Source organism: Brevundimonas sp. AAP58 (assembly GCF_001295975.1).
GTDB lineage: Bacteria > Pseudomonadota > Alphaproteobacteria > Caulobacterales > Caulobacteraceae > Brevundimonas.
The window spans coordinates 55,618-100,185 of the sequence record NZ_LJHU01000058.1 but is presented as its reverse complement, the minus strand read 5'-3'; the positions used below and the strand labels follow the sequence as shown (position 1 = coordinate 100,185).

Here is a 44,568-nt window from a genome sequence, read left to right as displayed (position 1 = left end):
GGCGGGTCTGGCGTATCGCCCAGGCTGCCGAGCCCGCCGAGGCGTCGCGGTCATGAGTGACTTGCGCGAAACGCTGGTCAGCCTCACAGCCATGGACGTCGATGCGCTTCGCGCGGTGTGGAGGGAGCGGCTCGGTGAGCCGCCCCCGGTCCGCTCCCCGGACATCCTGCGCCGCGCGGTGGCCGAGGCGCTGCAGATGAATGCTTCCGGCCAAGGCACCGTCAGTCCCGACCGCCGCCTGACCAGCGCGGCCTCCAGGCATCGCATGGGCCATAAGCCCAAGGTGCGCACCGCCGCATTCAAGCCCGGCTCCACGCTCATCCGGGAGTGGCAGGGACGACGCCACGAGGTCGAGGTGGTCCATGACGGCTTCATCTGGAATGGCGAAAAGCACGCCAGCCTCTCCAAGGTGGCCAGGCTGATCACTGGCGTCCGATGGAACGGACCTCGGTTCTTCGGCCTCAGGGAAACGGAAGCCGCATGAAGCCCGCCGGCCGTCCCATTCGCTGCGCCATCTATACCCGCAAGAGCACCGAAGAGGGCCTGGAGCAGGACTACAACTCGCTCCACGCGCAGCGCGACGCCTGCGCCGCCTATGTCCTCTCCCAGGCTGGCGAGGGCTGGACGCTGCTTCCCGAGGTCTATGACGATGGCGGGTTCAGCGGCGGCAACATGGAGCGACCAGCGTTGAAGCGGCTGATGGCGGATGTAGCCTCAGGCCTGATTGATGTGGTGGTGGTCTACAAGGTCGACCGCCTGACCCGCGCCCTGACCGACTTCTCCAGGATCGTCGATGTCCTGGATAAGGCTGGTGCCAGCTTCGTCAGCGTGACCCAGGCCTTCAACACCACGACCTCCATGGGCCGGCTGACCCTGAACGTCCTTCTGTCCTTCGCCCAGTTCGAGCGCGAGGTGACCGGTGAGCGGATTCGAGACAAGATCGCTGCCTCCAAGAAGCTCGGTATGTGGATGGGGGGTGGAGTGCCCCTCGGATACGAGGCGTCGGGGCGAACCCTGGTCATCAATCCGACAGAGGCTGAGACGGTGCGCGGGATTTTCCGCCGCTACCTCGAGACCGGCTCGGTTCATCAGGTACACCAGGAACTGACCATGGCTGGGGTTGTGTCAAAACGCCGGACGACCAAGGCCGGAGTTGAGACCGGCGGCCGGCCGATGGACCGCGGCGCGCTGTTCCATATGCTGCGCAACCGCACCTACGTCGGAGAGATCCCCCACAAGACCAGGAGCTATCCTGGCCAGCATCCGGCTATCATCGACCGCGAGACCTTCGATGCCGTCCAGGCTCGCCTCGACGAGAACGATCGCAAAACGCGCCTGCCCGGAGAAGCCCGCCGTCCCCACAAGGGCGCGCCGCTGATGGGATTGCTGTTCGATTCCGCTGGCAACCCGATGTCTCCGGTCAAGGCGACCAAGCCGAACAAGCCCAGCTACCACTACTATGTCTCTACAGCGCTCACGACCGGGCGGCCCGACAAGGCCGGCGCAGTCTCGCGCGTCTCGGCACCGCTGCTCGAAGACCTCGTTGCGCGGCGTCTGGGCGAGCTGCGGATCATCGACAGCGCATCAGTCACGCCCGACTGGACCACTGTCCGTGACGTCATCGAACGCATCGAGGTGGCTGCGGACGCCGTGATCATCAGGTTCGACGAGGAGCGCCTCAAGATCGCCGCGCGCGATCTGATCCCGGAGAGCCGCGTTGGCATCGATCGCCTGGAGCGACGCGGCGACGTGCCCATGACGGAGATCAAGGTCCGTCTCGTTCGCCGGGGTGGAACCATGGTCGCTGTCGGGCCGGAGGGCTCACCGGCTATCGCTTCGACCCGGATCGATCAGGTCATGGCCGCAGCATTGATCCGTGCCGAAGCGTGGAAGCGTCGACTGTTCGCCGGCGAGATCGACAGCATCAACCAGATCGCCGAGGCCGAGGGCGTGTCCGGCGCTTTTGTCCGACGCATGATCAGGCCCGCCTTCCTCGCCCCCGATCTGAAGGCCGCCATCCTCGATGGCCGGCAGCCGGTGGGTCTGACGCTGGAAGCGGTCACGCGGGCCGAGTTGCCGCTCGACTGGACTGAGCAGCGGCGTCTCTACGCCGCCTAAAGGGTTGCCTGTTCCAGGCGAACCCGTTCCCTGATCACCCAAGGATATTCCCTGCAAGCGCGGGGAGTATTCCCTGTTCGGTTTACGGGAAATCCAATGCGCCAGGAACGCTGAACCCAGCAGGGGCGGGGGTTTGCGGGTCGCGGCGTCATGTCGAAATCGATCAACGATGGAAGTTTTCCCAGTACTTCCCTGTTATCAGGGATCGCGGCCGGTCACGGGAAAGGGACCCGTCTCGCGCTCAGCAGAGACGAAGCCAGGGTATTGGCTGGATCAGGGACGGACGAGCGACCGCAGAGACCGCGAATGCGTCTCCGGTTCCGGGCATGTCGCGGTAATGTCGAGGGTATTTCGCTGGTATCAGGGACCCGCCAGCTTCGGGTAAGAACGGTGGCGGACAGGGTGGGATTCGAACCCACGGTAGGCTTCCACCTACGGCGGTTTTCAAGACCGCTGCCTTAAACCACTCGGCCACCTGTCCGGCGGGGCAGGGGATAGCAGCGGATGCGGCGTTAACCAAAAGGGAAATCGCGGCGGCGATCTTGGCGACATGTTTTCGCTGCCCATGTTCGCCAGGCGCGCCTTCAGGATCGTTGCCGTCGCTGGTCTGTTGGCGGGTGTAGCCGCGTGCGCCACAGGCCCGTCGGCCGCACGCCGGGGGGATAGGGCGGCTGTTCCAGAAGTGACCGATCCCGCGCCGATCGTTTCGGGAACGATGCGGCCCTATCAGATCCGCGGACGTTGGTATCGGCCTGAGGAGCAGCCGAACTACGACGAGACGGGCCTGGCGTCCTGGTATGGCGAGCAGTTCCACGGCCGGCCAACGGCGACCGGCGAGCGGTTCGACATGCATGCCCTCACGGCGGCCCACAAGACGCTGCCCCTGCCAGGGCTGGTGGAGGTCACGAACCTGGCCAATGGTCGGCGTGTGGTCCTGCGCGTCAACGACCGGGGGCCGTTCGTGGATGGGCGAATCATTGACCTGTCGCGCGGGGCAGCCGAGGCGCTGGATCTGCTCGGTCGCGGCGTGGGCGAGGTGCGCGTGCGCTATCTGGGTCGCGCGCCGCGTCTGGGCGGTGGCCAGAGACTGCAGGTCGCCGAGGCGTCCGCGCCAGTGGTCCTTCCTTCGGCTTCTGCGCTTGACCCTCGCCAGACCTACTGGATCGAGGTTGCGGCGTTTACGGACCCACAGTTGGCGCGGGCGACGGCTGACCGTCTGGGTCAGCCGGCCCAAGTGCAGGCGGCGACGAATGGCGCGATGTTTCGCGTGATCACCGGGCCCTGGCCCGACGTTAACGCGGCCGAGCGGGCCAGACAGGAGACTCTGGCGCAAGGGTTTGCCGCCGCTCGACTGATTCCCTCGGGCTGATCCCCACTTTCCGAGCGGCGCGGCCTTGGCCCCGTGGCCTGGCCCCGCCATTGTGCCGGCGTGACTCGCGGCAGGTTCATCACATTCGAAGGCGGGGAGGGGACCGGCAAATCCACCCAGGCGGCGCGGCTGGTCGCGCGGCTGCAGGCGCGCGGGCTGGACGTCGTGCGAACGCGAGAGCCCGGCGGATCCCCCGGGGCCGAGGACATCCGGGCTCTGGTGGTTTCCGGCGCGGCGGAGCGCTGGTCGGCACGGACGGAGCTGCTGCTGATGTACGCCGCGCGATCCGATCATCTGGAGCGGACCATCACGCCGGCGCTCCAGGCCGGTCGGTGGGTCGTGTGTGACCGCTTCGCCGACTCCAGCCGGGTCTATCAGGGACTGGCGGGCGGGGCGGACCTAGATCTCGTCGCGGCGATGGAGCGGGGGGTGGTCGGGGGCCATCAGCCGGACCTGACGCTGGTGTTCGACCTGCCGTTCGAGGTCGGGCTGGAGCGGGCGCTGGGGCGTGGGGCGGCCGAGACGCGGTTCGAATCCAAGGGCGCGGCCTTCCACGCCCGGCTGCGCGACGGGTTCCGCGCGGTGGCTGACGCCAACCCGGACCGTTGCCGGCTGATCGACGCGAGCGGTGATCCAGACGTCGTCGCCGAACGGGTGTGGGCGGCGGTGGAGCCGTTGCTGTGACCCATCCGCGCGACCGCTTTGACCTCGTTCCGTCCGAGGCCGCCGAGCGGGCCTTCGTCGACGCGCGCGAGCGGGGACGGCTGCATCACGCCTGGCTGCTGTGCGGGCCGGAGGGCATCGGCAAGGCCACCTTCGCCTATCGCGCGGCGCGGACGCTGCTGGGGGCGCGGCATGACGCCTCGCGCGGCCCGCTCGGAGCGGCACCGGGTGATCCGGTCAGCCAGCTGGTCTCGGCGCAGTCTCATCCGGACCTTCTGGTGCTGGAGCGGCTGGTCGAGGGCGGAAAGACCAAGAAGTCGATCTCGGTCGATCAGGCGCGCGACCTGCCGGAGTTCTTCTCCAAGAGCCCGTCGCAGGCACCGTATCGCGTCGCCATCATTGACGCTGCCGACGACCTGAACATCAATGCCGCCAACGCCTTGCTCAAGGTTCTTGAAGAGCCGCCGGAGCGGGGCGTGCTGTTGCTGGTCACACATGGACCAGGCCGGCTGCTGGCCACCATCCGCTCGCGGTGCCGGCGGCTGACGTTTCCGGCGCTGGAGCGAGGGGAGATCGCCCGTCTGGTCGCGCGCCAGACCGAACTGGACACCGCCGAGGCTGAGCGGATCGCGGACATGGCGCGCGGGTCGCCGGGCGCGGCGCTGGCCTTGGCGTCAAGCACCAGCCTGGCGCTGGACGCCTTGGCCCGCCGCTGGGTGGATGAGGGCCAGATCGACGCCGCCGAGGCGCTGTCCGTCGCCGACGGCTTTCGGGGCGCTGAGGGGCAGGTGCGGTTCGAGGCGCTGATGGACCGCCTGGCCGCGGCCATACGCGACCGGGCGCTGGCGGCCGGGGGCAGGGGAGAAGCCTGGTCCGAGCTCTGGGGCCGGTTGACCGACCTGCCGGAGCGGGCGGCGGCCGTGAACCTTGATCGCGCCGACCTGCTGGCCGCCGCGCTTGCCGACCTGAAGCGAACGCGCAACAGGGCCGCCCGATGCTGATCGATAGCCACGTGAACCTGCACGCGCCGCAATTCGACGACGACCGCGACGCCGTCATTACCCGGGCACGCGAGGCCGGCGTCGGGATGTTGGTGGAGATCTCCGACAAGCTGTCGACCTTCGAGGCGACGCACGGGCTGGCCCTGAGCCATCCGGACATCTGGTGCACGGTCGGAGTCCATCCGCATGAGGCCAAGGACCATCTTCATGTGACGCCTGAGGTACTGATCGACCTAGCCCAGCGGCCGCGCGTGGTCGGCATCGGGGAGTGCGGTCTGGATTTCCACTACGACCTCAGTCCGCGTGACCAGCAGGAGACGGTGTTCCGGACCCACATCGCCGCCGCTCGCCGCACGGGGCTGCCGCTGGTGGTGCACACGCGCGAAGCCGACGACCGCATGGGGGCGATCCTGAGGGAAGAAGCGGTGGAGGGCCCGTTCCGTTTCCTGATGCACTGCTACACAAGCGGGGCAGAACTCGCTGAACAAGCTGCTGAAATGGGTGCCTGGTTCTCCGTGTCCGGCATCGCCACCTTCAAGGCTGCGGAAGACGTACGGACCGTGATCCGCGCCATGCCCGCCGACCGGATCATCGTCGAGACGGACTGCCCGTATCTGGCACCCGTGCCGCATCGGGGGCGTCGGAATGAGCCAGCCTACATCGGCCATGTGCTGCAGGCCCTGGCCGACATCCGGGGCTGGAGCCGGAAGGAGGCGGAGGCGAGGACGACGGACGCCTTCTTCGCCCTGTTCGATCGCATTCCGCGACCGGAGGGAGCGTGAGCAGGGACCTGGAGGTCACCATCCTGGGATGCGGCTCATCAGGCGGGGTCCCGCGAGGGGACGGCGACTGGGGCGCGTGCGATCCGGACGAATCGAAGAACCGGCGCACCCGGTGCTCCATGCTGGCGCGACGGCACGGCCCCGAGGGCGAGACGGCGGTCTTGATCGATACCTCGCCGGACCTGCGTGAGCAGATGCTGGCGGCAAAGGCGACGCGGGTGGACGCCGTTCTCTACACCCACGACCACGCCGACCAGACCCACGGTATCGACGATCTGCGGACGTTCGCGTTGCGCAGACGAAAACGCGTGCCAGCCTGGATGGATTGGACGACAAAGTCAGCGCTTACAACGCGTTTTGACTACATCTTCGAGTCCAAGGAGGGCTATCCGGCCATCGTCGAGGCGCACGATCTGCCGCCACATGGCGTGGCCTGGGCGATCGAGGGTCCGGGCGGCGCGATCCCGGTCGTGACCTTCGATCAAGCGCACGGGCCGATCCGCTCCGTCGGCTATCGTCTGGGGCCGGTCAGCTATTCGAGCGACATCTCCGATCTGGATGAGGCGGCGATCGCGGCCGTGCGGGGTTCGGCGCTCTGGATCATCGACGCCTTGCGCTGGACCCGGCATCCGACGCACGCCAACGTCGATCAGGCGCTGGCGTGGATCGCGGCGGCTGGCGTGGAGCGAGCCGTGCTGACCAATCTGCACATCGATCTGGACTACAACGCGCTGGCGGCCCTGACTCCGGCGGGCGTCGAGGTCGCCTACGACGGCTGGTCGGCCACGCTGGCGCTGGAGCCAGCATGAGCGCCTTGCAGATCGAAGAGATCGACGACGGCGGCCTGGCGCAGACCTGGCCGGTGATGGCGCAGTTGAGACCTCATCTGAGCGAAGCCGACTATATCGCCATGGTCGGGCGGATGCGTATGACCGACGGCTTCAGAGTTTTCGCGGCCATGCGTGACGGGGCCGTGGTCGGTGTCGCAGGCGTGCGGCCCATGGAGCTGCTGTACTGCGGCCGTATCCTGCAGATCGACGATCTGGTCGTCATGGAGGCCGAGCGATCCGCAGGGTTCGGCAAAGCTTTGGTGGATCATGTGAAGGCACAAGCTCGAGCCGAAGGCCGAACGGAAGTTCATCTGGATTCCGGGCTGGCGCGCACCGAGGCCCATCGCTTCTATGATCGGGAAGGATTTGAGCGGCTTGGCTATCATTTCCGCATCAGACTGTGAGCCGGGTCATAGCCCGCATTTCTCATAATATATCTTAGGCGAAATGTCTGACCGAACCAGAGTCAGGTCGCTTCGGACCTTTTCTCCCCCACGGTCGACATCGCGTCGGTGCCGCAGACGCGATCCCAGAACCGAAAGTACAGGCCGAAGTTGGTCTTCATGTGCGTGTGGTGACGACTGTGGTGGGTCGCTGTGATGAACTGTGAGCCCACGCGCCCGCGCACCCAGCTCTGGGGCCACATCTCCCAGCCACAGTGATTCATGACGGCCGTCGCAGTCATGACGGCCAGCAGCAGCGCCAGCATCCAGATGTTGAGCGGCATGACGAAGGCCAGCATCGGCAGAAGCCAGGCCGTCATCGCGGCCTCGGCCGGGTCGAAGGCGAAGCTGGCGAAGGGGCTGGGATCCCTCGCCCGGTGATGCGCCGCATGCGCCCAGCCGAACAGCCGCCGATCGTGCAGCAGCCGATGGGTCCAGTAGTAATGGGTGTCCTGAATGATCAGCAGCACGAGGAAGCTGACCGGCAGCCACCACAGCGGATACGCGAGCGGATCGACGTAGATCATGGTGCCGCCCGCTTTCCAGGCCTCAAGCGCAATCGCTGTTGGAAAGGCGTAGATCGGCGTCGACAGCAGGGAAAACTTGATCTCGTGCAGCACCAGCCGACGCGAGGGTCGCTCCCGGTTCAGGCGCGTGCCGACGCCCGCTGCCCTGCCCCATACGGCCCACCAGACACCGCCCGCGATCACCAGATAGCGCGCGCCGATGATCAGGCTGAGCCAGAAGGTGGAAAGGAGAACGCCCGTGACGGTCATGTGGCCACTCTAGTGCGTCGGCTGGCGCGGCACGAGGTGCGTGATCGCCGCGTCAATGCCAACGCGCTCAGTGCAGGACCGCCATGTCGCCCCGCGAGAAGGCCTTCAGTTCATTCTGGCGGCCCTCCTTGATCTTCAGGACCCAATTTGGATCGGACAGAAGCGCGCGGCCGACGGCGATCAGGTCGAACTCCTCGCGCTCCATGCGGGCGATCAGGCCGTCGAGCGAGGCGGGCTGCGACCCCGCCCCGCCGAACGCGGCGATGAACTCTCCATCCAGGCCGACGGAGCCGACGCTGATGGTCGGCTTGCCCGTGATCGTCTTGGCCCAGCCGGCGAAGTTCAGGTCCGAGCCTTCGAACTCCGGCTCCCAGAAGCGGCGCTGCGAGCAATGGAAGACGTCCACGCCCGCGTCCGACAGGGGCATGAGCCACTCCGCCATTTCGTCGGGGTTGAGGGCGATCTTCGCGGTGAAATCCTGCTGCTTCCACTGGGACAGGCGGATGATCAGCGGCAGGTCGGGACCCAGGCCCTCACGCACCGCCTTGACCACCTCGACGCCGAAGCGGGCGCGCTCCGCGATCGTGGGGCCGCCCCAGCGGTCGTCTCGCGCGTTCAGCCCGGCCCAGTAGAACTGGTCGATCAGATAGCCGTGGGCGGAATGGATCTCTGCCGCGTCGAAGCCCAGGTCGCGCGCCGCCCGGGCGGACTTGCCGAAGGCGGCGAGGGTGTCGGCGATGTCCTCCTCGGTCATCGGCTCGTACTTCTGCTTGCCGGGCGCGACGAGGCCCGACGGGCTGTCAACCTGCCCCAGAGGCTGCCATTCGGCTCCCTGCCCGCGCGCAGCGCCGACGTGCCAGATCTGGGGCGCGATCAGGCCGCCGGCGGCGTGAACCTCGTCCACCACCGTCTTCCATTGCGGCAGGGCTTCGCCGTGGAAGACGGGCACATTGGCGTCGTTGCGGGCGGCGGGGCGTTCGACGACCGTGCCCTCGGTGATGATCAGACCCACCTGCCCCTCGGCGCGGCGACGATAATAGGCCGCGACGTCGGAGGTCGGGATGCCGCCCGGGCTGAACGATCGGGTCATGGGGGCCATGACGATGCGATTGGGCAAGGTCAGGCCCTTGATCGTGAAGGGGCGGAAAAGGGTCTCGACGCTCATGGAAATCCTCGGGGCGGAAAGTACGGCGAAGGTGGCCCATCACGTTGCGTTTGAAAACCCGCCACAGCGCGAGTTTTTCCGCGCGATCCGCGAACGACGACGAGGCTGCGGTGGCTAGAGCCCCAGCTTCGTCCTTAGCGTGCCGGCGATCCGGTCGAACCGGGCCGCGATCTCGCCGGTCCGCAAGGGCGCGCCCGCGTCGCAAGCCTGACGCACCGAGGCGTCCAGCGGCAGATCGCCGAGGTCGTCGACACCGAGCCGTCCGGCCTCAGCCGCCCCCCCTCCCCGGCCGAAGACGTCGCCGGACATGTTCTCGATCAGGCCGAGCGTGGGCACGTTGACGCGCTGGAACAGGGTGTGGGCGCGCCGCGCGTCGGCCAAAGCGACCTCCTGCGGGGTCGAGACGATGACCGCGCCATCCAGAGGCGTCTTCTGGATCAGGGTCAGTTGCACGTCGCCGGTGCCGGGCGGCAGGTCGACGACGAGGATGTCGAGCGGCGCGTCTGCCGTCCCCCAGCGTGTCTGGGTCAGCATCTGGGTCAGGGCCTGGGACGCCATCGGGCCGCGCCAGACCATGGCGTCCTCGGCCCTGGTCAGCAGACCGACGGACATGGCCTTCAGGCCGTGGGCGAGATGCGGCTCCATCATGCCGTCGCGATAGTCGGGCTTGCCGGATAGGCTCAGCATGGTCGGCAGGCTGGGGCCATGGACATCGGCGTCGAGGACTCCGGTCGACAGGCCCGCGCGAGCGAAGGCGGCGGCGAGGTTCACCGACACCGTCGACTTGCCCACTCCACCCTTGCCGCTGGCGATGGCCAGCACGCGGCGGACGTGGGCCGGGCGTTCGGTGGGGACCGGGGCGCGGGGGCGGGTCTGGTCGACGGCTTCCTTCGACAGGGAGGCCTTGCGGGCGGGCGGCGCGGCCTCGGCCGTCAGGACGACAGAAACGCGAGCCATGCCGGGCATGGCCTTCAGCGCGGCCTCGGCGGCGTCGCGGACGGGGGCGTAGGCGGCGACGGCGGCGGCGGGCACCTCGATGACGAAGCCCGCGCGGTCGGTGGCCACTGTCAGGCCCTTGGCGACGCCGGCCTCGATCAGCCCGTGGCCAGTCGCGGGATCAGGAATGGCGTCCAGGACGGCTTCGACGGCGGCGCGGTCGATCAAGCGGAGACTCCGGCGTAGTTGCGAGGCGGGGACGCGCGTTCTATCCGCAGAGCCAGCCGCAAGCGAGCGTTCCGTGCCCCGCACCGCCCCCATCACGTTGATCGCCGGCCCGACCGCCTCCGGCAAGTCGCGGCGCGCGCTGGAGATGGCCGAGGCGACCGGGGCCGCCATCATCAACGCGGACAGCCAGCAGCTGTACGCGGATCTGCGCATCCTGTCGGCGCGGCCGTCGGCGGAGGAGGAGGCGCGGGCGCCGCATTACCTGTATGGCGTCGCCGATGCGGCGGAGGCCTGGTCGGTCGGGCGGTGGACGCGGGCGGTGATGCCGCTGCTGGCCGAGCTGAAGACCATGGGGCAGCCGGCGTTGCTGGTCGGCGGGACGGGGCTCTATTTCTCAGCCCTGACGAAGGGGTTGGCGGACATACCTGATGTCCCGCCGGAAGCGCGCGAAGAGGCGCTGGCGCTTTACGACACCGAGGGAGAGACGGCCTTCCGGCTGCGTCTGGCGACGTTCGATCCCCCAGCCGAGGCCGCCATCGAGAGCGGCGACCGCCAGCGCCTGACCCGCGCCTATGCCGTCGCACGCGCTACGGGGCGCTCATTGTCGGACTGGCGCGCCGCGACCCGGCCATTGCTGGCGCCGGGGACCTATGAGCGGCTGGTGATCGAGCCGGAGCGGGCGGCGCTCTATGCGGCCTGCGACGCGCGGGTGGATGCGATGATCGCGGCGGGGGCGCTGGACGAGGTTCGGGCTCTGATGGCGCGTGGACTGGACCCGGCTCTGCCCGCCATGAAGGCCGTGGGGGTGCGGGAGCTCGCGGCCTATCTGGCGGGCGAGACGACGCTGGCGGACGCCACGGAGTCGATGAAGCAGGCCACGCGCAACTACGCCAAACGCCAGCTGACCTGGTTCAGGAATCAGTGCGGGGATTGGGAGCGAGCGGCCCAGAGAGCGGACTAGGTCGAGGTCTGCGATGGGTGGGGAGCGGATTTTCCCTGAGATCGCGAAGATTGGCTTTAGAAGTCCGCCAATCGCGGAAACCAATCGGTTATGGCAGCCATTTGAACTCCGTGCGAACCAGTCCACCACTGGACGGGGTAGGGCCAATCATCCTTGTGCCACGGCGTTTGCTCGCGCTCTTCACAAGGTACGAATCGCTGTCGGAAATCAGATCGTGTGGGATCGGTGATAATCCCGGCGTAACCTAGGATTCCGATCAGAACCCTGCGCTCCGCGCTGTTTGATGGCAGGACTTTCGCCAACGCTTTATCCAAGTCACTCAGCCGCGCAGCAGGCGGCATGGACGCGGCTACATGGAGGATCAATTTGAGCATGGCGAAATCGCGTGCGCTAGGCGACGGTCGCGGGGTCTTTCGAAGAGTGTCGAGATCGAAAGCAATGTAACTGGGTTGGGAGTGGCGGACTCCGCCCCACTTGATCCGTTCGAAACTCAGGACGTTGAGGTCGAGAGCGGCTTTGTCATGATCATACTCCCCGCAATAATCACAGCCTGGACCGTTGCGAGCAGACATCCTGTGTTCTCGCAAATGGCGGACTACAGCATAGCTTCCGAGGCAGGACCGAAGGTCGAGACGCCTTGATCCAAGACTTGCAATAAATGCGTTGGCAACGTCCTCCTGTCCCACCGCGCTAGCCGCATTCAGGGCAGCCAGGATAGCTTGATCGTGCGAAAGCCGGACAGGATCAAACATCAGGCCCTTTGACTTCGCATAGTTGAAGTCATCAGGCGCAACGGTCGGGTCTCGCCGCCAGCCGTTCGACGACCAGTATGTGTTCAACAGAATGTCAGAGGCGCGCTTGTCCAAATGCATTCTCGCTTTTCCTGTGCGAGCCAGCCGAACACAAGTTTCGCGAGGGGTCGGTTTGCGACAAAGACAACCGATCAAAAACGGACTCAACCGCCAACATCACCGCAGCATCCAGCTCAGCAGCAGCAGCACAAACAGCCCCGCGCTGACCGCCTGCCAGAAGCGGACGGGCTCGCGCTCCATCAGGGACAGGTCGCGGCGGGGTGGGACGGCGGCGGCGCTGCCGGCTTCCAGGACGTGGATCAGCTCCTCGACGCTGTCGAAGCGGTCGGCGGGGTCTACCGAAAGGGCGCGCAGGATGGCGGCCTCCAACCAGGCCGGCATGTCGGGGCGGTGCTGGGTCGGGCGGGTCGGGCGGTCGAAGCGGATGCGGCTGAACTCCGTCTCCTGACCGGACGGATAGTCGCCGGTGAAGATGCGGTACAGGGTGACGCCGAGCGCGTACTGGTCGGTCAGGGCGTCGCCGGGGTTGCCCGCGAACATCTCCGGCGCCCTGTAGCCGGGGGTGCCGGGGGCCTCGGCCTCGGCGAACTCCTCGACGCGCGGCAGGCGGGCGACGCCGAGGTCGATCAGTTTCAGACCGCCGTCGGCTTCCAGAATGACATTGTCCGGCTTGATGTCGCGGTGGGCGACGCCGAGGCGATGTAGCGCCGCGACGCCTTTCGACAGGCGGATGGCGACGTCGAGGCCCGACGCAATATCATACGGTTCGTCCGCGATCTTCGCATGCAGGGTGCGGCCGACGTAGAGCGGCTGGGCGATGTAGAGACCGCTCTGGCGCCCGGGCTCCAGGCTCAGGGTCTTGCCGACGAAGGGGCTGTCGATGCGGCGGCCAATGAAGCTCTCGCGCAGGAAGGCGCCGCGCGCGCCGCTCTCGGACAAGAGGGCGGGCTTGGGGAACTTCAGGACCAGGCGGTCGCCGCCCTCCCCGTCCCGAGCGGCGAAGACGCGGGTGTATTTGCCGTCCGACAGCACCCGCTCCAGCGTGAAGCCGTCGATGCGGTCGCCGGCGTCCGGGACCGGCAGGATGGGCAGTCCGGCGGCCTCGGCGCCGATGGCGTCCTGATCGACCGCGCCCGGCCGGATGACGTCGATGACGATGGCGGTGGCGTTGTCGCGGGTCTCGGCCGCCCCCGCCGCCGCGACGATGGCCTGGGCGTCGGCCTGGGGCGAGGCGCGGCGGGCGAGCAGGCGGGTCAGGTCGGCTTCGGGCACCACGCCGTGGACGCCGTCGGTGGTCAGGAGCAGCCGGTCGTGCGCCTTCAGCGTCACGGCGCGGGTGTCGAGCCTCAGGTCCGGCTCGATGCCGACGGCGCGATAGAGGACGTGGCTGAGGCCGGGCTGGGCCAGCACATGATCCTCTGTCAGCGGCGTCAGGACGCCGTCGCGAAAATGCCAGGCGCGGCTGTCGCCGACGTGCAGCACCGTCGCCTCGCGGCCCCGCATGACCAGCGCCGTGAACGTCGTGGCCGCCCCCGCCATCTCCGGATCGGACCGGCCCTTGGCGTGGAGCCAGCGATTGTAGCCCGACAGCGCCGCCACGCCCGCCGCCGCCACACCCTTAAGCGGGTTCTGGTCGACATAGGCGTCGATGAAGGTGCGGCCGGCAAGTTCCGAGGCGATGCGCCCGGCCTTCGATCCGCTGACCCCGTCGGCGACCAGGGCGACCATGCCGTGAAGCGCCTGTTCCGAGGGCGGGCCGATGTGGACCGCGCCGAAATCCTGATTGTCCGCGCGCGGGCCCTTCGCCGTGGCGAACCCCGCCGCGATCTGAAGCCGTGCGTCCGCGCTCATCGCCGATCCCCCTGCTGACGAGGAGACGTCGTTTCGTAACTTGGAAGCAAGGGCCTTGGCGCCTATATTGGTTCGGTCGGGGCTTCGGTCCCGACTATGGCGATAAACGCGCCTGTAATAAGCGGACCGGACCCGGGTGCGATTCCCGGCGGCTCCACCAATCTCTTCCGCGTTATCGGCGGGACTGTGCGGGGCCGACTAGCATCGACGGACGTGTAAAGAGGATTGCCTTCGCCCGTCCTGGCCCACCGCATCGGGCCATTTTCTAACTGCGAACGATAACTTCGCTGGAGAAGTCCGCCTCGCCGCGTAATGCGGTTCGGTTGATTTCGAACACTTAAGTCCTGGGGGTTCAGATCCCCAGGCGGGGCCCGGGGGCGCCTGGCAACAGAAGCCCCCACTTCCAGTCAGGGGGCCTGGCAACAGAACCCCGGCACTTTCACGCAAAATGCCATCTTTCGCCCATCGTGCTTGGCCGCTATCAGTCGCGTCCAGTGAGGGTTTCATGGCCGACGACGTCCAGCCGATCGACGAAATGCAGTACGAGAAGCTCGCGCAGGACGCCCTGCGCGGGGTCATCCGCGCCGCCCTGGAACGCGCCGCCAGCCCGCAGGGCATCCCGGGGGCGCATCACTTCTACATCACCTTCAAGACCCGCGCGCCGGGCGTGTCGGTGCCTCCGGATGTCGTGGCCAAGTATCCCGACGAGATGACCGTGGTCCTCCAGCACCAGTACTGGGACCTGGCGGTGGAGCATGATCTGTTCTCGGTCATGTTGAAGTTCGGCGGCATGCCCAAGGTGCTGACGGTGCCCTACAACGCCGTCACCCGCTTCTACGACCCGAGCGTGCAGTTCCTGCTGCAGTTCGAGGCCCCCGAGCCCGTGGCCCCAACCGTCGCCGAGCTGCCCGCGCCGCCGAAGCGGCCAGAACCCGCGCCCACAGGCGACGATGGCCCCAAGGTCGTTTCGCTGGATCAGTTCCGCAAGAAGTAGGCTTCACGTCGTCCCCGGCCGCGCTAACCTCCGGGCATCGATTTCGGAGACGCCTTTGGTCAGAGCCGTCGTCATCGTTCTTGTCTTGCTGGCGGCCGGCCCTGTTCAGGCCAAGAGTCGCTTCGACGGCTGGGCCTCGGCCATCATCGCCGCAGACTGGAGAACCAGCGCAGGCGAGCCGATCCAGGCCTTCGACAATGCGCGTCGCGACCTGACGGCCGGGTTCCTCGCTGCCGGCTTCAGTCGAGCCGACATGGTGGACGTGACGCTGAGGCCTGACGCCCGACCGGTCACGGCGGCCGAAGGTGCCGTGCGACGCATCGCAGAGGCGACCTCGCGGGCCCAGCGCGGCTGCTTCCTCTACATCACCTCCCACGGCCTGCCTGAGCAGATCGTCTTTGGGCCGGACGTCACCCTGACCCCGACCCTCCTTGCGACCCTCCTGCGAAACTGGTGCGGCGAGCGGCCGACGGTGCTGGTGCTGTCGGCCTGCTTCTCGGGCTCGTTCATCGATGCGCTGGCGGGTCCCAACCGCATGATCCTGACGGCGGCGCGGCGCGACCGGGCCTCGTTCGGATGCAGTGAGGACGCGGTCTATCCCTATTTCGACGGCTGCGTGATCCAGGAGCTCCCGGCGGCGACGGACTTCATCGCCCTGGGCAACGCGGTGCGGTCGTGCGTCAAGGATCGCGAGGAGGCGGAGGGGCTGACCCCGGCCTCGGAGCCGCAGGTCTTCATCGGAGCCAACATGCAGTTGCTGGTGCCGACCCTGAGATTCAGCCGCCCCTCATCCTGACACCAGGGTGGCAGCAGCCTCGCGCCATAGTCGATGCCCATCGACAAGGAGAACACGATGCTGACCGGAGGCTGCCACTGCGGCGCGATCCGCTACGAGACCGCCGACGAGGCGATCCATCACGCCCTGTGCCACTGTATCGATTGCAGGAAGGCCGCCGGAGCACCCGCCGTCGCCTGGGCTCTGGCACCGGCCGATCGGGTCAAGATCACCGGCGATCCGGTCTGGTACGCCTCCTCCGAGCACGGGCGGCGGGGGTTCTGCGGCGTCTGCGGGACCGGCCTGTTCTACACCAACGACGTCATCTTCCCCGGCCAGATCGACATCCAGAGCGCCACGCTGGACGATCCCGACGCCATTCCGTTGCAGGGGCAAATCCAGACGGCGGAGCGAATCGGCTGGATGGCGCATCTGGACCGGCTTCCGGCCTTTGAACGCTATCCGGGGCTGCCGGGAGCCTGACGGGGAAAGGCGCGGATGGTGATGCGTTCGCGATCGCCCTCGCGTCGTTCAACGAGCAGTCGCGCCACCTGGGCGTCGTCGTGGAACAGATAACCCTTGATGGCGTCCAGCAGGGCCTTGGCGAGATTGTCGAGGTCCATCGAGGGCGGCTCGCCGACATGTTCCATTGTTATCTCGACGACAAAGTCGCCGTAGGACGGCCGGGCACCACGCCACTCCTTGCGGAAGAACTCATAGACCAGCGGCTTGTAGTATTTGGCCTGGGTGGTCAGGCCGTCGATCATGACGACGACGGCGTCGCCCTCCTCGCGCGCGCGCACCTTTCCCGACACGATCCAGTCTGAGGTCACGCGCGTCCGCCTTGCCCGGTCATGGCTCCGTGCTACACGCCTGCGCATCTTCCCGCCACGCCTTCGCGAGTCCTGACCGCCATGACCGACGTCCGCATCGAGACCGACACCTTCGGCCCCATCGAGGTCGCCGCCGATCGCTATTGGGGGGCGCAGGCGCAGCGGTCGCTGGGGAACTTCAAGATCGGCTGGGAGAAGCAGCCTCTGCCGATCGTGCGGGCGCTCGGCATCGTCAAGCGGGCGGCGGCCGAGACCAATATGGCGCTGGGTCGGCTGGACCCCGTGATCGGCAAGTCCATCGTCCAGGCCGCCGATGAGGTCATCGAGGGCAAGCTGAACGACCACTTCCCCCTGGTGGTCTGGCAGACGGGCTCGGGCACCCAGTCGAACATGAACGCCAATGAGGTGATCTCGAACCGGGCGATCGAGATCCTCGGGGGCGAGATGGGCTCCAAGAAGCCGGTCCACCCCAACGACCACGTCAACATGAGCCAGTCGTCCAACGACACCTATCCGACGGCCATGCACGTCGCCTGCGCCGAAGAGGTCGTGCATCGCCTGCTGCCGGCGCTGGCCAAGCTGAGGAATGCGCTCAACGACAAGGCCGAGGCCTGGAAGAGCATCATCAAGATCGGCCGTACCCACACCCAGGACGCGACGCCCTTGACACTGGGCCAGGAGTTTTCAGGCTACGTTCAGCAAGTGACAAAGGGCATTGAACGCATTGAACAAACCCTGCCCGATCTGATGCAGTTGGCCCAGGGCGGCACGGCGGTCGGCACCGGCCTGAACGCGCCGATCGGCTTCGCGGAAGGCGTGGCCGAGAAGATCGCCCAGATCACCGGGCTGAATTTCACCACGGCACCGAACAAGTTCGAGGCGCTGGCCGCCCACGACGCCATGGTCATGAGCCACGGTGCCATCAACACGGTCGCCGCGTCGCTGTTCAAGATCGCCAATGACATCCGCTTCCTGGGCTCGGGCCCACGTTCAGGCCTGGGCGAACTGGCCCTGCCGGAGAATGAGCCGGGGTCGTCGATCATGCCGGGCAAGGTCAATCCGACCCAGTGCGAGGCCCTGACGCAGGTCTGCGTCCAGGTGTTCGGCAACCACGCGGCGATCACGTTTGCGGGGTCCCAGGGGCATTTCGAGCTGAACGTCTTCAACCCTGTCATGGCCTACAACTTCCTGCAGTCGGTGCGCCTGATGGCGGACGCGGCGGTCAGCTTCACCGACAACTGCGTTGTCGGCATCGAGCCGCGCGAGGACAACATCAAGCGCGGGCTGGACAACTCCCTGATGCTGGTCACCGCGCTGAACGGCAAGCTGGGCTATGACACCTGCGCCAAGATCGCCAAGACGGCGCACAAGAACGGCACCACGCTGCGCCAGGAAGCGGTCGGCGGCGGCTATCTGACCGACGCCGAGTTCGACGAGGCGGTGCGCCCGGAGAGGATGATCTCGCCGGGGTGAGCCGTCAGGGTTTGTCCCGGATCGTCGCGCCCACGGGAGCCAGCGCCAGTTTGGCGAGCTCCAGGTCCTTCAGCGCGAACGGAATGCCGATGATGGAGATGAACTCGGCGACCGCGATCAGCAAATGCGACAGGGCGATGTACCAGCCGGCGACGACGAACCAGATGACGTTCAGGCCGATACCGAAACAGCCAATCCCTTGTCCTTCGGCCTCGCCGGCCCAGACGACCTCGCGCCCGAACGGCCAGAAGGAGTAGCTGGCGATCCGCCAGGCCGCGCGTGTCCAGGGCAGGCCGACGATGGTAATGGCCAGGATCGCGCCGCCCAGCAGCCAGAGCAGGCCGCTGATCCAGCCTCCGAAGATGAACCAGAGGATGTTCAGGATCAGGCGGATCACGGATTTCGTCTCCCCGTCGACCGGTCGCCGACCTCTCCAAGATAAGGAGAAGCCTCGCCGTTCGCAGCGGGGCTTTCCGTGAATTCGCAGTAAGCTAGAGCGCCTAGTATTTCTCGGTCCAGCGCGATTTGGCCTCGTCGGCGGTCAGGGTCAGGCGGACCTTGTCGTCGTCGATGTAGTCGACCCAGCTGACCGGGATCATGTGGTGCTTGAAGCCGGCGGCGAGGTCGAGCTTGGCCAGTTCGATCTGGTCGCCCAGCACATGGTCGACGCGGCCGACGTGATGGCCGTCAGAGCCGATGACTTCGTGGTGTTCCTTGATGAGGCCGGCGTCTACCATGGGGCGTCTCCTCTGCGTTCGGGGAGACAGAAGAACGCCGGGCCGGACCGGCGGTTGCGAGGTCGAGATGGGCGAGATCATCAACCTGAACCGGGCGAGAAAGGCTCGCGACAAGGCCGAGGCGAAGGCGACGGCCGCCGCCAACCGCGCCGCGCACGGCCGGACCAAGGGCGAAAAGAGCGCCGCCGAGATCGAACGCGCGCGCATCCAGCGGCTGCTGGACCAGTCCAGGCGGGAAGACTGACATGAGCGGCTTGTCCGATCCGCGCCGCTACAGCCTGATCGCCTTGATCGCCCTGCAGCGCGCCAAGGCCATCCGGGATCGCGAGCAGCGCGAGGCCGAAAAGACCGAAATGGAAGCCAAGCCGAAGAAGAAGGGCTGGTTTCGCTAATCCGCCCGGGGTGCGCGGGTCAGGAGCACCTGCCCGGCCAGAACGAGCGCTAGTCCGACAGCGGCCGCCCAGCCGAAGCGGGCGTCCTCGAACACAGCTGACACCAGCATGGCGATCGGCGGGGTCAGGGCCGAAATGTAGCTGGCGAGCGCATAGCCCCTCGCCTTGGCCACGGCGAAATAGGTCACGAAGGCGATGACCGAGCCGAATACGGCCAGATACAGCAGCGAGATGACGTAGCCGGGGCTGGGGTCGATGGTGAAGCGCGCGCCGGTGGCGAGGCCGAACAACGCCAGCATGACTGTGCCATAGGCCATGGCCCAGGCCGTCTGGGGCAGGATGGCTGAGCCCGCTTTCTGGCCGCGCCAGGAGAAGTAGTTGCCGACAGCGGAGCTCAGCACCGCCAGGAAGGCCAGTCCGATGCCGACCAGGGCGCGTCGGTCGAGGCCGTCGCCCAGAGCCTCGCCGCCCGAGAGCACGGCCACTCCTAAGATGCCAAGCGTCGCCCCGATCCAGGCCGCCCGGTGGGCCCTCTGGCCGACGGCGAGGCGGAACAGCACCAGATTCAGGAAGGCCAGGCTGGCGAACACCACGGCGACGATGGCCGAGGTGACGTTCTCCTCGGCCGCATAGGTGAAGGAATAGCTGACCGCGAAGACGAAGGCCCCCTGCCCCACCGCCGCCAGATGCTGGGCGCGGGTCAGCGCCAGAGGCCGTCGCGTCACGGCGCATCCGACGAAGATCAGAAGCGCCGCCAGGCCGAACCGCCAGGTCAGGGAAGCGGCCGGGTCGACCGTGCCCAACTGCCAGGTGATGGCGTACCAGGTCGTGCCCCAGATGACGGCGCAGACCACCACGCCCGCGACGGCGAGCGTACCGGCGGACGGTCTGGCGAAGGACGGAAGCGACACGGGACGACCCGGGAGAGGAGAACAGCTTAACCCCGATTGCGCCGATCCCGTGCACGTTGCAATCGCCCCGAGCCGGGTTTCCGACAAAAATCAGGCGCGCAGCTTTAGCGCCGTCCTATCTGCCTCAGGCACGGTGGCGTAGATCGTTGGCGGCCGGATGCCCAGGCGCGCCCGCGCTGTTTCCAGTGGTTCGGCGAACAGAGCCTCATAGTCCAGGGCTGGCAGCCATTGGGCGGCGCGGCCGTTCCGCCATGCCTGCCATACCGCGCGACGGGCCGGGATGGACCGGTTCTCGCGCTGAATCTCCCGCGCCGCGCCCCAACCGATGAAGGCGAAGCCGAGGTTGCGGGTCTGGCCATAGGAGAAGCTGACCACGCAGGCCTCGCCCAGCGCATCAGTGCCGTAGCCGGTCAGCACGTGCCAGATGTCGTGGATGTCGCGCAGACGGCGTGAGTACCAGACGACCGGATGCGGAGCGTCGATCTCGGGTGCCACCTCACGCGCGGTCTCGGCCAGACCGTCGGCGGTGAAGCCCCGCGCCTCGCGGAACGCCCGGTACTCGCCGCCCACGGTGCCGAGGGCGAACCGCGACAGCCACACGGGATCGTCCAGAAGATTCGCCAGCTCCTGTCGCAGGAAGGCCTGCCGTCCGCCTTCGACCGTCCGGAGCATGCGGTTGTAGCCCCGCGCGCCGGAATCTCCCGTCAGGGCGCGCATGATCTCGAACACCTGGGCGGTGTCCTCCTTGTCGCGGATCAGGCGGTTGAACGCCTTCAGCGCCGTGAGTGGCCGCAACCGCTGGGGCGCGATCGGCTGGAAATCGTCGGGATAGACGGCGGCGTCCATCGTCATCGGTTACATCCGGCTGAGAGGCCGATAGTCTATCGCAACCTACGTTCTCGCCAAGCGATCATTGGATCCCGATCTTGCTCAAGAAGCGCTCAGTCGTCCTCGCTGGCCATGCCACCTCCGTGGCGCTGGAGCCGGAGTTCTGGGCGGTGCTGGACCGCGTGGCGGCCGAGCGCGGCCTCAGCCAGGCGGGCCTGCTGGCCTGGATCGACGAGACGCGAGGGCGTCGTTCTCTCGCCTCGGCGTGCCGCCTGCTGGCGTTGTCGTATGCGGCGCAGTTCTCCTCTCGCGGCCATCACTGACGGCCCCATGAAAAACGGCCCCGGATCGTTCCGGGGCCGTCGGTGTGCTTTTGGGAAGCGAGGACCTATCCGGCCCGCGCCTCCAGACTGGTGATCTCCTCCTTGAGCCGGAGCTTCTGTCGCTTCAGCTCCCTGACCTGCAACTCATCCACGGACGGCCGACCGAACTCGCGCTGAATGGTCTCATCCAGTTTGCGGTGACGGTTTCCCAGTTCGCGGATACGAGCTTCTATGGTCATGGCTTGCGCCTCCATGTCTAAGGGACGAGGGTAGTGAGCGCCCGGATTGACGTCTTGGGGAATCACATTTCGGTGACGCAAGACGTCGTTATCCAAACCTCCGGACACAGACCTTCCTCAGGACCAGTCTCCCCCCGAATATGGACCAAGTTTTGAACGGAGCCGCTCAGACCCCGCGCCGTCTCGTCGTCGGCATTTCAGGCGCTTCTGGCGTGATCTATGGCGCGCGGGTGCTGGACGCGCTGAGTGAGCTGGGGGTCGAAAGCCACCTGGTGATCACGCGCGCGGCGCTACTGACGCTGTCGCAGGAAACGGATCTGTCGCCCGATGACCTGACGTCGAAAGCCAGCGTCGTACACCGGTTGAACGACGTCGGAGCCACCATCGCCTCGGGGTCGTTCCGGACGCTGGGGATGATCGTGGCGCCCTGCTCGGTGCGGACCATGAGCGAGATCGCGACGGGCGTGACCTCGACCCTGCTGACCCGCGCCGCCGACGTGGTGCTGAAGGAGCGGCGGCCGCTGGTGCTGATGGTGCGCGAGACGCCGTTCCATCTGGGCCACCTGCGCACCATGACGGCGCTGGCCGAGATGGGCACGACGATCGCTCCGCCCCTGCCGGCCTTCTACGCGCGGCCTGGATCGATCGCGGAGATGGTGGATCAGTCGGTCGGGCGCGCTCTGGACCTCTTCGGTCTCGACTGGGGCTCGGTGAAGCGGTGGGAGGGGCTGAAGGGTCCGGCCGAGACGGAATGAGCGGTTTCTGGGACTGGGCGCTGGCCGCCTATCGCGGGCCGGGCGTATCTGAGGCCTGTCTAATTCTTCAGGACACACACGGCCAGAACGTGCCGCTGCTGCTGTGGGCGGCGTGGACGGCAGCCACGGGGCGTGCGCTGGACGAGGAAGCCATCGAAGCGGCTTGCGACGCGGCCCGCGCGTGGGACGGGGCGGCGGTCGGGCCGCTGAGAGCTATCCGGCGCACGCTGAAGGCGCCCATCCCGGACATCGGCGACACGGGCAGGGAGGCTCTGCGGGAGAAGGTCAAGGCCGTCGAACTGGCCGCCGAGCGGGCCTTGATGGCCGACCTGGAGGCGTTGGTTCCCGAGAGCGGCGGCTCGCCAACCGCGACTCTGGACGCCCTCGTGGCCGTCGCCCGCGTCTGGACCCGCGTGGTGCCGCGTCCGGCCCTGGCGGCGCTGTCCGAGCGTCTTCCGGCCTGATTGGGGCTGGAGTATAAGCCCGCCCTCACGGGACGCGCCATGAACGACGACACCCCCTTTCTAACCGAGGAAGAGCTGGCGCTGCGGGCCCAGGTCAAGCTGCTGCGCCTGGAGCACGCCGATCTCGACGCCTCCATCGAGGCTCTGTCGCACATGCCGATCCCGGATCAGCTGCTGATCGCGCGGCTGAAGCGCAAGAAGCTGAGCGTCCGGGACGAAATCGTGAAGATCGAGAGCCGGATCCTGCCAGACATCATCGCTTGAGGGGCATCATCGCCTGACGGTGCCCAGCGCCTCGCGCGTCGCCTCGGCTTCGTACAGCAGCGCCTTGCGCTTCTCCGGGCCGAAGTTTTCCAGCGTGCGATAGGGCATGGCCAGCCGCACGTTGTCCCTGAGCCGCGCCCGGTTCCGCTCCAGAAAGCCCCAGTAGAGCCGGTTAAAGGGGCACGCCCCCTCCCCCGCCTTGGCCTTCACGTCATAGCAACAGCCACTGCAGTAGTCGCTCATCCGGTCGATGTAAGCGCCGGACGCCGCATAGGGCTTGGACCCCACGATGCCGCCGTCGGCGAAGGTCGCCATGCCCCGGGTGTTGGGCATCTCCACCCACTCAAAGGCGTCGGCGTAGACGGTCAGGTACCAATCGTCGACCTCGTCCGGATGCACGCCCAGAAGCATGGCCAGATTGCCGGTGACCATCAGCCGCTGGATATGATGGGCGTAGGCGTTGCGCTTCGTTGTGGCGACCGTGTCGGCGACGCAGGCCATATCGGTCTCACCCGACCAGAAGAACCACGGCAGGGTCCGGTCAGCATCGAGGAAGTTGCGCTCGCGATACTCCGGCACCTTGAGCCAGTAGATGCCGCGCACGAACTCGCGCCAGCCCAGGATCTGGCGAATGAAACCCTCCACCGCGTTCAGCGGCGCGCGGCCCTTGCGGTACTCCACTTCGGCGCGGCGACAGACGTCAAGCGGATCGAGCAGGCCGAGGTTGATCGAGGTCGAGATGAGGCTGTGCCACATCCATGGCTCGCCCTGCGCCATCGCATCCTGCCAGTCGCCGAAGCTCGGAAGGACGGTCTTCAGGAAGTCGGCGAGAATGTCTTCGGCTTGTTCCGCCGTGGTGGGCCAGCCGAACGCTTCCAACTCGCCGAAGTGCTCCGGAAACAGCCGCGCCACGTCGGCGATGGCCCCCTGGGCGATCTCATTAGGGGCGATGCGCAAGCGGTGCGGAGGGCGCACGCCCTTGGCCAGCTTTTTGCGATTCTCGGCGTCGTAGTTCCACTGGCCCCCGACCGGCTGGCCGTCGTCGAGCAGGAGGCCGGTCTCCTTCCTCATCTCGCGATAGAAGAACTCCATCCGCAGCTGGCTCTTGCCCGAGGCCCAGCGGCGGAAGCGGTCGTGTGAGCAGATGAAGCGGGTGTCCTGCCGGATATCGACCGGGACGGCCGCCACGCCCGCGAAGGCCACCAGAGCCTCGGCCAGCCGCCACTCGCCGCACTCGGTGATCGCCACGGCCTCGAACGGCTGGTCATCCAGCGCGCGATGGAGCTCGCCGACGATGGAGTGCGTATTGGCCGGATCGTCGATGCGGACATAGCGGACCGTCACACCTCGCCCCTCCAGCCTCAGCGCGAAGCTGCGCATGGCGGCGAAGATCAGGGCGATCTTCTGCTTGTGGTGCCGGACATAGGTCGCCTCGTCCCGCACCTCGGCCATCAGGACGACGTCGCGCGCCGGGTCGAGGTCGGCGAGCGCGGAAAGACTGTCCGAGAGCTGGTCGCCGAGGACCAGTCTCAGCGTGCCGCCGGTCGTGCTAGGCTGGGGCATGGCATCCTTTCTTATCTCGACCGAAGACCTCGCTGGCCAACTGAACGCGCCGGACCTGAACATCGTCGACGCCAGCTGGCACCTGGATGGCCGCGACGCCCGCGCCGAATTCGAGCAGATGCGCATTCCAGGCGCGGTCTTCTTCGACCTCGACGCCGTCTCTGACCACACGACGGATCTGCCGCACATGCTGCCCGACGCCGCAGCTTTCGCGCAGGCCGCGGGCGCGCTGGGCATCACCGCGAGCCACCAGATCGTGGTCTACGACACCCAGGGCCTGTTCTCCGCCGCCCGGGTCTGGTGGACCTTCCGCCTGATGGGGGCCGAAGACGTGCGCGTGCTGGACGGCGGCCTGCCGAAGTGGCGCGCCGAGGCCCGGTCGCTGGCCTCAGGTCCGATGAAGCCGCCGACGCCCGCCGTCTTCACGCCCGGCCGCCGTCGCGGGGCAGTGGCCGACATGCCGATGGTGCTGGCCGCCCTGACCGGCGACGCCCAGATCCTTGACGCCCGCCCGGCTGCGCGCTTTTCGGGAGAGGCCGCCGAACCCCGTCCTGGAATGAGATCTGGCCACATGCCGGGCGCGCTGAACGTGCCGTTCAAGTCGGTACTGGACGCTGAAGGGCGCCTCCTGCCCGCTGGCGCTCTGCGTGATCGCTTTCGCCAGGCCGGCGTGACCTTCGACCGGCCGATCATCACCAGCTGCGGCTCGGGCGTGACGGCAGCCGTCCTGACGCTGGCCCTCGCCGAACTGGGTCAGGACAGCGCGCTGTACGACGGGGCCTGGGCCGAATGGGGGAGCCGCGAGGACACCCCCGTCGTCACCGGCTCCTGACAGATCAGGCGACGCTCGCCACGGTCGGCTGAGGCTCCGGCGCGACCGGCTCGTCCTTCTCGCCGCGCGAGACGACAGTGGCCAACACGAGGTCGCCGGTCACGTTCAGCACGGTGCGGCACATGTCCAGGAACCGGTCGACGCCCAGGATCAGGCCGATGCCCTCAGGCGGAATCCCGACCATGACCAGGATCATGGCGATGACCGGCAGGGACCCTGCTGGCACGCCCGCCGTGCCCACGCCGCCGAGGATGCAGACCAGCATCACTACCACCTGCTGAGTGATCGACAGCTCGATGCCGAAGAACTGGGCCAGGAACAGAACAGTGACGCCCTCAAACAGGGCCGTGCCGTTTTGGTTGGCGGTGGCTCCGACCGTCAGGACGAAGCGGGATATCTTGCGGGGAAGCTTCAGCTCCTCCTCCGCCGCCTTCAGCGCCACCGGAAGCGTGGCGTTAGAGGAGGCTGTGGTGAAGGCGACCAGCATGGGCCGCTGCACGCCCTTGAAGAACCACAGCGGGTTCCTGCCCGCCCCGATCATCACGACCAGCGGATAGACCACGAACATGTGGATCGCCATGGCCCCGACGGCCACGCCCACGAAGGCCGCCAGACGCACCAGCAGGTCCCAGCCGAACAAGGCCGCGAGGTTGAACATCAGGCAGGCGATGGCGATGGGCGCCAGCTTGATGACCATGTTGATGAGCTTCATCGTCACCTCGAGGATGCCCTCGATGGTGACTTTCAGGTGCTCGACATTGGGCCCCCGCGCCATGACCAGGCCGATGCCGAACAGCAGGGCGAAGATCATGATCGGAAGGATCTGGTTGTCCGCCGCCGCCGTGAAGATGTTGGACGGGATCAGGTCAAGGAAGAATTGGCCGAACTGCACGCTTTCGGGCGCATTCTCGACGATGCTGGCGGCACCGTCGGCGCCTTCCGCCAGCAGCCGCTGGGCCAACGCCGGATCGACGCCGTCGCCCGGCCGGAAGTAGTTGACCAGCGCCAGACCGATGATGACCGCGATCGTCGAGACGACGACGGTCAGGGCCAGGGTCTTGAACCCAGCGCGCCCCAGCGACTTCAGATCGCCCATCTCCGCCACGCCGACGACCAGGGCCGAGAACAGCAGCGGAATGACCAGCATGAACAGCAGCCGCAGGAAGATCTGTCCCGCCGGCCCGGTCACGTTCTCGGTCAGCCACTGGACCCAGGGGGTCTCAGGCCCGACGAACTGGTTGACGTAAAGCCCCGCCCCCAGTCCGACCACGAAGCCCAGCAGCATCAGCCAATGAAGCGGGATCCCGCCGCGTTTCGTCGTGTCCATACATCCCCCGAAGGCGCCACCCGCGACTGGCGGGTCGGCTCGTTGTGGTCAGCGGACCGGCAGGCCGTAGATCAGGCCGTCCGGTCGAGCGTTCCATTGTGCATTCAGACCGCGCGCGAGGTCGAGAGGCGATTGCGCCCCCAGATTCCGCTCGAAGATTTCGCCATAGTTCCCGACCGCGCCCACGGCATCGGCAGCCCAGGTGGCGGGCAGGCCCAGCCGTTGGCCGAACTCGCCTTCCGCGCCCAGCAGACGGCGCACGCGCGGGTCGCGGGCCCCTTCTACCTGTTCGTCGACGTTGGCGCGGGTGACGCCGTATTCCTCGGCCAGGATCAGGGCGTTCAGGGTCCAGCGGACGATGGCCGTCCACTGCTCGTCGCCGCGTCGCGTGACCGGCCCCAGCGGCTCTTTGGAGATCACTTCGGGCAGGAGAACATGCTGGGCCGGGTCCGACAACGTGGTGCGCGCCGCCGCCAGGGCCGAGATGTCTGCGGAGAAGGCGTCGCAGTCCTCGCGGCCATAGGCCTGACGCGCGGCCTCCTCGGTCGGCATGACCACGGCTTCGTATTCAATGCCCCGGCTGCGGAAGTAGTCCTCGGCATTCAGCGCGCTGGTCGAACCGGACTGGACGCAGACCCGCGCGCCGTTCAGTTCGGCAGCGCTGGCCAGGTCCAGCGATCGGCGCACGAGGAAGCCCTGGCCGTCGTAGTAGTTGATGCCGGCGAAGCTCAGCTGGCCGCCCGTGTCGCGCTCCATGGTCCAAGAGGTGTTGCGCCAAAGAACATCAATGCGGCCGTCCTGCAGGGCCTCGAACCGATTCTCCGCCGTCAGGGGCACGAAGCGCACCGCGTTCGGATCGCCGAAGATGGCGGCGGCCAGCCCCCGACAGAAGTCGGCGTCGAAGCCCCGCCACTGCCCGCGATTGTCGGTATAGGCGAAGCCCACGAGCCCCTGATGAACGCCGCAGTTCAGACGCCCGCGCCGCTGGATGGCCTGAAGCGTCGGACTTTCGACGGCTTCGGTCGATGTCGTCGCCGGGGTCGCACCTGTCGTTTCGGCGGGGGCGTCCGGCTCTGCGTCACGCCCGCAAGCGGCCAATGTCAGGACGGCGGCCAGCGACACGGCCCAAAGCGAAACCCGACCTGCACTCACACCCATGATCCGTCCCGCGTCACGGTTGGCGACGACTCGCGTCGTCGGCTCGCGCCCCGGTCGCTATAGAGGCCTTTGGACGACGGATCGCAACCCGTGGAGCGCCGAATGGACCGCCTTTCCGACCGAACCCGTCTGATCGCCTCGGCCACGCGGCGCGGCAGGGGGCGTCGGCCGGTGAGCCCGCCGATCGAGCGGGCTTCGACCCTGCTGTCAGACCAGGTCGCCGACATGCGCGACGACAGTCTGGGGCCAGTCTATGGAATTGATGGAACAGCCTCGCAGGCGGCGTTGCGAGAAGCGGTCGCCGATCTCGAGGGCACCAAGCACTGCTGGCTGACGCCGTCGGGTCTCTCGGCCGTCACCGTGCCGATCCTGGCTCTGACGAGGCCGGGCGACGAGGTGATCACGACAGACGCCGTCTACGGTCCCGTGCGGCGCTTCCTCACTCGTCATCTGGCATCTCGGGGCGTGACAACGCGCTTCCATGCGCCGGACGCCTCGGTCGAGCACATCATGGCGCTGAGAACCGAGCGGACCCGCCTGATCCTTATCGAATCGCCCGCCTCTCTGACGTTCGAGATGACCGACGTCCCAACTCTGGCCGCAGCCGCCCGCGCGCAGGACGTCCTGACCGTCATGGACAACACCTGGGCGGCAGGCCTTGCCTTCAAGCCCCTTGCCCACGGTGTGGACGTTAGCATCCAGGCCCTCACCAAATACGCCGCCGGACATTCGGACCTGCTCCTGGGCTCCGTCTGCGCCAGCGACCCCGCCGTCGCCAAGGCGATCGGGACGACGGTCGAAGATCTTGGCCTGTGCGTTTCACCTGACGACGCCTGGCTGGCACTCCGGGGCCTGCGGACCCTGCCCGTCCGTTATGCCGAGCAGGCCCGATCGGCGTTCAAGGTGGCCGAATGGCTATCCGCGCGTCCAGACGTCGCCCGGGTTTTCCACCCCGCCCTGCCAGGCGATCCGGGCCATCCAATCTGGTTCCGCGATTACACTGGCGGGGCCTCGATCCTCGGCGTGGTTCTCAACGGCGGGGACGCGCGCGCCGCAGAAGCGTTCCTGGAAGCCCTGACCCTGTTCGGTCTCGGCTACTCCTGGGGCGGGTTCGAGAGCCTGGCGACCCATGAGACCCCCCAACTCGCGTTTCGAAACGCCGCGCCGAATCTGGAGGGGCCGCTTCTGCGCCTGCACATCGGGCTGGAGGACCCCGCCGACCTGATCGCCGACCTTGAACAGGCTTTCGCCGCCCTACGCGCCTAGCCCTCGATTTCCGGCATCATCCCGGTGACGAAGCCGCGCATGCCGGTCTGCGGCTGAAGCATCCCCCGCAGGAAGTTCACGGTCATGGCGGCGCTGTCCTCGAAGGCGAATCGGCTCTGAGTGAAGCGACAGTTTGAGAACCCGGGCAGCCGAACACCCCTGAACACCAGGACGGCATTGCGGAATTCGCATTCGTAATAGGTGTTTCCGTCAAGTTCCTGCCGACCTTTGAGAACCTGGTTTCGGATGTCGGCCATGTGCTTCCTCGGAAAAATGGCGCGCCCTGCAGGATTCGAACCTGCGACCGTCCGCTTAGAAGGCGGGTGCTCTATCCAGCTGAGCTAAGGGCGCTGATGGGAAGTGGGGGTAGCGGCAACCACCCGCCGGCTCAAGCCGCGAGCCGCCGCGCGCCGAGCATTAGCCGCCCAGAGCGCGGCTCAAGCAGCGAGCGACCGCGTCGCGAGCGGTAGCCGCACCTACTAGTGCGTCCAGGGTTGCTTTCTGCCAGGCGCGAAGTTGTCGGCGTAGGCCTTCAGAATCACCGGCGGTTCCTGCGGTTCATGCAGGCGAAAGGCGATGCCGTGACGCTCGGCGTAGGCGATCGCCTCCTCCTTGGTCTCGAAGGACAGGCGGACCTGGCCGTTCATATCGGTTGAGCTGGTCCAGCCCATCAGCGGGTCGATGGTGCGTGCCGAGGCCGGCTCGAACTCCAGCCGCCAGTCCTTGGTCTTGGCCTTGCCGGACTGCATGGCGGTCTTGGCGGGGCGATAGATGCGGGCAAGCATGGTCGGTCTCGGAGCGGCTGAACTGCGGCGGATTTACAGGGCTTTGACCCCCGGCGTCGAGGGCCGCCGCCCTATTGGCGCATCATCTCGCGGGCCGTGATGACCCGCATGATCTCGTTGGTGCCTTCCAGAATGCGGTGCACCCGCAGGTCGCGCACGATCCGTTCCAGCGGATAGTCCTTCAGGTAGCCGTAGCCCCCGTGCAGCTGCAGCGCCTCGTCGGCGATCTGGAAGCAGGCGTCGGTGGCCAGCCGCTTGGCCATGGCGCACCACTTGGTCTTCTCGGGATGGCCGGTGTCGATGGCCCAGGCCCCGCGCAGCACCATCAGTCGCGCCGCCTCCAGCTGGGTCGCCATATCGGCGAGCTTGAACTGGACGTTCTGAAACTCGTTCAATGCCCTGCCGAACTGTTTTCGCGTAGCGACGTAGGCCTGGGCCGTCTCGAGCGCCAGCCGCGCTCCGCCCAGCGAGCAGGCCGCGATGTTCAGCCGCCCGCCGTCCAGACCCATCATGGCGTAGCGGAAGCCGTCGCCTTCCTTGCCCAGGAGGTTGGCGGCCGGCACGCGGCAGTCATCGAACGACACGACCGCCGTAGGCTGGTTGTTCCAGCCCATCTTCTTTTCCTGCGCGCCGAAGCTCAGGCCCGGCGTCTCCTTCTCGACCACGAAGGCCGAGATGCCCTTGGGCCCCGCCTCGCCCGTCCGCGCCATGACGACATAGATGTCGCTGGTCCCCGCGCCAGAGATGAAGGCCTTAGACCCGTTCAGGACGAAGTGATCGCCGTCGCGCGTTGCCGTCGTCCGCATCGCCGCCGCGTCCGAGCCTGAGCCCGGCTCGGTCAGGCAATAGCTGGCGATCAGTTCCATCATCGCCAGACGCGGCACATAGCGGGCCCGCAAATCGTCCGAGCCGAAGCTGTCGATCATCCAGGTCGCCATGTTGTGGATCGAGATGAAGGCGGCCGTCGACACGTCGCCGCGCGACAGCTCCTCGAAGATCACCGCCGCCTCGACCCGGCCCAGCGCCATACCGCCGTGCTCCTCGCCCGCATAGATGGCGGCGAAGCCCGTCTCAGCCGCGCGGCGCATGACGTCTACGGGGAAGTGCTTGGTCTCGTCCCACTCGGCCGAATGGGGCGCCAGCTCGGCCTCGGCGAAGGCGCGCGCGGCGTCCTGGATGGCGCGCTGGTCGTCGGTGAGGGCGAAATCCATGGGGTCTCCTGTCGTCCGGCGCGCTGTCTAGACCGATCCCTTGGCGAAGGGGAGCGGCCGCGTTGCCGCTTCCTCGCTCGTGATCTATAACTTGGTATCGTTTCTAGAAAGGTCGCCGAGATGGCGCTCAGTCTAAAAGACCGCGAAACCGACTCCCTCGCTCGCCAGGTCGCCAACCTGACGGGAGAAAGCCTGACGGTAGCCGTGCGAACCGCGCTCAGCGAGCGCCTGGAGCGCGAACGGCTTAAGCGCGGTGATCCTGCTGACCGGGTTGCTCGCATTCTGGAGATCGCTAGGCGAAGCGCAGCCCTCCCCATCCTTGACCATCGTACCGATGACGAGATCATGGGCTGGGACGAGAACGGTCTGCCGACCTGATGGTCGTCGATAGCTCTTCCCTCCTGGCCATCCTGCAGAACGAGGCGGAGGCAGAGCACTTCGGCAGGCTTCTGGTCGAGGCCCCTTCCGTCCTGATTGGCGCGGCCACGTTGTTCGAGGTGTCGATGGTCACGGTCAGCCGACGGGGCGAAACAGGACTGGCGGAACTCACCGCCCTGCTGGCTGACGCGAAGGCAACGATCGTTCCCTTCGATGAACGACATTCACGCCTAGCGCTTGAGGCCTTCAGACGTTTCGGAAAAGGGCGTCATCGTGCGAGCCTGAACTATGCGGACTGTATATCCTACGCCTTGTCCAAGAGCACCGGCCTGCCGCTGCTCTTCAAGGGCGACGACTTCGTTCACACCGACGTGAAGCCTGCGGTATAGCGGTCGCCATGACCGCGCCCTTCGCCCCTGCTTCCTACCCCTTCGCCCGCCCGCGTCGCCTGAGATCCAGCCCCTGGGTCCGGCGCATGGTGGCCGAGACCACGCTGACGCCGTCGGACCTGATCTGGCCGCTGATCGTGCATGACGGCGCCGAGGACCGCGTGCCGGTCCCGTCCATGCCGGGCGTCTTCCGCCTCTCGCCCAAGGCGGCCGCCGAGGCGGCGAAGGAGGCGCACAGCCTGGGCATTCCGATGGTCGGTCTGTTCCCCAACGTCGATCCGTCGCTCAAGGACACGATCGGCACGGGCGCGACCGACCCGGACGGGCTGGTTCCGGAGTGCATCAAGGCCATCAAGGATGCCGCGCCCGACATCGGCGTCATGACCGACGTGGCGTTGGACTGCTACACCGACCATGGCCACGACGGCGTGCTGGAGGACGGCAGGATCGTCAACGATCCGACGCTGGAGCGGCTGGCCGAGCAGGCGTTCATCCACGCCCATGCCGGTGCGGATGTTGTAGCCCCGTCGGACATGATGGACGGCCGGGTTACCGCCATCCGTGAGGCGCTCGAGGCCAATGGCTTCCACGACACCCTGATCCTGTCCTACGCGGCCAAATACGCCTCGGCCTTCTACGGGCCGTATCGTGACGCCGTCGGCTCGGCGAAACAGCTGACGGGCGACAAGAAGACCTATCAGATGGACTACGCCAACACCGATGAGGCCATGCGCGAGGTCGCCATGGACATCGCCGAGGGCGCCGACATGGTCATGGTCAAGCCGGGCATGCCCTATCTCGACATCGTGCGCCGCGTGTCGGAGACCTTCCGCGTGCCGACCTTCGCCTATCAGGTCAGCGGCGAGTACGCGATGATGAAGGCCTCGATCGCCAACGGCTGGCTCGATGAAGACCGCGCGATCCTGGAGACGCTGCACGGTTTCAAGCGGGCCGGTTGCGCGGGCGTCCTGACCTATTTCGCGCCTCAGGCCGCGCGGCTGCTGGGGGCCTAGCCGTAAGCCGGGTGGTAGGCGGCGACGGGTTCGAACCGCCGACCCTCTCGGTGTAAACGAGATGCTCTGACCAGCTGAGCTAGCCGCCCATCCACGCGCCGTGTTTGCCGCGCTGGACGCTTCCGATCAAGAAAAAGCCTCCCCGGCGGACCGGGGAGGCTTTCAAGCTCAGTGACTGACGACCGCCGAGCCATCCGGCGCGGCGGGCGGTGTCGGGTTCAGTGGTTCGGCCACCTCGTCCCATTCCACCGGCGTCAGCGCGCCCGTCAGGGCCCACTTCAGCGCCTCGTCGGCCGTCGAGATCGGGACGATCTCCAGCGCGCCCTTCACATTGTCGGGTACGTCGGCGAGGTCCTTCTCGTTCTCCTGCGGGATCAGGACGGTCTTCACCCCGGCCCGCAGAGCCGCCAGCAGCTTCTCTTTCAGCCCGCCGATGGCGGTGACCCGGCCGCGCAGCGTGATCTCGCCGGTCATGGCGATGTCCTTGCGGATCGGGATGCCGGTCAGGACCGAGACCATGGCCACCGTCATGGCGACGCCGGCGGACGGACCGTCCTTGGGCGTGGCGCCGTCCGGCACGTGGACGTGGATGTCGGTCTTCTCGAACACCGGCGGCTTGACGCCGAAGGCCAGCGACCGGGCGCGGACATAGGACGCCGCTGCCGAGATCGATTCCTTCATCACGTCCTTCAGGTTGCCGGTCACGGTCATGCGGCCGCGGCCCGGCATCTTGATCGCCTCGATGGTCAGGATGTCGCCGCCGAACTGGGTCCAGGCCAGGCCGGTGACGATGCCGACCTGATCGTTTTCCTCCGTCTCGCCGTAGCGGAACTTCCGCACGCCCGCGTAGTCGGCCAGCTTGGCGCTGTCGACGGTGATCGACAGCGTCTTCTCCTTGGCCATCTCGCGCACGGCCTTGCGCGCCAGTCCGCCCAGAGCGCGCTCCAGCGAACGCACGCCGGCCTCGCGGGTGTAGTAGCGAATCAGCTCGCGGATCGACTCATCCGGGACCACGAACTCGGCGGGCTTGAGGCCGTTATCGGCCGTGACCTTGGGCAGGACGTGACGCTTGGCGATCTCGACCTTCTCGTCCTCGGTGTAGCCCGAGACGCGGATGATCTCCATGCGGTCCATCAGGGGCTGGGGCATGTCCAGGCTGTTGGCCGTGGTCACGAACATCACGTTCGACAGGTCGTAGTCGACCTCCAGATAGTGGTCGCCGAAGGTGTTGTTCTGGGCCGGATCCAGCACCTCCAGCAGGGCCGAGGACGGGTCGCCGCGCCAGTCGGCGCCCAGCTTGTCGATCTCGTCCAGCAGGATGAAGGCGTTGGTCGTCTTGGCCTTCTTCATCGACTGGATGATCTTGCCGGGCATGGAGCCGATGTAGGTCCGGCGGTGGCCACGAATCTCGGCCTCGTCGCGCACCCCGCCCAGCGACATGCGGACGTACTCACGCCCCGTCGCCTTGGCGATGGACTTGGCCAGCGAGGTCTTGCCGACGCCCGGAGGGCCGACCAGGCACAGGATCGGGCCCTTCAGCGAGTTGGTGCGGGCCTGGACGGCCAGATACTCGATGATCCGCTCCTTGACCTTCTCGAGGCCGTAGTGGTCCTCCTCGAGGATGTCCTCGGCCTTGGCCAGGTCGATCGGCTTGGTCTTGGCCTTGCCCCACGGGATCGACAGCAGCCAGTCGAGATAATTCCGCACGACGGTGGATTCCGCCGACATGGGGCTCATGTTGCGCAGCTTCTTGACCTCGGCGTCGGCCTTGGCGCGCGCTTCCTTGGAGAGCTTGGTCTTTCGGATGCGCTTTTCCAGCTCCATGATCTCGTCACGGGCGTCGTCGGTCTCGCCCAGCTCGCGCTGGATCGCCTTCATCTGCTCGTTCAGATAATATTCCCGCTGGGTCTTCTCCATCTGGCGCTTGACGCGCGAGCGGATCTTCTTCTCGACCTGCAGGACGCTGATCTCGCCCTCCATCAGGCCATAGACCTTCTCCAGCCGCTGGGGCACGGCGATAGTCTCCAGCAGGGCCTGCTTGTCGGCGATCTTGACCGACAGATGCGCGGCGACGCTGTCGGCCAGCTTCGACGCATCGGTGATCTGGGGGATGGAGCTGAGGGCCTCGGGCGGCACCTTCTTGTTCAGCTTCACATAGTTCTCGAACTGCTCGACCACGGCGCGCAGCATGGCCTCGGCCTGCGACGGCTCGCCCAGGTCGTCCTCGATCTCGACGGCCTCAGCCTCGAAATACTCCTCCCGGTCGGTGAAGCGGGTCAGGCGGGCGCGGCCCTTGCCCTCGACCAGCACCTTGACGGTGCCGTCGGGCAGTTTCAGCAGCTGAAGCACGGTGGCGATGACGCCGATGGGATAGATGGCGTCGGGCGTCGGGTCGTCGTCGACGCTGTTCTTCTGGGTGGCCAGCAGGATCTGCTTTTCACCCTTCATGATCTCGTCGAGCGCCCGCACGGACTTCTCGCGCCCCACGAAGAGCGGCACGACCATGTGGGGAAACACGACGATGTCCCGCAGCGGCAGGACGGGGAGGACTCTACTCTCGGACATTGATGCGGCTCCTGGGCCTTTGACGATCTCCGGCCCGCCGGCCGGAACGCCCCGCGATATGCAGCGACACCCTCGACCGGCCCGTCGATTCCGACGGCGTTCAGAGGAGTATGTGGCCCGTTCCCGCGCCGGTTCAAGCGTTGCGGATGGCGACCCACAGCCGCGCGCTGACTGACGACATCACAGCCACAGCCGGATGGCGTCCAGTGACAGCGGACCGTCGGGCTGGGAGGCATTCACGGTGTAGCTGAGCCGCGTCTCGCGTGACCCGCACTGACAGCGAAACCGCTCGGATCGTCCGGCCACGGGCCAGTTCCGCCGCGCGCCAAACAAGGGGCGCGGGTCCATCAGCACGGCGCGCTCGCAATCCCGCGCCAGACATGCGACCACCAGCCGAGCCCCGTGACGGGGCTGGCGGATATCGCGGGGCACATAGAAGTCGGTCCGAATGTCGCGCATGGGTGTCTCCAGGCGGCAGAAAACGCATCTGCGGCCCAGAGCGCAACAGAAAGTTCTTTGTTTGTTCCCAGGCCCTGTGGGCAGAGACCGTCGCTCGGCGGCCGCCGATCAGCGGAACTTGCGAAGTCCGCGCGGCCCCATGCGTCCCGCCCCGGCGCGCTTGCCCAGCCAGTCCTTCCAGTCCGGCCAGTTGCGACGACGGCCGCCGCCGTCGACCCACTCAGGCCCCGCGTCAGCAGCGAAGACGGTGATGTCGGACAGGCCGCCCTGCTTGAACGATTGCAGCTTCACGCCCTTGCCGCGCGGCATTTCCGGCAGTTCCTCGACTCGGAAGATCAGGGTCTTCAGGTTCTCGCCAATCGTGACGACATGGTCCGCCCCGCCGAGCCGCAGCGCCGCCAGAAGCTCGCCGTTCAGCACCTGCTTGCCGCCGCGCTTGGTGGCCAGCAGCTCATCCTCCGGCGCGACGAAGCCATAGCCGGCTTTCGACGCCATCAGCATCTTCGCGCCCGGCTGATGCGCGAACAGGCCGACGATGCCCGCCGAGTCCTCCAGCTCGATCATCAGGCGCAGCGGCTCGCCGTGCCCGCGCCCGGACGCCAGCTTGTCCGCCCCGATCGTGAACACCCGACCGTCCGTCGCCGCGACCAGGATCTTGTCCGTAGTGAAGGCCGGGATAAGGAAGCCGAGGCTGTCGCCTTCCTTGAACTTCAGCTCCGACGGATCGTCGACCTTACCCTTCACCGCCCGGATCCAGCCGCGCTCGGACAGAATGACGGTGATCGCTTCGCGCGGAATGAAGGCCTCGGGCGCGATGAAGGCCGAAGCATCCACCGCCTCGGCAATGGTGGTCCGGCGCGGTGAGACGAGCGCCTTGCGCGTCGCCTCCAGCTCCTTGCCGATGGCCTTCCACTGCTTGGCGGGCGAGGCCGAAAGCGAACGCAACGCCGCCAGTTCCTCAGCCAGAGCCTTGTATTCATTCTCGATCGTCATCTCCTCGATCCGCGCCAGCTGACGCAGACGGGTGTCGAGGATGAAGTCGGCCTGGGTCTCGGACAGGCCGAAGCGAGCGATCAGGACGGCCTTCGGCTGCTCCTCCTCGCGCACGATGCGGATGACCTCGTCCAGGTTCAGGAAGACGATCCGCAGGCCTTCCAGCAGGTGCAGCCGCTTCTCGACCTTCTCGATCCGCCACTTTGAGCGGCGGTTCAGCACCTCGCGCCGGTGATCGAGGAAGGCCTGCAGACAGCCCTTCAGACCCATGACGCCGGGCGTGCCCGTCGCGTCCAGCACGTTCATGTTGACCGGGAAGCGGACCTCCAGGTCGGACAGCCGGAACAGGCTCTCCATCATGGCGTCGGGGTCGACGTTTCGGCTCTTGGGCTCGATGACCAGGCGGATGTCCTCGGCGGACTGGTCGTCGAAGGTGTCGACCAGGGGCAGCTTCTTCTGCTCCAGCAGTTCGGCCATCGCCTCGATCAGCTTGGTCTTCTGGACCTGGTAGGGGATCTCGGTGACGACCACCTGCCAGCCGCCGCGCTCCAGCGGCTCCTTCTCCCAGCGGGCGCGCAGCCGGATGCCGCCGCGACCTGTCTCATAGGCCTCCAGGATCGAGGCATGGCCTTCGACCGCCACCCCGCCGGTCGGGAAATCCGGCCCCGGCACGATCTCGGCCAGCTCCGCCGTCGTCGCGTCCGGCCGGTCCAGCAATAGCAAACAGGCGTCGATCAGCTCGCCGACGTTGTGGGGCGGAATGGACGTCGCCATGCCCACGGCGATGCCGGAAGAACCGTTGGCCAGCAGGTTGGGGAAGCCGGCGGGCAGGACGACCGGCTCTTCGTCCTGATCGTCATATGTGGGGCGGAAGTCTACGGAATCCTGATCGATTCCGTCCATCAGCAGCATGGCCGCCGGCGTCAGCTTGCACTCGGTATAGCGCATGGCGGCGGGGTTATCGCCGTCGATGTTGCCGAAGTTCCCCTGCCCGTCGACCAGCGGATAGCGCTGGGCGAAATCCTGGGCCAGGCGCACCAGCGCATCATAGATCGAGGCGTCGCCGTGAGGGTGATAGCCGCCCATGACCTCGCCCACGACCTTGGCGCACTTCCGCGCCGCCGCCTGCGGGTTCAGCCGCATCTGGTGCATGGCGTAGAGGATGCGGCGGTGCACGGGCTTGAAACCGTCGCGCACGTCCGGCAGCGCCCGGTTGGTGATGGTCGACAGCGCATAGGCGAGATAGCGGCGCGACAACGCCTCGCCCATCGGCTCCTCAACGATGCGCCCCCCCTCAGGAGGTGGAGTGTGAATGGTCATGAGCCTGCGAATCGTCCCGTTCGATCCGGAAGTCTAGAGGCTGCCGGCTTCGGGTCGACGGTCAGGACGCGGGCGCTGTGGACGGACAGGCGGCTCCCAGGGTTCTCGCCTGCGCTGAGACCAGGATATCAATGTCGGCGGCATAGGCGGGCGGGAACTCGCGGCGGACTTGGGGCCAGGCGCCCCGGCCGCCCGGTGTGCAGATGACGATGGCCAGATCGACGCCGGCCCCCTCGTAAAAGCTCTCGGGCGGTCGGAGGCCCACCCGCACTCGCTCCCAACCCTGATACGTCAGCCACCCCTGCTCTCGCAGCAGAAAGGTGAATCGCAACTGCTCGACTGGCGCCAGGGGTCGAACCCCGGTCGTGGCAGCATGATAGATGTCCGCCGTCTCGCCGTCGCCGTAGATCGAGGCGTTGAACGCGGTCCACTGGTCCTGCGTGGCGTTGGCCTCCGCCCGCGTCGAGACGACGTTGCCATCCCGCAACTGGATACCGACGAAGATCAACGAAATCACCACGGCGATGGCGCTGACCACCTCGGCAACCAGGGCCCAGTACTCCAGCCGCGCGCGATCCAGGATGGCCGTTCGCAGGGTCTGACCCGGCGTCTGATCGTCGTCGCTCATGGCACCCTCCCCGTCCAAGCTAGGCCTGGCGGCGGCCGTTGTCAGCCCGCGAGCGCGGTCTCGATCCCTGCCAGAAGGCTCTCGGCCGTGATCGGTTTGGCGACGTGCAGGTCGGCACCGGCTGCCTTGGCCTGGTCGCGATGCTCGGCCATGGCGTTGGCGCTCAGCATGATGATCGGCGTCCGGCCCGTGGTTTCCAACGCGCGGATGGCCTCGGTCGCCGACAGCCCGTCCATGACCGGCATCTGCATGTCCATCAGAACCAGGTCGAAGCGATCTTCGGCGAATGCCGCCACCGCCTGGGCCCCGTCCTCAACCATGACCAGATCGACGTCATGGGGCTGCAGGATCAGCTGGACGACGCGACGGTTGGTCGGATGATCTTCGGCGAGCAGGATGCGCAAGGGCCGCTCACGGACTGGCGCTGGCACTTCGGGCTCAAGTGCCGCTGCCTCGGCCAGGGCGTGCGCGCGCCTGAGCGGGATCACCACCTCGAACCGACTGCCCTGCCCGGGCGTGGACATGGCCGAGATGTCGCCTCCCATCATCTCGACGAGCGACTGGCAGATCGACAGGCCCAAACCGGTTCCCCCGAAACGGCGCGTGATGCTGCTGTCGGCCTGGCTGAAGCGCTCGAACAATCGGGTCGCATGGTCCGAGTTGAAGCCGACGCCGGTGTCCTCCACCGCCACTGACAACCAGGCCTGATCGGACCCTTCCGGTTCCAGTCCGACCGTGAGAGTAATCGAACCGTCGGCCGTGAACTTGACCGCATTCGACAGCAGGTTCGACACCACCTGCCGAATGCGCGTGCTGTCTCCAATGAACAGTCCAGTCGCCTCGGGTGCGCGCCGCAGCCGAAACAGCAGCCCCTTGTCCCAACATCGCTGGCGCGCCACCTCAGCGGCCGAGGCGAAGGCCTCGTCCAGGTCGAAGGGGCGCTCCTCGAGGGTCAGTTGGCCCGCTTCGATCTTGGACACGTCCAGCACGTCAGACACCAACCGCTCCAGCGTTACGCCGGATTCGCGGATCAGCCCGACCATCTCCGACTGTTCCGGGCTCAGCGGCGTGCGCGACAGGGCGTCGACGATGCCGATGACGCCGTTCAGCGGCGTGCGGATCTCGTGGCTCATGTTGGCGAGAAAGTCCGACTTGGCCTGGCTGGCGGCCTCTGCGGCGGCCTTGGCCTCGATCAGCGCCTTCTCGGCCGCCACCTGATCGGTCACGTCGCGCGCGACGGCATAGATGCGATCGTCGTGTCGTTGGGCGCGCCACTCCACGATCCGATAATCGCCGTCGCGGTGCCGATAACGGTTGCGGAAGCCGAGGATTGGATCGCCGGGCCTGCGTCCCTCGACCTCGACCACGCTGTTCAGGGTCGCGGGCATATCGTCCGGATGGACCAGCCGCAGCAGGGGCTTGCCCTGCATATCCTCGGGGTCATGCCCCAGAGTTGTCAGCCAGGAGCGACTGGCCTTGACCACGCGGCCATCAAGGTCGCGGATGATCAGCAGGTCGAGGGAGACGTCAAAGAAGGTGTTGAGGTCAGCGGCGTGGTCGGCCGAGGCCGCCGCGAGAGATGTCCAGGGACTGGTCTTCGCCACTGCCTCACAACTCATCGACGCCACACCTATCTGAACACTGCCTTCCTAGCGGGATTCGCTTAAGGAGACGTCAGCGGTCACAGCCGTCGTGCCTCACCCAGTTTGTCGATCATCCAGTCCCTTGCCGGTGGCAGGGGCCTGTTCTGGGGATTGAAGACGAATTGCTCGAGGAAGTGGCCCGTGAGCGCAAAGCCATCCAGGACGTCTCCGTCCGCAAGCCCAGCCTGGGCACCGAGGATGAAAGGCGGTAACTTCAGGAGCTTGTCTGCATAAGGTCGTCCTGCCTCCGCGCTGACAGCGCGACCAGTCCGGGGGCTGACCCAGACCAGGTCGTCGAGTGTGCCGGTGACGGCACAAGATCCCAGATCGAGCCCGAAACCCAGATCCTCCAGCAGGCCGGCCTCGAACCGCACGAAGATGGCCGGCCAGACATGCGGGATGGCAAACGCGCCCATGAGGGCCTCGAAGGCCAAGAAGGCGCCCGCATGGGCCTCCCGCTCCGGCAGCGCGCCTTGCGCCACCGCCGCGGCCGCGGACAAGCCGGTCAGCGCCAGGGGGTCGTCGAAAAGGGCGCTCGGCCCCTCCCCCACCGGCTCCAGTCGCGCCGATCCCAGGTGATCCGAGGTGCGGGCGCGGTAATCGACAATGACCCGGGCGCCTGGCTGGAGGTGAGGCTTCATCCGCCGCGAGGCTCCGCCGGCCACGTAGGCCGCGTGCCGACCGTGGCTCTCCGTCAGCAGGTCCACGAGCGCGCCGGTGTCGCCATGGCTGCGCGCCGAGAGGACGAAGGCCTCCTCGTGGAACTCCATCACTCGCCCTTGATGACCTCGACGACCGCATCGGCGCGATCATTGGGCACAGCGAAGGACAGGACGTACTGCTCGATCTTCCAGCCATCCTCAGTCAGGCGCAGCACGCCCGAGCCGCGTGTCTCGCCATAACTGGCGTTCAATAGCTTCTCCTCGAACCAGGCAATGCAGCGGCAGCCGATGGGTGCGATGGTGATCGTCCGCTCGGTCGCCGGATAGGACCAGCCACGCCCACGCGCGAACACCGGGGCCGCGTAGGCGCGGAACTCGGGCAGCGTCCAGTGCTCGGTCGCATCTGTACCGACGAACCGGGCATCCGGCGTGAACTGGGCGAAGTAGGCCTCCCCGTCCGCAGCCGTCGAGGCTGCATTCAAGCGGTCCAGCACAGCGGCCACCTCGGCCTCCTGTGAGGACTGTAGCAGCAAGGTGGCGAAGATGGCGGCGAACATGGGATCGCTCCGTGGTTTGACAGTCCGACTTACGCCTGGTCGTCGGTTTCCGGAACCGGGAAGGTCTTGGGCTGGCGCGCATTGGCCACCGCCAAACGGCGGTGGGGGCACGACTTCGCTGACCCGTATTCAACTGGGCGGTTGACAAATCTTACCAGACACAGTATTTAACCGTCTGGTTAAACGCAAAGCCCTGTCATGCAGACCGACGACCTCTCCGCCAAGTTCTCCGCCCTCGCCGACCCGACCCGTCGGGCCATCCTGGCGCGGCTGACCGAGGGCGAGGCCAGCGTCAATGACCTGGCTCAACCCTTTGCCATGAGTTTGGCTGCAGTCTCCAAGCATCTGAAAGTGCTTGAGAAGGCTGGTCTGATCACGCGCGGCAAGGAGGCCCAGTGGCGCCCTGCCAGGCTGGAGCCGATGGGCCTGAAGGGCATGGCCGAGTGGCTCGAACATTATCGGCGGTACTGGGAGACCAGCTTCGACCGCCTCGACGCCTACCTGAGCAAGATTCAAAAGGGAGACCCTCGTGGCCCGCGAAACTGAGACCATCGACCCCTGCCATGCGACCGGTGCGCACACCCATGCCCTGGTGCTGGAGCGCGTGCTGAACGGGACGCCGGAGAAAATCTGGAAGGCGTTCATGACGCCGGAGATCCTGTCCCAATGGTTCTGCCCCAAGCCGTGGACCATCTCGGACGCAGTGATCGAACCCGAGGTCGGGGGCCGCTTCGCCTTCACCATGCACGGTCCCGACGGGGAGGTGATGCCCAACGACGGCGTCTTCCTGCTGGTCGAAACCCATCGCCGCTGGATCACGACCGACGCCTTTGTGAAGGGTTGGATGCCCGCGGGCCTGCCCTTCATGGTCGCCGAGATTGTCCTGACGCCGCTGCCTGACGGCAAGACGCGCTACGTCGCCACCGCGCGGCATTGGTCGGAAGAGAGCATGAAGCAGCACGAGGCGATGGGCTTCCACGAGGGCTGGGGCACGGTGGCCGACCAGCTGAACGCCCTGCTGCCGAGCCTCTGAGATGAGTGCTGTCTCCCTCCCTGAGCTGCCGACGCTCCTGCCCCACCGGCTGGACCTGACGCGCACCTTCGACGCCCCGCGCGCCCTGGTCTGGATGGCCTGGACGCGGCCGGAGATGCGAGTGAACTGGATGGGCCCCACCGACTGGCCGATGGTCGAGGGCTTCAACGATCTGCGCGTCGGCGGCGAATGGCGCGCCTGCCTGCGCTCGGTCGAGACCGGCGAGGACCTCTGGCAGGGCGGCCACTACCGCGAGATCGTGGAGCCCGAACGGCTGGTCTTCACCTTCCGCTGGGACGAGAGCCACGAGGACGGCCCGCCGGCCGACACCCTGGTCACCGTCGTCCTGCATGAGACCGACGACGGCCGCACCCGCATGGACTTCACCCACGAGGGCCTGAAGTCCGAACGCAGCCTGACCGGCCACGAATATGGCTGGAACTCCACGCTGGACCGGCTGGAGGCCTGGCTGGCCGCCAACCCGGACTGAATCGAACAGAAGGGAGAGACGACCATGAAGATCGTGACGAGCCTGAGTTTCAGGGGCGAATGCCGAGCCGCGTTCGAGTTCTACGCCGAGGTATTGGGCGGCAAGATCACCGCCGCCCTACCCTACGGCGACGGCCCGCCGGACATGCCGGTGCCGCCGCACTACAAGGACTGGCTGATGCACTGCTGGCTGGAGGTCGGCGATCAGGCGATCATGGGGGCCGACATGGACACCGAGTGGGCACCCAACATCGACAAGCCCAAGAACGGGTTCGACGTCACCTACCATACCGACGACATCGAGCAGGGCCGCCGCGTGTTCCGCGCCCTGGCCGAAGGCGGCAAGGTCGGAATGGACTTCTCAGAAACCTTTTGGTCGCCCGGCTACGGCAACCTGACGGACAGGTTCGGCATCCCCTGGATGGTCAACACCATTCCGGCCGAGGGCTGGGCGCCCGGTCGGGGCTGACCATGCGCAAGGTTCGCCTCTCCACCTTCCTGACGATAGACGGGGTCGTGCAGGCCCCCGGCGGTCCGACGGAGGACTGGACCGGCGGCTTCCCTTACGGCGGCTGGCTGGCGCCCCATTTCGACGAGACCGTCGGCGAGATGATGGAGGGCTGGATCGGCCGCGACTACGACCTCCTGCTGGGCCGAAGGACCTATGAGATCTTCGCCGCCCACTGGCCCGAGCAGGACGACGAGATCGGCCGAACCTTCAACGCCATCGACAAATTCGTCGTCGCGGGCCCGGACACGCCCCTGACCTGGGCCAACAGCCACAGGCTGGAGGGGGACCCCGGCGAGGCGGTGCGTCGGCTGAAGAGCTCTGGCGACCGCGATCTGCTGGTCCAGGGCAGCGGCCAGCTGGCGCAGGCGCTACTGGCGGCGGACGTGATCGACGAGATCACCCTGATGGTCTTTCCGATCGTGCTGGGTCAGGGCAAGCGGCTGTTCCGCGACGGGGTCGCCGCCACTGCCTGGCGAATGACGGAGACGCGACACTCCCCCTCGGGCGTCATCTGCAGCCGCTATGTCCCCGCCGGTTCTGTCGAGACCGCCGCCATCGCGCCCCAGGTCCAGAACGACCGTGAGCAGGCGCGGCAGGAGCGGATGCGCCGAGAAGGCTAACGGACCATGGCGGTCGGGAACGGCCGCCCCAGGGCCTCGGCCATCGCCTGCTGGGTGGTCAGGAACACCTGTTCCTGCTGGTGGTAGTTGTTGGTCAGGACAACGACCGTCACCTGCCCGCCCGGCTGCCAGCTCATCAGGTTGCGGAACCCCGACCAGCTGCCCGTGTGATAGACCTGGATGTCGTCGAAGCCGGGGCTGACGCGGCGGCCCAGCCGGTTGGCCATGACGCCATACCCCCAG

At 66.9% G+C, this 44,568-nt stretch carries 54 protein-coding genes, 3 tRNA genes and 1 other RNA gene (1 of these 58 only partly in view); 30 read left to right on the top strand and 28 right to left on the bottom strand.

Features of this window, described 5'->3' with window-relative positions; genetic code table 11:
- Both IP78_RS08825 and IP78_RS08820 read left to right on the top strand, forming a co-directional pair.
- The coding region (locus tag IP78_RS08825) for a DUF2924 domain-containing protein (protein WP_231680964.1) at positions 1-484 on the top strand (484 nt) is incomplete at its 5' end.
- The gene (locus IP78_RS08820; RefSeq protein ID WP_082384924.1) at positions 481-2,118 is read left to right on the top strand and encodes a recombinase family protein; all 1,638 of its coding nucleotides are present in this window, start codon (positions 481-483) and stop codon (positions 2,116-2,118) included. The genes IP78_RS08825 and IP78_RS08820, both read left to right, overlap by 4 nt.
- Before the next feature lie 391 nt (positions 2,119-2,509).
- On the opposite strand, the gene IP78_RS08815 is transcribed toward IP78_RS08820, so the two are convergent.
- Positions 2,510-2,599 (bottom strand) — tRNA-Ser (locus tag IP78_RS08815).
- Between the two features lie 201 nt (positions 2,600-2,800).
- Between IP78_RS08815 and IP78_RS08810 the strand changes: the two genes are divergently transcribed.
- Genes IP78_RS08810 through IP78_RS08785 form a run of 6 tightly spaced genes read left to right on the top strand, consistent with a single transcriptional unit; the run spans position 2,801 to position 7,167 of the window.
- Positions 2,801-3,487 carry a septal ring lytic transglycosylase RlpA family protein gene (locus IP78_RS08810; RefSeq protein WP_231680963.1) on the top strand — a complete coding sequence of 229 codons (687 nt, stop codon included), beginning with the start codon at positions 2,801-2,803 and terminating at the stop codon, positions 3,485-3,487.
- Positions 3,488-3,547: 60 nt separating this feature from the next.
- A complete protein-coding gene (gene tmk, locus IP78_RS08805) occupies positions 3,548-4,171 on the top strand; it encodes a dTMP kinase (RefSeq protein ID WP_054111318.1) in 624 nt (207 codons plus the stop codon).
- Complete coding sequence (locus IP78_RS08800; protein ID WP_054111308.1) at positions 4,168-5,151, top strand: DNA polymerase III subunit delta'; 984 nt, start codon at positions 4,168-4,170, stop codon at positions 5,149-5,151. Before tmk ends, IP78_RS08800 begins: the two co-directional genes overlap by 4 nt.
- The gene (locus IP78_RS08795; RefSeq protein WP_054111307.1) at positions 5,145-5,933 is read left to right on the top strand and encodes a TatD family hydrolase; all 789 of its coding nucleotides are present in this window, start codon (positions 5,145-5,147) and stop codon (positions 5,931-5,933) included. The genes IP78_RS08800 and IP78_RS08795 overlap by 7 nt, the downstream gene beginning before the upstream one ends.
- Positions 5,930-6,742, top strand: a complete 813-nt coding sequence (locus tag IP78_RS08790) for an MBL fold metallo-hydrolase (protein ID WP_054111306.1) — start codon at positions 5,930-5,932, stop codon at positions 6,740-6,742. Before IP78_RS08795 ends, IP78_RS08790 begins: the two co-directional genes overlap by 4 nt.
- Positions 6,739-7,167: a GNAT family N-acetyltransferase gene (locus tag IP78_RS08785; RefSeq protein WP_197272419.1), complete on the top strand. Its 429-nt coding sequence runs from the start codon at positions 6,739-6,741 to the stop codon at positions 7,165-7,167. The genes IP78_RS08790 and IP78_RS08785 overlap by 4 nt, the downstream gene beginning before the upstream one ends.
- Positions 7,168-7,229: 62 nt before the next feature.
- Here IP78_RS08785 and IP78_RS08780 read toward each other — a convergent pair whose 3' ends face one another.
- From IP78_RS08780 to IP78_RS08770, 3 genes are all read right to left on the bottom strand, one after another.
- Positions 7,230-7,982 (bottom strand): sterol desaturase family protein, encoded by a 753-nt coding sequence (locus IP78_RS08780; protein WP_054111305.1) that lies wholly within the window; start codon positions 7,980-7,982, stop codon positions 7,230-7,232.
- Between the two features lie 67 nt (positions 7,983-8,049).
- The gene (locus IP78_RS08775; RefSeq protein WP_054111304.1) at positions 8,050-9,147 is read right to left on the bottom strand and encodes an NADH:flavin oxidoreductase; all 1,098 of its coding nucleotides are present in this window, start codon (positions 9,145-9,147) and stop codon (positions 8,050-8,052) included.
- Positions 9,148-9,261: 114 nt separating this feature from the next.
- On the bottom strand, positions 9,262-10,311 hold the full coding sequence (locus IP78_RS08770) for an Mrp/NBP35 family ATP-binding protein (RefSeq protein ID WP_054111303.1): 1,050 nt from the start codon (positions 10,309-10,311) through the stop codon (positions 9,262-9,264).
- A gap of 73 nt (positions 10,312-10,384) precedes the next feature.
- On the opposite strand from IP78_RS08770, the gene miaA reads away from it, so the two are divergent.
- Positions 10,385-11,272 (top strand): tRNA (adenosine(37)-N6)-dimethylallyltransferase MiaA, encoded by an 888-nt coding sequence (gene miaA / locus IP78_RS08765; protein WP_054111302.1) that lies wholly within the window; start codon positions 10,385-10,387, stop codon positions 11,270-11,272.
- A gap of 56 nt (positions 11,273-11,328) precedes the next feature.
- On the opposite strand, the gene IP78_RS15285 is transcribed toward miaA, so the two are convergent.
- A complete protein-coding gene (locus IP78_RS15285; protein WP_156320341.1) occupies positions 11,329-12,144 on the bottom strand; it encodes a hypothetical protein in 816 nt (271 codons plus the stop codon).
- Between the two features lie 96 nt (positions 12,145-12,240).
- Positions 12,241-13,935, bottom strand: coding sequence for a bifunctional protein-serine/threonine kinase/phosphatase (locus IP78_RS08755; RefSeq protein ID WP_054111300.1), 1,695 nt, complete (start codon positions 13,933-13,935; stop codon positions 12,241-12,243).
- A 36-nt stretch (positions 13,936-13,971) separates the two neighbouring features.
- Between IP78_RS08755 and ssrA the strand changes: the two genes are divergently transcribed.
- From ssrA to IP78_RS08740, 4 genes are all read left to right on the top strand, one after another.
- Positions 13,972-14,337, top strand: a transfer-messenger RNA (tmRNA) gene (gene ssrA / locus IP78_RS15020).
- A 103-nt stretch (positions 14,338-14,440) separates the two neighbouring features.
- Positions 14,441-14,929 carry an SspB family protein gene (locus tag IP78_RS08750; protein ID WP_054111299.1) on the top strand — a complete coding sequence of 163 codons (489 nt, stop codon included), beginning with the start codon at positions 14,441-14,443 and terminating at the stop codon, positions 14,927-14,929.
- A gap of 55 nt (positions 14,930-14,984) precedes the next feature.
- On the top strand, positions 14,985-15,725 hold the full coding sequence (locus IP78_RS08745) for a C13 family peptidase (RefSeq protein WP_197272418.1): 741 nt from the start codon (positions 14,985-14,987) through the stop codon (positions 15,723-15,725).
- A gap of 57 nt (positions 15,726-15,782) precedes the next feature.
- Positions 15,783-16,187 carry a GFA family protein gene (locus IP78_RS08740; RefSeq protein ID WP_054111315.1) on the top strand — a complete coding sequence of 135 codons (405 nt, stop codon included), beginning with the start codon at positions 15,783-15,785 and terminating at the stop codon, positions 16,185-16,187.
- On the opposite strand, the gene IP78_RS08735 is transcribed toward IP78_RS08740, so the two are convergent.
- A complete protein-coding gene (locus IP78_RS08735; protein ID WP_054111298.1) occupies positions 16,163-16,585 on the bottom strand; it encodes a RusA family crossover junction endodeoxyribonuclease in 423 nt (140 codons plus the stop codon). The two genes, IP78_RS08740 and IP78_RS08735, sit on opposite strands and share 25 nt — an antisense overlap.
- A 33-nt stretch (positions 16,586-16,618) precedes the next feature.
- On the opposite strand from IP78_RS08735, the gene fumC reads away from it, so the two are divergent.
- Entirely contained in the window at positions 16,619-18,010 is a 1,392-nt protein-coding gene (gene fumC / locus IP78_RS08730) for a class II fumarate hydratase (RefSeq protein ID WP_054111297.1), read from the top strand.
- 4 nt (positions 18,011-18,014) lie between these two features.
- Here the strand turns inward: fumC and IP78_RS08725 are convergent, their stop codons facing one another.
- Together IP78_RS08725 and IP78_RS08720 are read right to left on the bottom strand one after the other, a co-directional pair.
- Positions 18,015-18,407, bottom strand: a complete 393-nt coding sequence (locus IP78_RS08725; protein ID WP_054111296.1) for a YccF domain-containing protein — start codon at positions 18,405-18,407, stop codon at positions 18,015-18,017.
- Between the two features lie 103 nt (positions 18,408-18,510).
- Positions 18,511-18,747 carry a DUF2171 domain-containing protein gene (locus IP78_RS08720; RefSeq protein WP_054111295.1) on the bottom strand — a complete coding sequence of 79 codons (237 nt, stop codon included), beginning with the start codon at positions 18,745-18,747 and terminating at the stop codon, positions 18,511-18,513.
- A 67-nt stretch (positions 18,748-18,814) separates the two neighbouring features.
- Between IP78_RS08720 and IP78_RS15015 the strand changes: the two genes are divergently transcribed.
- Positions 18,815-18,991 (top strand): DUF4169 family protein, encoded by a 177-nt coding sequence (locus IP78_RS15015; protein WP_082384920.1) that lies wholly within the window; start codon positions 18,815-18,817, stop codon positions 18,989-18,991.
- Between the two features lies 1 nt (position 18,992).
- Positions 18,993-19,139 (top strand): hypothetical protein, encoded by a 147-nt coding sequence (locus tag IP78_RS15280; protein WP_156320340.1) that lies wholly within the window; start codon positions 18,993-18,995, stop codon positions 19,137-19,139.
- Here IP78_RS15280 and IP78_RS08715 read toward each other — a convergent pair.
- Both IP78_RS08715 and IP78_RS08710 read right to left on the bottom strand, forming a co-directional pair.
- Positions 19,136-20,050 (bottom strand): DMT family transporter, encoded by a 915-nt coding sequence (locus IP78_RS08715; RefSeq protein WP_054111294.1) that lies wholly within the window; start codon positions 20,048-20,050, stop codon positions 19,136-19,138. The genes IP78_RS15280 and IP78_RS08715 overlap by 4 nt on opposite strands.
- Before the next feature lie 90 nt (positions 20,051-20,140).
- Positions 20,141-20,902 carry a Coq4 family protein gene (locus IP78_RS08710; RefSeq protein ID WP_054111293.1) on the bottom strand — a complete coding sequence of 254 codons (762 nt, stop codon included), beginning with the start codon at positions 20,900-20,902 and terminating at the stop codon, positions 20,141-20,143.
- A 74-nt stretch (positions 20,903-20,976) separates the two neighbouring features.
- Between IP78_RS08710 and IP78_RS08705 the strand changes: the two genes are divergently transcribed.
- Positions 20,977-21,201, top strand: coding sequence for a ribbon-helix-helix domain-containing protein (locus IP78_RS08705; protein ID WP_054111292.1), 225 nt, complete (start codon positions 20,977-20,979; stop codon positions 21,199-21,201).
- A 65-nt stretch (positions 21,202-21,266) separates the two neighbouring features.
- Here IP78_RS08705 and IP78_RS15010 read toward each other — a convergent pair whose 3' ends face one another.
- Positions 21,267-21,440, bottom strand: a complete 174-nt coding sequence (locus IP78_RS15010) for a YdcH family protein (RefSeq protein WP_082384919.1) — start codon at positions 21,438-21,440, stop codon at positions 21,267-21,269.
- A 140-nt stretch (positions 21,441-21,580) separates the two neighbouring features.
- Between IP78_RS15010 and IP78_RS08695 the strand changes: the two genes are divergently transcribed.
- The 3 genes from IP78_RS08695 to IP78_RS08685 are packed head-to-tail and all read left to right on the top strand — an operon-like array spanning position 21,581 to position 22,923.
- Positions 21,581-22,195, top strand: a complete 615-nt coding sequence (locus IP78_RS08695; RefSeq protein WP_054111290.1) for a UbiX family flavin prenyltransferase — start codon at positions 21,581-21,583, stop codon at positions 22,193-22,195.
- Positions 22,192-22,659, top strand: coding sequence for a TIGR02444 family protein (locus IP78_RS08690; protein ID WP_054111289.1), 468 nt, complete (start codon positions 22,192-22,194; stop codon positions 22,657-22,659). The genes IP78_RS08695 and IP78_RS08690 overlap by 4 nt, the downstream gene beginning before the upstream one ends.
- A gap of 39 nt (positions 22,660-22,698) precedes the next feature.
- Positions 22,699-22,923, top strand: coding sequence for a YdcH family protein (locus tag IP78_RS08685; RefSeq protein WP_054111314.1), 225 nt, complete (start codon positions 22,699-22,701; stop codon positions 22,921-22,923).
- A gap of 6 nt (positions 22,924-22,929) precedes the next feature.
- Here the strand turns inward: IP78_RS08685 and IP78_RS08680 are convergent, their stop codons facing one another.
- The gene (locus tag IP78_RS08680) at positions 22,930-24,486 is read right to left on the bottom strand and encodes a cryptochrome/photolyase family protein (protein ID WP_054111288.1); all 1,557 of its coding nucleotides are present in this window, start codon (positions 24,484-24,486) and stop codon (positions 22,930-22,932) included.
- Between IP78_RS08680 and sseA the strand changes: the two genes are divergently transcribed.
- Positions 24,485-25,318, top strand: coding sequence for a 3-mercaptopyruvate sulfurtransferase (sseA, locus tag IP78_RS08675; protein WP_054111287.1), 834 nt, complete (start codon positions 24,485-24,487; stop codon positions 25,316-25,318). The two genes, IP78_RS08680 and sseA, sit on opposite strands and share 2 nt — an antisense overlap.
- Positions 25,319-25,322: 4 nt before the next feature.
- Here the strand turns inward: sseA and IP78_RS08670 are convergent, their stop codons facing one another.
- Positions 25,323-26,645: a dicarboxylate/amino acid:cation symporter gene (locus tag IP78_RS08670; protein WP_054111286.1), complete on the bottom strand. Its 1,323-nt coding sequence runs from the start codon at positions 26,643-26,645 to the stop codon at positions 25,323-25,325.
- Between the two features lie 48 nt (positions 26,646-26,693).
- On the bottom strand, positions 26,694-27,803 hold the full coding sequence (locus IP78_RS08665; protein WP_054111285.1) for an amino acid ABC transporter substrate-binding protein: 1,110 nt from the start codon (positions 27,801-27,803) through the stop codon (positions 26,694-26,696).
- 102 nt (positions 27,804-27,905) lie between these two features.
- On the opposite strand from IP78_RS08665, the gene metC reads away from it, so the two are divergent.
- Positions 27,906-29,069, top strand: a complete 1,164-nt coding sequence (gene metC, locus IP78_RS08660; protein ID WP_054111284.1) for a cystathionine beta-lyase — start codon at positions 27,906-27,908, stop codon at positions 29,067-29,069.
- On the opposite strand, the gene IP78_RS08655 is transcribed toward metC, so the two are convergent.
- From IP78_RS08655 to IP78_RS08640, 4 genes are all read right to left on the bottom strand, one after another.
- Positions 29,066-29,326 carry a hypothetical protein gene (locus tag IP78_RS08655; RefSeq protein ID WP_054111283.1) on the bottom strand — a complete coding sequence of 87 codons (261 nt, stop codon included), beginning with the start codon at positions 29,324-29,326 and terminating at the stop codon, positions 29,066-29,068. The two genes, metC and IP78_RS08655, sit on opposite strands and share 4 nt — an antisense overlap.
- A gap of 17 nt (positions 29,327-29,343) precedes the next feature.
- Positions 29,344-29,420, bottom strand: a tRNA-Arg gene (locus tag IP78_RS08650).
- Positions 29,421-29,548: 128 nt separating this feature from the next.
- Positions 29,549-29,854: an ETC complex I subunit gene (locus tag IP78_RS08645; protein WP_054111282.1), complete on the bottom strand. Its 306-nt coding sequence runs from the start codon at positions 29,852-29,854 to the stop codon at positions 29,549-29,551.
- 71 nt (positions 29,855-29,925) lie between these two features.
- The gene (locus IP78_RS08640; protein WP_054111281.1) at positions 29,926-31,065 is read right to left on the bottom strand and encodes an isobutyryl-CoA dehydrogenase; all 1,140 of its coding nucleotides are present in this window, start codon (positions 31,063-31,065) and stop codon (positions 29,926-29,928) included.
- Positions 31,066-31,185: 120 nt separating this feature from the next.
- Here IP78_RS08640 and IP78_RS08635 point away from each other — a divergent pair, with 120 nt between their 5' ends.
- The 3 genes from IP78_RS08635 to hemB are packed head-to-tail and all read left to right on the top strand — an operon-like array spanning position 31,186 to position 32,845.
- Entirely contained in the window at positions 31,186-31,443 is a 258-nt protein-coding gene (locus tag IP78_RS08635) for a type II toxin-antitoxin system VapB family antitoxin (RefSeq protein WP_054111280.1), read from the top strand.
- Positions 31,443-31,832 (top strand): type II toxin-antitoxin system VapC family toxin, encoded by a 390-nt coding sequence (locus IP78_RS08630; protein ID WP_054111279.1) that lies wholly within the window; start codon positions 31,443-31,445, stop codon positions 31,830-31,832. Before IP78_RS08635 ends, IP78_RS08630 begins: the two co-directional genes overlap by 1 nt.
- Before the next feature lie 8 nt (positions 31,833-31,840).
- A complete protein-coding gene (hemB, locus tag IP78_RS08625; protein ID WP_054111278.1) occupies positions 31,841-32,845 on the top strand; it encodes a porphobilinogen synthase in 1,005 nt (334 codons plus the stop codon).
- A 12-nt stretch (positions 32,846-32,857) separates the two neighbouring features.
- On the opposite strand, the gene IP78_RS08620 is transcribed toward hemB, so the two are convergent.
- From IP78_RS08620 to IP78_RS08585, 8 genes are all read right to left on the bottom strand, one after another.
- A tRNA-Val gene (locus IP78_RS08620) sits at positions 32,858-32,934 on the bottom strand.
- 79 nt (positions 32,935-33,013) lie between these two features.
- The gene (lon, locus tag IP78_RS08615; RefSeq protein WP_054111277.1) at positions 33,014-35,410 is read right to left on the bottom strand and encodes an endopeptidase La; all 2,397 of its coding nucleotides are present in this window, start codon (positions 35,408-35,410) and stop codon (positions 33,014-33,016) included.
- A gap of 180 nt (positions 35,411-35,590) precedes the next feature.
- Positions 35,591-35,869, bottom strand: a complete 279-nt coding sequence (locus IP78_RS08610; protein WP_054111276.1) for a hypothetical protein — start codon at positions 35,867-35,869, stop codon at positions 35,591-35,593.
- A gap of 108 nt (positions 35,870-35,977) precedes the next feature.
- Positions 35,978-38,182: a DNA topoisomerase IV subunit A gene (gene parC / locus IP78_RS08605; RefSeq protein ID WP_054111275.1), complete on the bottom strand. Its 2,205-nt coding sequence runs from the start codon at positions 38,180-38,182 to the stop codon at positions 35,978-35,980.
- A gap of 61 nt (positions 38,183-38,243) precedes the next feature.
- On the bottom strand, positions 38,244-38,810 hold the full coding sequence (locus IP78_RS08600; RefSeq protein WP_054111274.1) for a hypothetical protein: 567 nt from the start codon (positions 38,808-38,810) through the stop codon (positions 38,244-38,246).
- 41 nt (positions 38,811-38,851) lie between these two features.
- Positions 38,852-40,429 (bottom strand): ATP-binding protein, encoded by a 1,578-nt coding sequence (locus IP78_RS08595; RefSeq protein ID WP_054111273.1) that lies wholly within the window; start codon positions 40,427-40,429, stop codon positions 38,852-38,854.
- Between the two features lie 62 nt (positions 40,430-40,491).
- Complete coding sequence (gene recO, locus IP78_RS08590; RefSeq protein WP_054111272.1) at positions 40,492-41,223, bottom strand: DNA repair protein RecO; 732 nt, start codon at positions 41,221-41,223, stop codon at positions 40,492-40,494.
- Positions 41,223-41,672 (bottom strand): nuclear transport factor 2 family protein, encoded by a 450-nt coding sequence (locus IP78_RS08585; protein ID WP_054111271.1) that lies wholly within the window; start codon positions 41,670-41,672, stop codon positions 41,223-41,225. The genes recO and IP78_RS08585 overlap by 1 nt, the downstream gene beginning before the upstream one ends.
- Before the next feature lie 198 nt (positions 41,673-41,870).
- On the opposite strand from IP78_RS08585, the gene IP78_RS08580 reads away from it, so the two are divergent.
- Genes IP78_RS08580 through IP78_RS08560 form a run of 5 tightly spaced genes read left to right on the top strand, consistent with a single transcriptional unit; the run spans position 41,871 to position 44,325 of the window.
- Positions 41,871-42,218 (top strand): helix-turn-helix transcriptional regulator, encoded by a 348-nt coding sequence (locus tag IP78_RS08580; RefSeq protein WP_054111270.1) that lies wholly within the window; start codon positions 41,871-41,873, stop codon positions 42,216-42,218.
- The gene (locus IP78_RS08575; RefSeq protein ID WP_082384918.1) at positions 42,202-42,705 is read left to right on the top strand and encodes an SRPBCC family protein; all 504 of its coding nucleotides are present in this window, start codon (positions 42,202-42,204) and stop codon (positions 42,703-42,705) included. Before IP78_RS08580 ends, IP78_RS08575 begins: the two co-directional genes overlap by 17 nt.
- Position 42,706: 1 nt before the next feature.
- Positions 42,707-43,195: an SRPBCC domain-containing protein gene (locus IP78_RS08570; protein WP_054111269.1), complete on the top strand. Its 489-nt coding sequence runs from the start codon at positions 42,707-42,709 to the stop codon at positions 43,193-43,195.
- A 24-nt stretch (positions 43,196-43,219) separates the two neighbouring features.
- Entirely contained in the window at positions 43,220-43,663 is a 444-nt protein-coding gene (locus IP78_RS08565; protein WP_054111268.1) for a VOC family protein, read from the top strand.
- A 2-nt stretch (positions 43,664-43,665) separates the two neighbouring features.
- Positions 43,666-44,325 (top strand): dihydrofolate reductase family protein, encoded by a 660-nt coding sequence (locus IP78_RS08560; RefSeq protein ID WP_054111267.1) that lies wholly within the window; start codon positions 43,666-43,668, stop codon positions 44,323-44,325.
- On the opposite strand, the gene IP78_RS08555 is transcribed toward IP78_RS08560, so the two are convergent.
- Positions 44,322-44,568 carry the end of a serine hydrolase gene (locus IP78_RS08555; RefSeq protein WP_054111266.1) on the bottom strand. Its footprint extends 989 nt past the window's final position, so the window shows 247 of its 1,236 coding nt (coding positions 990-1,236); its start codon lies beyond the right edge, outside the window; the stop codon is at positions 44,322-44,324. The genes IP78_RS08560 and IP78_RS08555 overlap by 4 nt on opposite strands.

What these genes read in the sequence shown, in the direction of transcription:
- IP78_RS08580 (WP_054111270.1), top strand. Translation starts at nt 41,871, where the DNA reads ATGCAGACCGACGACCTCTCCGCCAAGTTCTCCGCCCTCGCCGACCCG.
- IP78_RS08755 (WP_054111300.1), bottom strand. Translation starts at nt 13,935, where the DNA reads ATGAGCGCGGACGCACGGCTTCAGATCGCGGCGGGGTTCGCCACGGCG.
- IP78_RS15010 (WP_082384919.1), bottom strand. Translation starts at nt 21,440, where the DNA reads ATGACCATAGAAGCTCGTATCCGCGAACTGGGAAACCGTCACCGCAAA.
- lon (WP_054111277.1), bottom strand. Translation starts at nt 35,410, where the DNA reads ATGTCCGAGAGTAGAGTCCTCCCCGTCCTGCCGCTGCGGGACATCGTC.
- recO (WP_054111272.1), bottom strand. Translation starts at nt 41,223, where the DNA reads ATGGAGTTCCACGAGGAGGCCTTCGTCCTCTCGGCGCGCAGCCATGGC.
- IP78_RS08785 (WP_197272419.1), top strand. Translation starts at nt 6,739, where the DNA reads ATGAGCGCCTTGCAGATCGAAGAGATCGACGACGGCGGCCTGGCGCAG.
- IP78_RS08690 (WP_054111289.1), top strand. Translation starts at nt 22,192, where the DNA reads ATGAGCGGTTTCTGGGACTGGGCGCTGGCCGCCTATCGCGGGCCGGGC.
- IP78_RS08720 (WP_054111295.1), bottom strand. Translation starts at nt 18,747, where the DNA reads ATGGTAGACGCCGGCCTCATCAAGGAACACCACGAAGTCATCGGCTCT.
- IP78_RS08680 (WP_054111288.1), bottom strand. Translation starts at nt 24,486, where the DNA reads ATGCCCCAGCCTAGCACGACCGGCGGCACGCTGAGACTGGTCCTCGGC.
- IP78_RS08695 (WP_054111290.1), top strand. Translation starts at nt 21,581, where the DNA reads ATGGACCAAGTTTTGAACGGAGCCGCTCAGACCCCGCGCCGTCTCGTC.
- parC (WP_054111275.1), bottom strand. Translation starts at nt 38,182, where the DNA reads ATGACCATTCACACTCCACCTCCTGAGGGGGGGCGCATCGTTGAGGAG.
- IP78_RS08635 (WP_054111280.1), top strand. Translation starts at nt 31,186, where the DNA reads ATGGCGCTCAGTCTAAAAGACCGCGAAACCGACTCCCTCGCTCGCCAG.
- IP78_RS08585 (WP_054111271.1), bottom strand. Translation starts at nt 41,672, where the DNA reads ATGTTCGCCGCCATCTTCGCCACCTTGCTGCTACAGTCCTCACAGGAG.
- IP78_RS15280 (WP_156320340.1), top strand. Translation starts at nt 18,993, where the DNA reads ATGAGCGGCTTGTCCGATCCGCGCCGCTACAGCCTGATCGCCTTGATC.
- IP78_RS08710 (WP_054111293.1), bottom strand. Translation starts at nt 20,902, where the DNA reads ATGACGATGGACGCCGCCGTCTATCCCGACGATTTCCAGCCGATCGCG.
- IP78_RS08740 (WP_054111315.1), top strand. Translation starts at nt 15,783, where the DNA reads ATGCTGACCGGAGGCTGCCACTGCGGCGCGATCCGCTACGAGACCGCC.
- metC (WP_054111284.1), top strand. Translation starts at nt 27,906, where the DNA reads ATGGACCGCCTTTCCGACCGAACCCGTCTGATCGCCTCGGCCACGCGG.
- IP78_RS08750 (WP_054111299.1), top strand. Translation starts at nt 14,441, where the DNA reads ATGGCCGACGACGTCCAGCCGATCGACGAAATGCAGTACGAGAAGCTC.
- fumC (WP_054111297.1), top strand. Translation starts at nt 16,619, where the DNA reads ATGACCGACGTCCGCATCGAGACCGACACCTTCGGCCCCATCGAGGTC.
- IP78_RS08645 (WP_054111282.1), bottom strand. Translation starts at nt 29,854, where the DNA reads ATGCTTGCCCGCATCTATCGCCCCGCCAAGACCGCCATGCAGTCCGGC.
- IP78_RS08665 (WP_054111285.1), bottom strand. Translation starts at nt 27,803, where the DNA reads ATGGGTGTGAGTGCAGGTCGGGTTTCGCTTTGGGCCGTGTCGCTGGCC.
- IP78_RS08595 (WP_054111273.1), bottom strand. Translation starts at nt 40,429, where the DNA reads ATGAGTTGTGAGGCAGTGGCGAAGACCAGTCCCTGGACATCTCTCGCG.
- IP78_RS08780 (WP_054111305.1), bottom strand. Translation starts at nt 7,982, where the DNA reads ATGACCGTCACGGGCGTTCTCCTTTCCACCTTCTGGCTCAGCCTGATC.
- IP78_RS08685 (WP_054111314.1), top strand. Translation starts at nt 22,699, where the DNA reads ATGAACGACGACACCCCCTTTCTAACCGAGGAAGAGCTGGCGCTGCGG.
- IP78_RS08735 (WP_054111298.1), bottom strand. Translation starts at nt 16,585, where the DNA reads ATGCGCAGGCGTGTAGCACGGAGCCATGACCGGGCAAGGCGGACGCGC.
- sseA (WP_054111287.1), top strand. Translation starts at nt 24,485, where the DNA reads ATGGCATCCTTTCTTATCTCGACCGAAGACCTCGCTGGCCAACTGAAC.
- IP78_RS08775 (WP_054111304.1), bottom strand. Translation starts at nt 9,147, where the DNA reads ATGAGCGTCGAGACCCTTTTCCGCCCCTTCACGATCAAGGGCCTGACC.
- IP78_RS08670 (WP_054111286.1), bottom strand. Translation starts at nt 26,645, where the DNA reads ATGGACACGACGAAACGCGGCGGGATCCCGCTTCATTGGCTGATGCTG.
- IP78_RS08630 (WP_054111279.1), top strand. Translation starts at nt 31,443, where the DNA reads ATGGTCGTCGATAGCTCTTCCCTCCTGGCCATCCTGCAGAACGAGGCG.
- IP78_RS15015 (WP_082384920.1), top strand. Translation starts at nt 18,815, where the DNA reads ATGGGCGAGATCATCAACCTGAACCGGGCGAGAAAGGCTCGCGACAAG.
- IP78_RS15285 (WP_156320341.1), bottom strand. Translation starts at nt 12,144, where the DNA reads ATGCATTTGGACAAGCGCGCCTCTGACATTCTGTTGAACACATACTGG.
- IP78_RS08655 (WP_054111283.1), bottom strand. Translation starts at nt 29,326, where the DNA reads ATGGCCGACATCCGAAACCAGGTTCTCAAAGGTCGGCAGGAACTTGAC.
- IP78_RS08795 (WP_054111307.1), top strand. Translation starts at nt 5,145, where the DNA reads ATGCTGATCGATAGCCACGTGAACCTGCACGCGCCGCAATTCGACGAC.
- IP78_RS08640 (WP_054111281.1), bottom strand. Translation starts at nt 31,065, where the DNA reads ATGGATTTCGCCCTCACCGACGACCAGCGCGCCATCCAGGACGCCGCG.
- IP78_RS08610 (WP_054111276.1), bottom strand. Translation starts at nt 35,869, where the DNA reads ATGCGCGACATTCGGACCGACTTCTATGTGCCCCGCGATATCCGCCAG.
- IP78_RS08565 (WP_054111268.1), top strand. Translation starts at nt 43,220, where the DNA reads ATGAAGATCGTGACGAGCCTGAGTTTCAGGGGCGAATGCCGAGCCGCG.
- IP78_RS08570 (WP_054111269.1), top strand. Translation starts at nt 42,707, where the DNA reads ATGAGTGCTGTCTCCCTCCCTGAGCTGCCGACGCTCCTGCCCCACCGG.
- IP78_RS08600 (WP_054111274.1), bottom strand. Translation starts at nt 38,810, where the DNA reads ATGAGCGACGACGATCAGACGCCGGGTCAGACCCTGCGAACGGCCATC.
- IP78_RS08820 (WP_082384924.1), top strand. Translation starts at nt 481, where the DNA reads ATGAAGCCCGCCGGCCGTCCCATTCGCTGCGCCATCTATACCCGCAAG.
- IP78_RS08560 (WP_054111267.1), top strand. Translation starts at nt 43,666, where the DNA reads ATGCGCAAGGTTCGCCTCTCCACCTTCCTGACGATAGACGGGGTCGTG.
- hemB (WP_054111278.1), top strand. Translation starts at nt 31,841, where the DNA reads ATGACCGCGCCCTTCGCCCCTGCTTCCTACCCCTTCGCCCGCCCGCGT.